This window comes from Stenotrophomonas maltophilia group sp. Smal13, assembly GCF_030236855.1.
Lineage (GTDB): Bacteria > Pseudomonadota > Gammaproteobacteria > Xanthomonadales > Xanthomonadaceae > Stenotrophomonas > Stenotrophomonas maltophilia_A.
The window spans coordinates 55,058-96,767 of sequence record NZ_JASJSQ010000007.1; the positions used below are offsets into that span (position 1 = coordinate 55,058).

Consider the following 41,710-nt stretch of genomic DNA (forward strand, 5'->3'; position numbering starts at 1 on the left):
GCCAGCACGAAGAAGCACAGGACCACCACCAGCCAGGCCAGGAACATCACCGTGATGGCGTCAAGGTTCACGAACACCTCGGGGAAACCAGCCATCTCGCCGACCTGCTCCAGGATCGGCGTGCCTGCGTCGATGCCGGTCTTCGCCAGCCGGCCCGGTTGCAGGAAGTTCTCCATGCTCAAGGTCGAGCCGGTGGCCGTCAGGCCCAGGCCGGCGAAGGACCGGAAGACGATGCCTGCCAGCCAGTTGAAGTTGCCGATGATGTAGGCGAAGGCACCGACGTAGAGCACCTTGCGCAGCAGCTTGGCGATCACGTCCTCGCCTTGGCCGGTGGCGTGGCTCATGGCCCAGTAGAGGCCGGCGATGGTCATGTCGATGACGATCAGCGTGGCCGTCAGGAACGCCACCTCGCCCTGCAACAGCCCGAACCCGGAGTCGATGTAGCGCGAGAACGTATCCAGAAAGCGGTCGATGATCGTCACGTCGTTCATGGCGTTTCATCTCCAATCGGCTCATCGAAGGTTGGGGGAATGGGCGGCAGCTCCTCCAGCGTTCGGTACTCGTCCGGCCCGGTTTGGCCGGCGAAGAAGCGCCGGCGGAAGGCTTCTGCGGCGGCCAGGCAAGCGTCCTCGCCGATGGCCTGCCGGTCGGCCGCGCATTGCGCGCGCAGTGCCTTGAGCCGCACGGGATCGGCGGCCAGGGCATCGGCGCGGTTGTCGGCCGAGTGCTGGCCGCAGGCTGTCAGCAGCACGGCCAGCAGGAGGCAAGCGCATCGCATGGCCGTCTCCCGTCAGTTGCGGTAGAAATCCACGCGCTGCGGCGTGTACGGCGTGCCGGTGCCGAGGAAGCGCCGGCGCACTTCGCGGGCGCGCTCGGTGGCCGCCGCCTGCCGCGCCAGTTCGAGCGAGGTCGCGCGGTCCTGGGTGATCTGGAGCTGTTGCGCCTGGATCGACTGCTTGGCCTGCAAGGCCAGGAGCTGATTGGTCGCCTGCGCGGCCTGCAAGGCGCCGGTGGCGGACTGGCTCTGGCTCACGAGGTCGGCCAGCGTGGATTCGTCCTCGCGCAGGTTCTGCGATACCTGCGCCTGCATGCGCATCGCAGTATGCAGACCGTCGAGCGTGTGCTTCCAACGCTCCTGCGCATCCCGATACATCTGGTCGCCGCTGACGGTGGCGGCGTATTGCTCCGGGTACAGACGTGCGAACTCGCGGTCGAGGTTCTGCACGTCGTAGGCCAGTCCCTGCGCCTCGGCGATCAGCCGCTCGGTCGTCGCCAGCGTCGAGCGCAGCCGGTTGACGATGTTGAAGTCCAGGCTCGCCAGGTTGCGTGCCTGGTTGATGAGCATCTGTGCTTCGTTCTGGAGCTGCTGGACCTGGTTGTTGATCTGCTCCAGCGTGCGGATCGCGGTCAGCGTGTTCTGCACCAAGTTCGTGGGATCAACCACGACCCATTGCGCCTGCGCGGTGGACACGGTGCAAAGCATGGCCGCGATGGCGGTGGCGATAAGACGCTTCTTCATGGCAGGTTCTCCTGTGGTGGTGAGGAAAGGACGGAAGGGGCCAATGGCGCGGCGCCGGGGAACTCGGCCAGCAGGTCGGCGGCCCAATCGAGGCCGCGATGGCGCAGCCACGCGCCGGCAAAACCGGGCACGCCGGCTTGCGCCAGCACGCGGTCGATGTCGCGCTGGTCCTGCGGGGTCGAAGCGCCCGCGAACGCGAGCGCGGCCGGCCCCAGGTCGAGGTCGAACAGGCGATTGCCCAGGCGCGACTGGTAGTAGTAGTCGCGCTTGGGCTCGGCGGTGGCAACGATCTCGATCTGCCGGCTGTTGAGGCCAAAGCCCTCGTAGATCGTCCGTATCTGCGGCTCGGTGGCCTGCGGGTTCGGCAGGAAGATTCGGCTGGCGCAGCTTTCGATGATCGCCGGCGCGATAGTCGAGTCCTTGATGTCGGCCAGCGACTGGGTGGCGAAGATGACGCTGACGTTCTTCTTGCGCAGCGTCTTGAGCCACTGGCGGATGCGCGCCGCGAAGGCCGGTTCATCGAGGAACAGCCAGGCTTCATCGAGGATCAGCAGCGTGGGTGCGCCGTCGAACCGTTCATCGAAGCGGGCGAACAGATAGCGCAGCACCGCTTGCACGGCGGCCGGGCTGTGCATCAGCTCCTCCATCTCGAAGCCCTGCACGTCGGCGCTGCCCAGCCGGTCGAGGTCGGCGTCCAGCAGCTTGCCGTGGGCGCCGCCGAGCACGTAGGGCGAGAGTGCCTGACGCAGCGCGTTGGATTGCAGCAGCACGGAGAGCCCCGTCATCGTGCGCTGCTCCGGCGGCGCACCGGCGAGGCTCCCCAGCGCCGACCAGATGGCGGCCTTCTCGTCCGGGCCGACGGTGACGCCTTCGTGCAGCAGGCGGCCTTCCACCCACTCGGCCGCCCAGGTGCGATAGCCCTCGCTGTCGATACGGGCCAAGGGCTGGAACGCGATGCCGCCATCGGCACCGAGGTCGTAGTGCTCGCCGCCCAGGCCCAACACCGTCGCCCGCATGGACCGCCCCATGTCGAAGGCAAAGATGCGCGAGCTGAAGTAGCGCCGGAACTGCATCGCCAGGACGGCAAGCAGGACCGACTTGCCCATGCCGGTCGGGCCAGCGACCAGCGTATGCCCCACGTCGCCGATGTGCGTCACCAGCCGGAACGGCGTCGCGCCATCGGTGCGCGTCACGATCAGCGGCGGGCCGTCGAGATGGTCGTTCTTCTCCGGCCCGGCCCATACCGCCGACAGCGGCATCATGTGTGCAAGATTCAGCGTCGAGACGATGGGCTGGCGCACGTTGGCGTAGGCGTGGCCGGGGATGGACGACAGCCAGGCGTCCACGGCATTGAGGGTTTCGGGGATGGTGACGAAGCCTCGGCCCTGGATGGCGCGCTCCACCATCCGCTGCTTCTCGTCGGCCACGGCCGGATCGGCGTCGAGCACCGTCACCGTGGCGGTGAGATAGCCGAAGGCGACCTGATCGCTGCCCAGTTCCTGCAAGGCGGCATCGGCATCGGCCGCCTTGTTGCTGGCGTCGGTATCCACCAGCGGCGATTCCTGCTGGAAGATGGTTTCGCGCAGCAGCGCGATGACGTTCTTGCGCTTGGCGAACCACTGGCGGCGCAGCCGGCCGAGTTCCTTTTCCGCTTCGGCCTTGTCCATGCACAGGAAGCGCGTGCTCCAGCGGTAGGCGAACCCCAGGTGATTGAGGTCGTCCAGCAGTCCCGGCCAGGTCGAGGTCGGAAAGCCCCGCACCGTCACCACGCGCAGGTGCTGGTCGCCCAGCGTGGGCGCCAGGCCGCCGGCCAGCATGGAGTCGGCCAGCAGCGCGTCGAGATAGAACGGCACCTCGGGCACCGCGACCCGATAGCGCCGGGTGGATACCGTGCCATGCAGGTAGGTCAGCGTCTGACTGTCATCGAGCCAGGCGACTTCCGGCATCACGCCATCGAGCAGATCGAACACGCGATCGGTTTCCGCTACGAAGGCGTCGAGCCGGCCGCGCCAGTCCACGCCATCGCCGGGCGTGTTCTCATAGAGCAGCCTGGCGGCACGGGCGCGCGATTCCTCCGGTGGCAGGAACGCGAGCGTCAGGTGATAGGCGCTCTCGAAATGGTGGGTCGATTCCTCGAACGCCGCGCGGCGTTCCTCATCGACCAGCCAGGACAGCGGCTCGGGAAAGTCGGAGTGCGGGTAATCCGCCGCCGGCTGGCGCTCGGCCTCGATGAACAAGGCCCAGCCCGAACCCAGCCGGCGCAGCGCGTTGTTCAGCCGCGCCGACGTGGCGATCAGCTCGCCTTGCGTGGCGCTGTCCAGGTCCGGTCCACGAAAGCGCGCCGTGCGCTGGAACGAGCCATCTTTGTTCAAGACGACGCCAGGCGCGACCAGCCCAGCCCACGGAAGCCAGTCGGCCAGCAGCGCGGGGCGCTGGCGGTATTCGGCAAGGTTCAGCATGGCGGCGTCCCCTCACACGTCCAGCAGCGGGCGGTGCTTGATGTGCCGGGCGAAGACCTGCATGAACTGCGGATCGACGCGCGCGCCCCACACGGCCAGCGAGTGGCCGACGATCCAGAGCACGACGCCGGGAATCCACAGTTGCAGGCCCAGCCCGACGGCAGCGGCCAGCGTGCCGTTGGCGATCGCCACGGTGCGCGGTGCGCCGCCCAGCAGGATCGGCTCGGTCAGCGAGCGATGCAGCGGCACCTCGAAGCCGAGCGCGAAGCCCGGCGTGCCTTCATCGGCGGCACTCATACGACGGCCCCGCCGGAGAACGAAAAGAAGGACAGGAAGAACGAGGATGCGGCGAACGCGATGGACAGGCCGAACACGATCTGGATCAGCTTGCGGAAGCCGCCCGACGTGTCGCCGAAGGCCAGCGCGAGGCCGGTCGCGATGATGATGATGACGGCCACGATGCGCGCGACCGGCCCCTGGATCGACTCCAGGATGGATTGCAGCGGCCCTTCCCAGGGCATCGAGGAACCGGCAGCCTGCGCGGTGCCGGCCGTCATCAGCATGATGGCGGCCAGCAGCAGGCCGCGATGGGCCGGCCGGGCCAGGCGCCGGAGGCGTGCAAGGATGGGAACCGGATTTACGGAAAGGCGGAAAGCAGGAACGTGCATCTGCGTCATGGCAGTTCTCCAAGTGGGTCGAGGGACGGGGAAGGCGCAGCGGCGGCGGCTGCGAGGGAAACCGGCGGCAGCTCGGGAAACGGCGTTTCCAGCGCGTCCGCCAGTTGGTAGCCGGCGGCGTCGAAGCCGACGACGCAGGCGATGCTTTCGACGTGGCGCTTGCGGCCACGCCCGGCGATGTGGATCACGACGTTGACCGCCTCGGCGATCAACGCACGCGGCGGGTTCACCGCCACTTCGAGAATCAGTTGTTCCAGGCGCAGCAGCGCGCCCAGCGCGGAACCGGCGTGGATGGTGGCGATACCACCGGGGTGGCCGGTGCCCCACACCTTCACCAAGTCCAGGGCTTCGCCGCCGCGCACCTCGCCGACGATTACGCGGTCGGGGCGCAGGCGCATCGTGGCGCGCACCAATTCCTGCATCGACACGACGCCGGCGCGGGTGCGCAGCGGCACGTGGTCGCGGGCCGCGCATTGCAGTTCGATGGTGTCTTCGAGCACCAGCACGCGGTCGCCGGTGGCGGCGATCTCGGCCAACAAGGCATTGGCGAGCGTGGTCTTGCCCGTACTGGTGCCGCCCGCGATCAGCACGTTCTGCCGTTCGCGTACCGCCCGCCGTAGGAATTCGGCCTGTGGCGCGGACAGAATGCCGTCGACCACGTAGCGATCCAGGCCGATGATGCTCACGGCCCGCTTGCGCAGCGCGAAGGCCGGGCCGGGCGCGGCCGGCGGCAGAATGCCCTCGAAGCGTTCGCCGGTTTCCGGCAACTCGGCGGTCAGCAGCGGCTGGCCGCGATGCACTTCCGCACCGACATGCGCGGCCACCAGGCGGATGATGCGTTCGCCATCGGCCTCGGACAGTTCGACGCCCAGCGGGGCGCGGCCCGACGACAGCCGATCCACCCATAGGGTGCGGTCGGGGTTGAGCATGATTTCCACCACGTCGGGGTCTTCCAGCGCGGTGGCGATCAGCGGCCCCATTGCCGTGCGCAGCATCTGGATGCGGCGATCCAGAGCAGCGGCGGTGGATGACTTCGGTGCGGCGCTCATGACGCACGCTCCCGCGCCTCGGCCAGCGCCGCCGCATCCTCCATCCGCACCGGGTCAGGGTGCAGTTCTTCCACCACGTCGCGCACCAAGCTGCGGCCGCGCAGCAGGTGGCGGCCAAGCTGTTCCACGAACTGCTCGAAGCGCGCCTTGCCCTGCGCGCGGGCCGCGTCCTGATGGGCTTCGGGAATCGGCGTGCTGACGGTCAGGAAGTAGCGGATGAACAGCGCCAGCGTTTCGATTTCGATGTTCTGGTCGCGCTCCAGGCGTTCGGCCTGGCGCGACAGGCGATCCAGCCGCCTGGCGATGGCCGCCTCGCGCTGGTCGCCGGCATCCGGCGATAGCCAGGACGCCAGGGCGGCGGCAACGATGCTGGATTTCGAGACGCCTTTCTTGGCGGCCAGTTCTTCGAGGCGCTTGGCATGTTCGGGCTGGATGAACAGGTTGAGGCGGTACTGGCTCATAGTTCGATTCCGTCGTTGGGATTCAGCGATGCCAGCCGGGCCGTGCGCTGCATGGCCGGGTCGAGCTGGCCGGGAAGCGGCAGCGGCAGGTCGTCGTCGTCATCGAGCAGCGCCAGGTCGTTGCCTGCGTGCTGCGGCTCGGGGCTGTATTCGGCGACTTCGGATAGCTCGGGCTGGCGACGTGGGCCGCCGTCGTCGGCGGTGCCCAGGCCATCGGCGGATGTCGTTGCAGGGGCGTCGGGCACGGCAGGAATCGCCAGGCCGCTCCAGTCATCCGGCCGCGAGGGCGGCGCATCGGCGTACTGCCCGGCTGCGAGCGCCGGCGGCGGCAGCACGCGCCGCTTGAAATTGGCGTCGGCGTAGTAGCGCAGCTTGTTCGCCTTGATGGGCGCCACGCTGGACACCATCACCACGGCCTCGTCGGGCGGAAGCTGCATCACTTCGCCCGGCGTCAGCAGCGGGCGAGCCGTCTCCTGGCGCGACACCATCAGGTGGCCCAGCCACGGCGCGAGCCGGTGGCCGGCGTAGTTGCGCTGCGCACGCAGTTCGGTGGCGGTGCCCAGCGTCTCGGAGATCCGCTTGGCGGTGCGCTCGTCGTTGGTCGCAAACGTCACGCGCACATGGCAGTTGTCGAGGATGGAATGGTTCTGGCCGTAGGCTTTGTCGATCTGGTTGAGCGACTGCGCGATGAGGAAGCTGCGGATGCCGTAGCCCGCCATGAAGGCCAGCGCCGTCTCGAAGAAATCGAGCCTGCCCAGCGCCGGGAACTCGTCGAGCATCAGCAGCAGCTTGTGGCGGCGCTCGATGCCGTCGCTGCCGTCGAGCGATTCCGTTAGGCGCCGGCCGATCTGGTTGAGGATCAGGCGAATGAGCGGCTTGGTGCGGCTGATGTCCGAAGGCGGCACTACGAGATACAGCGAGACGGGGTGCTCGGATGCGATCAGGTCGGCGATGCGCCAGTCGCAGCGTGACGTGACTTCGGCCACCGTGGGATCGCGGTACAGGCCGAGGAACGACATGGCCGTGGATAGCACGCCCGAGCGTTCGTTGTCCGACTTGTTGAGCACTTCGCGGGCGGCGGACGCGACGACGGGGTGCGGTCCATCGCCGAGGTGCCGCGTGGTCATCATCCGGTGCAGCGTCAGCTCGAACGGGCATGCGGGGTCGGAGAGGAAGTTGGCGACGCCGCGCAGCGTCTTGTCCTCGCCCGCGTACAGCACATGCAGGATGGCGCCAACCAACAGCGCGTGCGAGGTCTTTTCCCAATGGTTGCGCTTCTCCAGCGCGCCTTCGGGGTCGACGAGAATGTCCACAATGTTCTGTACGTCGCGCACTTCATGCGCGCCGCGCCGCACTTCCAGCAGCGGGTTGTACGCAGCCGACTTCGCATCGGTGGGGTTGAACAGCAGGCAGTGCGAAAAGCGCGAGCGCCAGCCCGCGGTGATCTGCCAGTTCTCGCCCTTGATGTCGTGGATGACGGCGGACGCGGGCCAGGACAGCAGCGTCGGCACCACCAGGCCGACGCCTTTGCCCGAACGCGTGGGCGCGAAGGTCAGGACGTGTTCCGGGCCTTCATGTCGCAGATACTCATTGCGATACTTGCCGAGGAAGACGCCGGCCGGCTGCGTCAGCCCAGCTTTGCGAATGTCATCCGCTTCGGCCCAGCGCGCCGAACCATAGGTCGTGACCAGCTTGGCCTGCCGCGAGCGCCACACCGACATGGCGATGGCCACCACCACGGCCAGCAGGCCGCTGCCGCCCGCGATGGCCCCGCCGATGTCGAAGACATGCGGCGCGTAGGCATCGAAGAAGAACCACCACTCGAACAGCCGCCAGGGGTGATAGACCGGCGTGCCGAAGAAATCGAACCAGGGCGAGCCAAGGCGTAGTTGATAGCCCAGGGCGGCGGCTGTCCATTGTGTGGCCCCCCACACACCGGCGATCACGATGCCGAAGACGGCGGCGATCTGCCCGAACAACACGCCCTGACCTTGCATGACTGGCCTCCGATTTCCCCTGCGCTGATTCCTCGTTCAAGCGCGGCACAAGGACGTGCCGCATGAAGTGAGGATCAGTGCCGGGTCGGTGCCGGTCAAAGACCGTTATCGGGAGAAAGATCGAGTAATTGGAAAGAATTGGGGCTGCATCGAACCAAAGAAAAACGCCGCAAGCGAAGGCGCGTTGCGGCGTGTCGAGCGAGAAAACGAAGTTTTCGTGGCGGAGCGCCCACGGTCAGAACTTCGGCGGACTCTCCGGCGGCGTGTAGGGCGTATTGCCGTCGCCATAGAACCGCTTGCGCGTGGCTTCGGCGACTCGATTGCACAGCACGTCGCCCAGCTTGGGGCGATCCGTCTTGCATTGCTGGCGCAGTTCCTTCAGCCGCACGGGATCGGATGCCAGTTCTTCAACGCTGGGCGCGTCCGTCTTCTCTGGCGTGTCAGTGGGGCCGCAGGCCGTCAGCACCGCAGCAGCCAGCAGGAACGGAATGGTCTTCTTCATGGTTCGGATTCCTCCGGGACATCGGGTTCATCGCCTGGCGTCGGCCTGGCGGCCTCGGGCGAGTCGATGGCCTGCACGCGCTCGATGAAGCGAGCCAGCGTCTCCGATGGTTCGGCATCCAGGCGCAGCAGATAGGTGGTGAGCACGGGCGAACATCCCGCCAGCGCCCGTGCGACCACGCCTTGTTCGCGGCTGGCCGTGATGTGCGCTGCGCCCGTCAGCCCTAGGGCGAACCCGGCCGATACCAAGGCCATCATCAGGTCGCAGGACGCCACCCGCTCGGCCACCAGCGGTTCCATGTCCACGCGGCGCAGCAGGCGATCCACTTGTCGCGCGTGGCCTTCGCACGCCACCGGGTCGCAGAGCACCAGTGGGAAGCGCAGCACTTCTTCCAACGGAATCCGCTTGTACCTGAGCAGGTCGTGCCGGGCCGGCACGGCCACCATCAGCGGATCGTTCCAGACAGGCATCGCTACGATGCCGTCACCTGCTTCGTCGGCGCGAGCGAACCCCACGTCGTACAGGTCGTCGTGCAGGCCCTTGATCTGCTGCGACAGCGGCACCTCGGTCAGGCGGATTTCGACTTCGGGTTCTTCCTGCCTGCACAGCGCCAGCAAGGCCGGCAGACGCGACGGCGTAATGCCGTCGGACAGGGCGATGCGCAACTGGCCGTGGAAGCCATTGGCCGCGGCCTTCGCACTGTCGCGCGCCTGCTGCAAAGCAGTGAACACGCGCGGCACGTGATCCAGGAACAGTTTGCCCGCACGGGTCAGTCGCGTGCTGCGCGTGGTGCGGGCGAACAGCGCCACGCCCAGTTCTTCCTCCAGCTCCTTGATGGCGCGTGACAATGGCGACTGCTCGATGTGCAGGCGCTCAGCTGCACGGGCGAAGTGCAATTCTTCGGCGACAGCCAGGAAGCAACGAAGATGGCGAAGCTCCATAACGTTCGCTCATTCCAACCAGGTAATTGGCTGAAAATCCACGGATTCACAGCATGCTCGCACGCGCGCCACTCCATCCAAGAAGTACGGCGTATGCTCGTGTCGGAACAGTGCCTCGGCATCGACCCAACGCTCCAGCAGGAAAAATCGGTTTTCCGATAGGCTTCCTCGGGCAATGCGATAGTCCAGACATCCTGGATCTTGAATGGCGGCCTCGCGTAATGCCTGCAGCACGTCACGCATTTCCTCTATGCGATCACTCGATGCCTTCAATGCGATGATCAATTCAACAACCGGCATGTCATCCTCATTGGAATTCAGCGGCATCGTCTCGTAGGCATACATGCTTGCCACCTTCGACAGTTGATGGAATCAAAGGCCATTTTGATGTCTTGGCGCTTTCCCTTACCGTCTACCACCACCAACCGCGGTAACCCCAGACAGGACCGTAGTAGGGATATGGATAGACCACGCGCGCTTCCTTCGTTTCGGGCCACAGATAAATCACGCTGGCATTGACTCTGGGCAATGTGTAGTCGTACTCGCCGATCTTGGTCGTGGTAGTACCTTCGATCGTGCCCACGACGGTGACCTCGCGTCCCGGGGCGAACACGACTGGATCGTAGAAGTCCGCGTGACAGGCGACGAAGCGTCCGCCTGCCGCATCCGGTGTGCTGCGGTTCGGGCGAGCATGGCTGTCGAGAGGTCGAGAGATCAGTTGCACGCAGGTCGAGTCCGGTCCTGGCTTGGTTTCGACGATGCTGCCACCCCAGCGCACTTGCGCAACGGCCTGCGCGCCGGCCGCCACATCGTGCGGGCTAACTTGGGTGAATGTGCCTTGCAGCGGCTTGGGCGCGGTGGCACAGGCGGTAAGGGCGATGCAGGCAGCAAGGGAAAGCAGGATACGAATTTCCATGAAGCTCTCCGATGGAGCAAAGGACGAGAATTGCAGGGACGGCCGTGATGGGGCCAATAGGACCCGAAACTCGCGCAATTTCTTCCCAAGGGCGGTAAGGTGGGCGCCGCTACGGAGGCGGCCAGAGGGAGGAGAATCCGCCCCGCAGCGGCACCCAGACAAGCATCAGCGGCAGGACACCACCTCACCCGAGGCGTTGGTGCAGCTGCCGGTGTGGGTGAGCGTGCCGTTGCTGACTTCGGTCGAACCGGAGTAGCTGTTGCCATTGCGACCAGTCATCTCAGTGCTGCGGCTGCCGGAATAGCTTCCATCGTCGGTCTTGGCGAAGTTGCTGCTGCGACTAGCACTGCCCCCATTGGCACCTTCGACCGAGGCGTTGTAGTTGTAGCCGGCATTGCCTGCGCCATCCCGGTAACCGTTGGCCGTGCGGCTCGCACGCCCGCCATTCGCCCCTTGGACGGAGGCGGTCGCGCTCCTCCCGGCGCTGCCATCGGCATTGCGATAGGCATTGGCCTGATAATGGGCGCTCCCGCCATAGATGGTGCCGGCGCTGCCGGAGCGACTGGCGCTGCGATTGCCGTTTCCGTCGGCGCTGAAGTTACGGGTACGAGCATAGACGGCCGAGGGGTGTGTTGGCGTCGAGACGATGACCGGCGCGGGTTTCCTCACAACGACGGCTGTGGCGGGCGGTGCTGGCACCGCGACTACGACTGGCGCCGGTTTCCGTACTACGACGGTCGCTGCCGGCGGCGCGGGCGGCGGGACTACGACAACCGCAGCGTGCGCGCTGCTGATGTCCGCGAAGGGGATGGCGACGGCGGCCAGGACGGCCAGTTTCGAAATGATTTTCAGTAAATACATGGTGGGACTCCTGTGCTATGGGATAGGGGAAATGGCGGCGCGGGGACGCCGCGCTTGAAGGTGCCGGCGGTGGGAATCGCACGCTCTGCCAAGGATGCTCACCGACCATGCGTCAACATCCGCATACACTTCCCACGCGCCGGCGTAAGTAGGAGTGGCCGGTCTTGCTCCGATCTACCGTCAGAATCGACGTGCCAGGAATGCAGACATGCTGCGCTGGGTCTCGTCCTCGACCAGCGGACTGGCGCGCGCTTCGGACTGCAGCCTCGCGATCCGCAGGCCCGCGCCGAGGATCCATTTGGGAGATACCGCGTAACTGATCCCCGCCTGCATCGCGATTTCCTGAAGGCCACCGGAAGGCTCGTATTGCGCGAGTTCGGTACTGCCAAGCGGGACACCGAAGTAGGTCCGCATGTTTTCGTCATCTGCCCAGGTCGCCGACGGTCCGAAGGTGATACGCAGCCTGGGATTCAGGGTAATAACGCGCTCCAGACGGAGCGTCGCGATCATTCCTTGTTCGCTGTCGCCCAGCGCCTTGGCTCCGGTCAGCGTGGCCGATACCTGCTCATAGTTCCATTGCGCGAACACCAATGCGGCGCTGCCTCGCTCGATGTCTTCCACACCCGCTTCTCGCTGGCGATTGTCGGCTTCGCGAGGCTCGTTGGCTTGGGTGGAAAATCCTGCGCCGAAACGCCAGCCGCCATCGGTTTTCCATGCTGCGCCGGCTTGAAGTGGCGATCCGCCAAACGGGTTTCCCACGTAGAACGCACTTCCCGAGAAGCGCAGGCTCAGGACAGGAAGAGGAATGGTTCGCTGGTCATCGCTTCCCGGCGCATCCGGGATTGACGCCGCGCCCAGGCCGATCAGACCATGCATCTTGTGATCGTCGTCCGACGACCATGCATCTTGCGCACGCGCGTTGATCGGCTTGGCTGAAAGGAAGAGAGATGCGAGCGCAAGCACCGCACCCGTGAACTGCTTTGGCATCGGGCGATTCCTCGCGAAGGAAGAGAGCCCCGTTCACCGGCCCGGGAGAGACCGGGAGATGGGTGTGCCGGTGAACGGGGAGGAAACTGGCTATGCGAGGCTTAGTTGCCCCTGCCGGCCGCGGCCGCTTGCTGGGCGAATGCGCGGAGCTGATCCAGGGTCACGTAACCGTTTCCGGCGGCGTCGATCTTGGAGAAGTTCTTGGCGATCCGAGGCATGCCCCTCTCGGCCTCGGCTTGGGTCAGCTTGCCGTCCTGATCGGTGTCGGCCTGCTTGAACCGCGCTTCCAGCTGCTCGGCGGCCTTGGCACGATCAGCGCCGCCGAACTGCGGCGCGGCCAGGGCCAATCCAGGCAGCACCAGCAAGGAAGTCAGAATGAGGGATCGCATTTGGCAGTACTCCTATTGGGTTGATGGAATCAGGCGGAGTAGATCCGGCCTGATGAATCCATGCTAGGAAGTGCTGCTGCGAGAGGTGTTGCGCTCGGTAAGGCAGATGTTTCATTTCCTTACAGAGGTTTGGCGCGTACAGATGACCTTCAGTTCGGCGATGCCTGAACGGGCAGCACGATGGTCGCATGCAGGCCGCCTTCAGGCGGACTTTCCAGGCGCAGATCCCCGCCATGAATCCTTGCCAGGCGGTCCACGATCGCCAGACCCAGACCCGTGCCTCCGTTGTTCGAGCGTGCATCGTCGGCACGCGTGAATGGCCGCGTCAGGTACTCCACCTGGTCCGGCGGAATGCCGGGGCCAGCGTCACGAACACGGATGCTCACACATCCATCGCCGACCTGCGTGTCTACGGCCAGCCCTGTCTTGCCGTAGCGCACGGCATTTTCCATCAGGTTGGCGATGGCACGTTGCAATGCCAGCGGCCGCAAGCACATCGTAGGAAGGACAGGGTCCAGATTCAGAGCGAAAGTGTCCCCACGCTCGCCGAATTCCGCGGCAAGCTGCTGTACGAGGATGTTGACGTCGAGTATGGACGGTGCCTCGTCACCCTCGGTTCGGCCGAAGTCCAGGAACTGGCCGAGGATTGCATCGATCTGCTGGATGTAGCCGCTGGCGGTGTGCTCGTCCAGCTGGTCCATGGCCAGCAACAGGCGCAGCTTGGTCAACGGCGTTCGGATGTCGTGCGAGATGCCGGCCAACATCAGCGTACGCATGCCTTCGTTGCGTTCCAGGTTCTCGGCCATGCGATTGAACTGCCTCGTGACCGCTGCCAGTTCGCTGGGTCCGTCTTCGGGCAGTCTACCGGGCGCCCGGCCGCTACCCAGGGCATGGGTTGCGCGTTGCAGCTGCCGTAGCGGGCGATTGATTCTTCGCTGGATGAGCCAGGCAGCCAGCAACATCAGGCCGACGATCAGCCCCGAAGTGGCCACGGCGACGGTCATGGCCCGGTCGCGCAGCTGCACATGAAGCGGTAACGATAGCCAGTAGGCCTGATCACCCACCTGCATCCGTACATGGGCAGCGCCCAGGTGCGTGATCGCCGGCCGGCTGCCTGGCGGCAGTTGTCTCTCCAGGCGCCGGGCAAAATCGGTCAGCCAAATGCCGCCGCTCTCCTCCCCGTGAGAAGCATTCCCCTCAATGGCGGGGCTGATCTTCATGGCGCCTTCGGCGTTGATCCGCCGGATCACATCGTCGCGCTCGCCAGGAGGCAGTGCCGCGAGGATGACGCGTTGGGTGTTGATCTGCGAGGCGACAAGCGTCGCCAGCCCTTCGCTGCGGGGCTTCTGCAGGAGTTGGTAGAAGGTCGCGAACACCGAGAACTCCAGCGCCAGCGCCAGAACCATCAGCAGCAGAAAATTACGCGCCAGTAGCGACCTGGGCCAGGGCAGTTTCATTCGGAGGCCTGGGCAACGAACATGTAGCCTACGCCCCATACCGTGCGGATGTAGCGTGGTGATGACGGGTCGTCCTCGATCTTGCGTCGTAGACGCAGGACCTGCACATCCAGGCTGCGATCGAGCGAGTCGTACTCGCGCCCCTTCAGCTTCTCCAGCAGATGCTCGCGGCTCAAGGGGCGCCCGGCATTGGTCGCCATAATGCGCAAGAGCTGAAATTCCGAACTGGAGAGCGCCAGTACCTCACCATGGCGTGTCACCTCCATCCGAGTCAGATTGAGAATGAAGGGCCCGAAGTGGATGACGTTGCCACCGGCCCAGCGGCCATCGCAGTTCACCATGGACTGCCGGCGCAGGATCGAATGCAGCCGTGCAATCAGCTCGCGCGGGTCGAAAGGTTTCGCCAGATAGTCGTCAGCGCCCATTTCAAGGCCCAGGATCCTGTCCACCGCCGCCCCGCGTGCGGTCAGCATCAGGATGGGAACGGTGCTTCCCTCCGCGCGCAGGCGACGGCAAATCGACAAGCCGTCCTCGCCAGGCATCATCAGGTCCAGGATCAGTACGTCGAAGGGTTCACGCCGTAGTCGTTCGTCGAGTCGGTCGGCGGAAGCCAGAATCTGTACGTCGAAGCGATGCTCGCCCAGATAGCGGCGCAGCATGTCGCGCAATTCCAGGTCATCGTCGACGACCAGTATTCGGTGCGGTGCATCTTCCACGGAGTCTGCCATTCACGAAGGGTTAGACAAATTCTTCGCGCAAGAGGCGTTGCCTTGCAACCGCAACCGCACCGTCAGGGCATGATGAATCTCGGAAATAGCCCTTTTGTTTCAGCCACTTGTCCATGACGGTCGACCAAGGCTGTAACCGAATGTAACAACATGTGCGCAGTTTGAAGCCGATTGGGCAGGCGGCGTTCGTACCATGCCGCCCCGACGAGGAAGGTTCGTAACGGCCCCGCATCGATCCATGCCGATCGGGGCTCGGCCCTTCCTTCTCTCCCTTCCTTGCTTCCGTGTGGCCTATTCCAGTGAAAGTCCGACGTTGGCGCCCTGTGGCGCTGCTTACCCTTTTGCTCGTTGTGATCGTTCTCGTAGCCAGCTTACTAGTTAGACATCGTCAAGCAGGCCAAGGCGACGAGAATGTATCGCGGGTCGTGCGGACCACAGCGATCGCCGTACGCGACGTGCCTGTATTTCTGAACGCGGTCGGTACCGTCACGCCATCGACCACGGTCATCGTGCGTGCCCAAGTACAAGGCACGTTGGCCTCGATCAACTTCAGGGAAGGACAAGTGGTCGCCCGCGGCGATCTGCTGGCTACGATCGATGATCGTGCGTTGCGGGCGCAGTTGCAGACGGCGGAAGGCGCGCTGCTGCGAGATCGCGCACAACTCGCCAACGCGCGCCGCGACCTGGATCGCACGCGGGCGCTGGTCGACATTGGCTCCGCCTCGCGCCAGCAGCTCGACACGCAAGAGACTGCGGTCCAGCAGGCCGAGGGCATAGTCAAGGCGGACTCGGGCTCGGTGGACAACCTGCGCGTACAGCTGAGCTATACCCGGATCACCGCGCCCATCGACGGTGTGGTGGGCCTGCGGGCGGTGGATCTTGGCAATCTTGTGCAATCCGGTGATGCCAACGGCGTTGCCACGCTGACGAGCGTATCGCCGACGACGGTGAAGTTCGCGCTATCGATCGACCAGATGTCCCGTGTACTCAACGCACGGCGACAAGGTCCTGTACGGGTTGATGCGTTGGGCCGGGACGGCGGCGACGTGCTTGCCGAGGGCAGCCTGGAGGCCATCGACAACCGCGTGGACGCCGCAACAGGAACGGTGATGTTGCGCGCCCAGTTCAACGATGCCGCGCACCGATTGTTTCCCAACCAATTCGTCAGCGCGCGGGTCCATCTGCAGACACTGGAAAACGCCATGGTCGTGCCGCTTTCGGCGATCCGGTACGGCAACCAGGGTGCCTATGTCTTCATGATCAAAGACGACAAGGCGCATCTGCAGAACGTAACGATGGGGCCGACCCTGGACAGCCAAAGCGTGGTGGTCGCCGACGCGCTCAAGCCCGGCATGCAGATCGCAGTCGACGGCATCGACGCGCTGGAGGACGGTGTTGCGGTGCGCGTGGTCGCGCCGGCGCAAGCCGGGCGTTGAACCTACGCCATGAATCTCTCCAGCACCTTCATCCGCCGGCCGGTGGCCACCGCACTGCTGATGGTCGGCGTACTGCTTGCCGGTCTTATCGGCTATCGCAGCTTGCCGATCTCGGCACTGCCAGAAGTCGACTATCCCACCCTGCAGGTCTACACCGAGTATCCCGGCGCTGGACCCGACGTAACCGCGAACACCCTTACCGCACCGCTCGAGCGCCAGCTGGGACAGATCGCGGGACTGGAGCGTATGCGGTCGAGCAGTGCCAATGGTGCCTCGGTCATTACGTTGCAATTCGGCCTGTCCACCTCGCTGGAGGAAGTGGAGCAGGAAGTGCAGGCCGCGATCAACGCGGCGCGGGCACGCCTGCCCGACGACCTGCCTTATCCCCCGGTCTACAGCAAGGTCAACCCAGCCGACACGGCGGTGCTGACGCTCGCCATGACGTCCGACGTGCTGCCGCTGACGCAGGTGCAGGCGTTGGCCGAGACGCGCATCTCGCAGAAGATCTCGCAGATGTCCGGTGTCGGGCTGGTAACGGTCAGCGGCGGCCACCGTCCCGCAGTCCGCGTTACGGTCGATACACGCCAGCTCGCCAGCCACGGGCTGACGCTGGCAGACGTCGAGGCGGCCCTGACCGCCGCCAACGTCAACCTTCCCAAGGGCACCATAGACGGTCCGACGGTCGCCTACGCGATCGGCGCCAACGACCAGTTGGTCGGACCGGAAGAATATGCATCGTTGGTGCTGGCCTGGCACGATGGTGCGCCGCTGTATCTGCGCGAAGTGGCGCAGATCGCCACCGGAGCGGAAGACACGCGACAGGCGGCCTACGCGAACGACACGCCGGCGATCCTGATCAGCATCCAGCGCCAACCCGGTGCCAACGTGATCAGGACCGTCGACGGCATTCGCGCCGCGCTGCCGAGCCTGTCGGCCGCCCTGCCCAGCTCGGTCCGTCTGCAGATACTGAGCGACCGAACCGAGACGATCCGCGCATCGGTTCACGACGTGCAGGTCGAACTGCTGATTGCGATCGTGCTGGTGGTAGCGGTGATCTGGGTATTCCTGCGCAACTGGCCAGCGACGATCATCCCGGGCATCACCGTCCCATTGTCCCTGCTTGGCACGGTGGCGATCATCTATGGGCTGGGGTTCAGCCTCAACAATCTGACCCTGATGGCGTTGACCGTGGCCACTGGCTTCCTGGTCGACGATGCCATCGTGATGATCGAAAACATCAGCCGGCACATGGCGATGGGCAAGTCGCGCATGCAGGCCGCTTTGGAAGGTGCCGGACAGGTCGGCTTCACCATCGTATCGCTGTCGGCAGCCTTGATCGCGGTAATGATCCCGCTGTTGTTCATGGGCGACGTGGTTGGCCGCCTGTTCCGCGAGTTTGCAGTGACCCTCTCGGTGGCCATCGTGGTGTCGGCAGGCGTGACCCTGACGCTGGTACCGATGCTGTGCGCGCGCGTGCTCAAGCCGGAGGCCGAGCACGACGAGGCAGGGTTCTTCGTGCGCCTGGAGCGTGGCTATGCACGATTGCTGGATCGCCTGATGCAGCGCCGTGCGGCGGTCATGCTTGCCGTGGCCGGCGCGACGGTGCTGACCCTGGCGCTGTTGTGGGCGCTGCCGAAGGGCCTGTTCCCGGTGCAGGACACCGGCATGCTGCAGGGCGCGCTGCAAGTCGATGCGCACAGTGCGTTCTCGCGCATCCAAGAGCGCGAGCAGGCCGCAGCGCGGCTGGTGGCTGCCGATTCGGCCGTGGAGAACGTCTCCATCAGCGCCGGCGTGAGCCAGACCAACACCGCGCTCGGGACCGTGCCAATGCTCGTGCGCCTGAAGGCGGGAAAGGACACCAGCGCCACAGTCATCAAACGCCTCGCCGACAAGGCGCAGCGCGCCGGTATGGTGCTGCACCTGCGCCCGGTCCAAGACCTGACACTCGATACCCAGTCCTCGTCCATGCCCTATGCGGCAGGCCTAGAGTCCACCGATCGTGGCCTGCTGGCCGAGTGGACGTCGAAGCTGATGGCCGCCATGCGAGCCGATCCAGCGTTCTCTGCGGTGGACAGCCAGGCAGCCCGCCGGGGCCTGCAGGCACGTTTGGACGTGGATCGGGTCGCGGCTTCGCGCCTGGGCGTGAACATGCGCAGTATCGATGACACACTGTACGCAGCGTTTGGTCAGAATCAGGTCTCGACCATCTATACCGACCTGAGCCAGTACCACGTCGTACTGGCCGCCAAGGGCGGCCTGCAGGACATACGGGACGTGCTGCAGCGCATCCACGTACCCGGCACCAATGGCACCCCTGTCTTGCTGGCCGCGCTGGCCACGATCGACGCGGGGGACGCGCCGGTATCATTCGAGCGTCAGGGGCAGTTCCCTTACGCCGATATCGGTTTCGATCTGGCCGATGGCGTCACCCTCGGCGACGCGGTGAAGCGGCTGGACTCCATTGCCAAGGACATCGGCCTGCCGGCTGCGGTCACGCTGCATCTGGAAGGCGCGGCCGGCAGCCTGGGCGGCGCCATGTCCGGCCAAGCCATTCTGATGCTGGCGGCGGTGCTGGTGGTGTATCTGGTGCTGGGCATGCTCTATGAGAGCTTCATCCACCCGTTGACGATCCTGTCCACCTTGCCCTCGGCAGTGTTGGGTGCGCTGGCGGCGCTGATGTTGAGCGGCAGCCAGTTCGACGTGATCGGAACCATCGGCGTGGTGCTGCTGGTCGGCATGGTCATGAAGAACGCGATCATGATGATCGATTTCGCGCTGGAGCTGGAGCGTGACCACAGCCTGGACGGTACCGAGGCGATCAAGCGCGCCTGCGAGCAGCGCTTCCGGCCGATCCTGATGACCACGCTGGCCGCATTGCTGGGCGCCGTTCCGCTGGCGTTCGGCAGCGGCATGGGCGCGGAGCTGCGCCACCCGCTGGGCCTGGCCATCATCGGTGGGCTGATCGTGAGCCAGTTGCTGACACTGTTCTCCACGCCGGTGATCTACCTGTTGCTGCGTCCGGCCGAGCAGGCCCTGGCCAAGCGGATCTAAGCCATGGCGATCGATCTGTCCGGTCCGTTCGTGCGTCGGCCGGTGGCCACCACTCTGATCGCCGTCGGCATCATGCTGCTGGGCCTGCTGGCCTTTCGCATGCTGCCGGTGGCTTCGCTGCCGCAGGTGGAATTCCCCACCATCGCCGTTACCGCCAACCTTCCCGGTGCCGATCCGGATACCGTCGCCAGTTCGTTGGCCACGCCACTGGAGCGCCAGTTCAGCGCCATCGCCGGGATCACCGACATGACGTCGGTCAGCTATAGCGGCTCGGTGCGCATCGTGATCCAGTTCGACCTGGCCCGCGACGTGGACGGCGCCGCACGCGACGTGCAGGCCGCCATCAACGCCGCGATGAGCCGCCTGCCCAGCGACATGGACGGCGTGCCGACCTATCGCAAGGTCAACCCCGCCGAAGCGCCAATCATGGCGCTGGCGCTGACCTCGCAGACCGATGACAGTGCCGCGCTGTACGACGCAGCATCCACGTTGCTGCAGCAGAAGCTGCTTCAGACCGAAGGCGTGGGCGATGTGCAGGTCGGTGGCGGCGCGCTGCCGGCCGTGCGTGTGGAGCTGGACGGGCAGCGGCTGAGCCAGTACGGGATCGGTCTGGACCAGATCCGGCAGTTGCTGAACGGTGCCAATGCGCGTCGCGCCAAGGGATCGGTGCAGGTCGGCGACGCCGAGTACGCGCTGGCCGCCAACGACGATCTGCTGCAGGCGGCCGCCTACCGGGACCTGGTGGTGCGCGACAACGCCGGCGCGGTGGTCCGGCTGTCCGACCTGGGCTCGGTCACCGATTCGACGCAGAACGTCCGCAGCTTCGGCTTGATGAACGGGCGGCCGGGCGTGGCACTGATCATCAGCAAGCGCCCCGGCGCCAACGTGGTCGAGACCGTGGACCGGGTCCGCGCGCAGCTGCCGGAATTGCAGGCCGCCGTGCCCGCCACCATGAAGCTGGACGTGATGCTGGACCGGACCCAGACCATCCGCGCCTCGCTGCACGAGGTGGAGCTGACGCTGGTGGTGTCGATCCTGCTGGTGATCGCGGTGACAGCGGTCTTCTTCCGCGACTGGCGCGCCACCCTGGTGCCGGCGGTCGCGGTGCCGCTGTCGCTGCTGGGTACCTTCGCAGTGATGTGGGCGCTGGGCTACAGCATGAACATCCTCTCGCTGATGGCGCTGATCGTCGCGGCCGGATTCGTTGTGGACGACGCCATCGTGGTGGTGGAGAACATCATGCGCCACCAGCAGATGGGCAAGAGCCGCGTGCAGGCGGCGCTGGACGGCGCGCGCGAGGTTGGTTTCACCGTGTTCTCAATCAGCGTCTCGCTGGTGGCGGTGTTCATTCCGCTGCTGCTGATGTCTGGCCTGGTCGGACGCCTCTTCCGCGAGTTCTCGGTCACGCTTGCGGCCGCGGTGCTGGTATCGATGGTCATCTCGCTCACCGTCACCCCGATGATGAGCCGCATGCTGTTGCGTCCGGCGGACGACGCGCGGCACCCCGATGGGCAGGGCGCTTCCCCCGATGGCTTCTATGGACGCACACTGCGCTGGACGCTGCAGCGCCCGCGGCTGATGGCCTGGGCTACCGCTGCGGTCGTCGGCCTGGGACTGGTCGTGTTCGCGGTCATGCCCAAGGGCTTCTTCCCGCAGCAGGACACGGGCTTGCTGCTGGGCCAGGTCTATGGGCCGCAGAACATCTCCTTCGGGCAGATGCGCGATCGCTTCAGCGAAGTGGTACGCATGTTGCGCGGCAATCCGTCCGTCGACCAGGTGATCGGCGTCCTCGGGGCTACCGGCAGCAGCGCCTCCAACGCCGGCGCGCTCTACGTCACGCTCAAGCCGCTGCACGATCCGCGCCAGGACAGCGCGGATGTGGTCATCGACCAGTTGCGCAAGACCTTCGCCAATGAGGCCGGCGTGCAAGTGACGCTGCAGGCCGTGCAGGACATCGGCGTCGGCGGGCGGCAGTCGGCCGGGCAATATCAGTTCACCTTGTCGGCCGACAACCGCGCGGCCCTGGATGTGGCCGCTGCGCGGGTCGAACAGGCCATGCGCAAGGTTTCGTTAATCACCGACGTCAGCTCCGACCTGATGGACGGCAGCGTCGAGGCGCAGATCGAGATCGACCGGCCCGCTGCCGCGCGGCTCGGCGTATCGGCGCAGGCCATCGATCAGGCGCTCTACGATAGCTTCGGCCAGCGCCTAGTTTCCACGATCTACCGGGAAATGAACCAGTACCACGTGGTCATGGGGCTGGACCCGTCGCAGGCTGGCAACCCCGCGACGCTGGACCAGATCTACGTCACGCCTGGTCACGGCAGCGAGCTGGTGCCACTGTCGGCAATAGCGCGCTGGAGCGTGCAGAAGACCAGCCTGTCACAGTCCCACCAAGGCCAATTCCCCGCCGTCACGCTGTCCTACAACCTCAGTCCCGGCGCTTCGCTGGGACCGGCGCAACGCGCGATACGGCAGGCGGTCGATGCGCTGCACCTGGACCCAGGCATCGCCGCGGCGCCTGCAGGCAATGCCAAGGCCTTCGCCGACACGGTCAAGACGATGCCGTTGCTGATTGTCACCGCGCTGCTGGCCGTATACATCGTGCTGGGCATGCTCTACGAGAGCCTGCGTCATCCGCTGACCATCCTCTCCACCTTGCCCTCTGCCGGCATCGGTGCGCTGATCGCGCTGGCGGCGGGGGGCTTCGAGTTCAGCATCATCGCGCTGATCGGCGTGATCCTGCTGATCGGCATCGTCAAGAAGAACGCGATCTTGATGATCGATTTCGCATTGCAGGTCGAGCGCGCCGAGGGACTGTCTCCGCAGGAGGCGATCCTGCGTGCCAGTCTGGTGCGGCTCCGCCCCATCATGATGACCACGCTTGCGGCAATCCTGGGAGCAGTCCCCCTGGTCATCGGTTCCGGCTACGGCTCCGAGTTCCGGCAACCACTGGGCGTGGCGATCATCGGCGGGCTGATGCTCAGCCAGGTGCTGACGCTCTATTCGACACCGGCGATCTATGTGCTCATGGATCGATTCGGCACCCTCCACCGCAGGACCCCACCATGACACGCATTTCCCGATCTCGCAGGCGCCTGCTCGCCAGCGCGCTACTGCCTCTGGCGCTGGCGGCCTGCACCGTGGGCCACGACTATGTCCGGCCCGACCTGCCCGTCCCCGAACGGTTCGAGGAGGGCGGCATGGTGTGGACGCGTGCCGACCCGGAACCGACTGAATGGTACGGCGAGGCCTGGTGGCAGGCCTGGCACGATCCCGACCTCAATGAGCTGCAAGAGCGCGCGCAACAGGCCAACCTGTCCATTGCGGCAGCGGACGCCGCGTGGCGCCAGGCTCAGGCGGCAATCGGCGAGGTCCGTGCGGCCGGGAGGCCGCAGGTCGGCATGGGCGTTTCGCAAAGCCGCAGCGAGAACACGGCGGCTGCGCAGGGGCTGGGCGAGGGACAGGTGCGCCAGCAAGCTACTGCACAGGGTACCGTGAGCTGGGAGCTGGACCTGTGGGGAGCCGTGCGCAGGCGCGCCGAAGCCCAAAGTGCGCAGGCCGAGGCCTCGGCGCAGGATCTGCATGCGCAACGGCTGAGCATCGCCGCGACCGTGGCCAGCACCTATCTGTCGTTGCGCCAGACCGAAGTGCAGATGGCGCTACTGGAGAATCAGGTCGATGCCAACGGCCGACTGCTGGAGATGACCGAACGGGCGAATGAGCTTGGCACCGCCTCGCCCAACGACGTGGTGGAGACGCGCAACGCACTGGACAGCAGCATCATGGGACTGGAAGCGGCCTCGGCCACGCGCGCCCGGTGCCTGCATGCGCTGGCCGCGCTCACCGGGCAGGCACCGTCATCGTTCGTGCTGGCTCCCAGGCCCGAATACGGGTTCGAGGCACCGGCGCCCCCGGCGGTGATGCCGGCCGAACTGCTGCGGCGCCGCCCCGACGTGATGGCGGCCGAGGCACGGGTCAAGGCTGCCAATGCGCAGGTGGGAGCCGCGCAGGCCGCGTATTTCCCGAGCCTGGGGTTGTCGGCCAACGGTGGCTATGTCGGCGGCAGCGTCGACGATCTGCTCGATGCGCCGCTGCGAACCTGGTCGCTCGGCGCGCAACTGCTGGGCACGGTGTTCGACGGTGGTGCGCGTCGATCGCAAACGGCGCAGGCGCGCGCCGGCTACGAGGCTACCGTTGCCCAGTACCGTCAGAGCGTGCTGGGCGCACTACAGGAAACCGAGGATGCGCTGTCGGACTATGGTTATCAGCAACGCCAGGCCGCATACGCGGCGCGTGCGACCTTCGACCGCCAGGAAGTCTGGCAGCGCAAGCAACGCGAGCAGATGCTGGGCACGGCGAGCGAGCGCGACGTGCTGGTGGAGACGTTGAGCATGCTCGATGCGCAACAGACCGCGCTGAGCGCGCAAGGCGCATTGGCCCAGGATGCGGTGGCGCTTTTCAAGGCGGTTGGTGGCGGCTGGCAGGAGTAGCAAAGTAGTCGAGGGATTTTCCAGCAACGCCCGCCGATCGGCATCTTCGGCGACCTGGACTCGACGGTTCGAGTGCTAAACCAGCAACCCATCCATCGGGCGCACCTTGCCGCTATCCGGGAACACCGCCGTGTCCAGTGTTCTCATGTCCAGCCGCAGGTGCCCGGCAAGCACGCCCTTGAACAAGGCCCTCATGTCCGTCGTCACGCGCACGTCCCGACCTTCGTTGAGATCGCCCGGAGCCAGTCCAGGCCACTGCCCGGCAATATGCCCCCCGCGAACCGCCCCGCCGGCCAGCAAGGCCAGCCCTCCCGTTCCATGGCCGGCACCCCCGCTCCCTTTGACTTCGACGTGCCGGCCATACTAGCTCCCCACGACCGACACCTGACGGCCCCACACCGGCTGCGCGGCCTCGTGGAAGGCCCGCAGTCCCACGTCGAGCTCGGACAGCTTGTTCTTCAGGATCGCGGCTTCGTTGGCGTGGGTGTCCCAGCCGGAATCCTCCACGAACCCGATTCGCGGTCCGTCGGCCTTGGCCATGAAGCGCCCCGCCGCCGTGGTGGCGGCCACCATGCGCGCTGCGCGGCCGCCCACGCCGGCGACTGTTCCCTGGGTGGCCATTGCCCGGGAAAAACTGGCGGATAGCGCCGCGTCATGCGAATAGAGGGGCTCGAGCCGCTGCAACAGGATCGGATTGACGTCCTCCGGCAGGGGCGGCGACCAGGTCGCGGCGTCCCCCGGGCCACGCATGATCAGCGGCATCACGCTGCCGATGGCCAATGCCTCGCCATCGGCCATTGCGCCGGCACAGCGGTTGAGCCAGCCGGTCCCGGCGCCACTGGGGCGACCGGTGCCATTCTCCAGGCAGTTCTGGGCGTCGAAATGCGAACGCTCCTGATACGGAGGGGCCACCGCCACCACCGGCAGCAGCTGCTTGCGCCGATAAAGATCGTGCGCGAAGGACAGCGACGGATGCAGCGCGAAGCTGCCATCCAGCGCCGGTGCATCGTCGGGAACCAGGCTGCCGCGCAGGCTGCGGTATTGGGGATCGTCGCGGGGAATCAGCGTATGCAGTCCATCCAGTCCTCCGCGCAAAAGCACGACCAGCAGCCGGGTATCGCCCGCTGTCCGGGCCTGGCCCTGCCACGGCCACAGGGTCAACGTGGTCACCGCGCCGGCAGCGCCCAGGAACATGCGTCGGGTCAGCGTCATGGTCAGATCCTCCACTGGAAGGCGGGGCTGGCGAACAGGAGGGCGAGGCCGTCACGCGGCGACTCGGCCCGGCGCAGGGCGGACCGCGTTTCTTCGTCCAGCGTGTCGGCGAAGATGGCGCGGGCGGTACCTTCCGGATCGAGCCGATCCTCCGGTACGGCCTCGGCCAGCGCCTGCGCACTCTGGATCCGCTTCCAGAGCGCATCCGGACCGTTCCACTGTGCGGCCTCGTCGGCGAAGCCGGCGGGCGAGCGCGGGGTGAACGGCGGTTGTCCCATCCTGTCCAGCAAGGTGTACAGGGCCTGCGGGCGGGAGCTGTCCAGCACGCCGCCGGCGCGCACAGCCGACAGCAGATAGTCGTCGGGCGTCTTGAACTTGCGTGCCGACTCGCCCCAGGCGGCCGGATGGCGGATCAACGCGGCATATACCTGCGCCAGGTCGCCGCCGGAAGCGAGCCAGGTTCTTGCCATCGCCTCCACCAGCGCCTGCGGCGGCTCGTCGCTGACCAGGTGGCGGGCGATCTTCCACGACACGTGCCGTGCGGTGGCGGGATGGACCGCAAGATCGGCCAGGACGGCCTGGCCCTGCGCCAGTCCGTCCTCGGCGTAGCGCTTGCCCATCACCACGCGCGATCCGCCTTCATGGGCGTTGGCGCGGAACATGAAGGCACGCACCGGCGCGCCGCGCTCGAAGTCCTGCGGCGCCGGCACGCTCCATCCGGTGATGGCCTTGGCCAGCTCGGTCACGTCCGCCTGCGAATACCCGCCTTGCACCCCCAGCGTGTGCAGTTCGAGGATCTCGCGGGCCAGGTTCTCGTTGAGCCCGAGTTCCCGCTCCGGATTCCGCCGATGTGCGCGGACTGCCAGTTTCGAGTCCGCCCCGGCCGATCGCGTGTTGTCCAGGAATCGCAGCATCGCCGGATGGGTTTCCGCCGCCAGCAGCATGTCGGCGAATCGCCCCAGCACGTGCGGGCGGATCGCTTCGCGCTCCATCGGCGCGGCATAGGGCGCCGCCACGCGCTTGTCCACGGACACGGCGAAATGGTTCGACCAGAACCGCACCATGCGCTCCATGAAGCTGGTTGGGCTGGCCACGGCAACCTGGTGGCGCAGCAGCAGTTCGCGCAATTGCGCCTGTCGCTGGCGCCTGGCCAGCGGCATCGCGCTCCCGGCCGTGCCGCGCTGCCTGGATTCGCGCCGGGCTTGCTGCAGGGCGATGTCCTGGCGCAGGTATTCCAGGCTGTCGGGCAATCCGGCCAACGCCGGCTCCGAAGCCGGCATGCGCAACTGCGCCAGGACCCATTCCTGCGGGTCGGTGATCGAATCGATCTCGCCGGGCCGGGCGCCCAGGCCAAAGCGATTGGCCGCGCTGACGGCGTGCTGACGGTTCATGCGTGACGACCTTCAGTGCTCATGTGATGAGACATCGTTCGAGGTGGCGTCCGACAAGCGGGTCCGGGACGCACGTTCAACGGCAACGGTCGAACCGATCCGGCGATGCCCCCGGCCCGCCGCGCCAGCCCGGCGGGTTTTCCCAGTTGGTGCCCCGGCCACCGGCCGGACCTGGCGGGTTGTTGTCGATATCCATCCAGCAGCGGCGGCCCTGGTTCCACAAGCCGTATCGCGGATGCCAATAGCCCCAGCGCGGGCTGTAGTAATAACCGCCGCTGACGAGCTTGAACTCGTAACGCACGCCGTCGCGCCGGTAGAAACGCTGGTTGGGCGAAGCGCCCGGACCGCCACGCCAGCCCGGCGGGTTTTCCCAGTTGGTGCCGGGGCCGCCGGCGGGGCCGGGCGGATTGTTGTCCCAATCCCGGTGCTGGGCGGCAGCACAGCCGGTAACGGCCAGTGTGGAGAGCAGCATCGGGGCGATCCAGCGAATGACAGTGTGCATTGCATGCTCCTTCTTGCTCGATGTGGAAGACACGCCAGGGACAACGCCTTGCTGGATGCCGCGCTGACGTGTCAAGTGATCACATTTGGGTAACAGCCAGCTACGTGATCGCCCCAGTCAGACGACCGGGGCGCCGCGCGTCTGGCTATCAAGGCCGCTTGATGCCATAGCCATGGGCCTGGCCTTTGCCTCGTACGGCGGCCTTGCCCTTGACGGAACCATCTCCGATGGCCACGCCCCGTCCGGCCACCGAACCGGTGCCCGATTTGCGGTGGATCCGGCCATCTTCGCCCCGGTAATACACCGTCCCCGTTCCGCTGGCCTGACCTTTGCCGATGGCCGCCCCTGTTCCCGTGGCCGTGCCGCTTCCGATGGCACCGCTGACAGGGGTGTTCCCATGCGTGGGCCGGACGGCGCCATCCCCTTCGACCCGCCCATGGCCGGCGACCAGTGCCTTTCCGTCCACCTCGCCTGCGCCCACCGCGACGCCACGGCCATCCACGGTTCCGGTACCCGATTTGCGATGGATAAGTCCATCTTCGCCGCGGTAGTAGACCGTGCCGGTCCCGCTGGCCTCCCCTTGGCCGACAGCGAGGCCTTGTCCATTCGCCGAGCCTTGGCCTGCCGCCATCCCGTTGCCGCTGACGCCGGTATCCTGGGCGGCCCACGCCGGTGGAACGGCCAAAACCAGCATCAGGATCACCGTATTCTGCTTCTTCATCGTCGTATCTCCATGACTGTCCCGGATCGGACACCGCCAGTCTCGAGAGCGATATCGGAAGGAATCCGGAAAGCCGGCTGGATGCGCTGCGGCCGGTTGGTTTAGGTTTAGCCGGCACCGCAGAGGCACCCCATGCAGCAGAGCCCCCGCATCCTGGTCGTCGACGACGAACCCAACCTGCGCCGCGCCGTGGAAGTCGCACTGCGCTTGCGCGGGTTCGAGGTCGACACGGCCGCCAACGGTCGGGAGGCGTTGGCGCGCATCGCACAGCGCCGCCCGGACGCCATCGTGCTGGACCTGGCCATGCCCGACATCGATGGCCTGGCGCTTCTCCCGCTCATCCGCAAACGCACACAGGTGCCGGTCCTGATGCTCACGGCAAGCACCGAACTGGGGGACAAGATCGTGGCGCTGGAGGGCGGGGCCGACGATTACCTCACCAAGCCCTTTGCCATGGACGAACTCAAGGCGCGGCTGGTGGCGCACCTTCGGCGCGGAGCGGGATCGAGCGACCTGCTGGCGTATGCGGATCTGCGTGTCGATCCACTCAGGCGCCGCGCATGGAAGTCGGATTCGCCATTGGCCCTGTCCGCGCGTGAGTTCGATCTGCTGGTCGGCCTGATGCGCGAGCAGGGGCGGGTCTTCCGCAAGAGCCAGTTGCTGGAGTCGGTCTGGGGAGTGGACGCCGAAGTCGGTACGGAAACGGTGGATCGATTCGTGTCCTTGCTGCGTGCGAAGCTGGAGGCCGATGGAAGCCCGCGTCTGGTCCAGACCGTGCGCGGCGTGGGCTACACACTGCGCATCGAGGAGAAAATCGGATGAAGCGCTCCACGCGAACGGCTTGGATTTCGGCCGCGGTGTGCTGCGTGCTGGCGTTGGCGATCCTGCTGATGGCCTTGCTGGTCTATCCGCGCGTGGGTCCGGGCGTGCTGAAGCGCTATTGGGCAGTGTCGGCCATCAGCCTGGTGCTGTCGGCGCTGGTCGGATACCTGATCGCGCAACTGGCCCAGGCCACGGTCGCACGCGACGCCCAGGCAAAGGAGTCAAGGTTGCGAAGCCATCTGGCCGAGGCCGGGCACGAGTTGCGAACGCCATTGGCGGTGATGTCCGCCTCGCTCGACAACCTGCGGCACGCCATCCGCCCTGGCGATACCAGCGCCTATACCCAGCTCGATGGCCTGCAGCAGGAGGTCAAAAGGATGAGCGCCCTGGTCGCCGACGTGTTGCTGCTGGCTCGGCTGGATGTCATGCGTCGCCCATCGAACGAATGGATCGCGCTCGTGCCGACGCTGGAAGAACTCGCGGCCGAGGTCAGGCAACTGGAACCGGATCGCGTGATCGCCGTACAGGCGGCTCCCGGACTTCGTGTTTGCATGGACCCGACCATGCTGCGCGAGATCATCCGCAACCTGCTGGACAATGCGCGCAAGTACGCTCCCGGATCGCCCATCGACCTGCGGGCGACCGCAGACAACGGCATGGTCCTGATCCAGGTCGGCGACCACGGCCCCGGCATGGACGAGGAAGACCGCATCCTGGCCTTCGAGCGCCACTACCGCGGCAGTACGTCGGTCGGGAAACCGGGCAGCGGGCTCGGGCTGGCCATCGTCCAGGCGGCGGTGTCGAAGCACGGCGGCTCGGTTGATCTGGACAGCCAGCCGGGCCGAGGCACTTACGTCCGTGTTCGCGTCCCCATGAATCAATGAAATTCATCCTGCAGGCTTGCCCGCCCACCCTTCATAACTCCAATGACAGATTCAACTCGAAAGCCGGGCGCAGCTAGGACGGAAGCGCAATGGTTCAGGGTCACGCCGCGGCACTATTTACGCCAGCCTGTGACCCAATTACCTACCTGATGCGAGTACCGTCGATCGCCAGAAGGTCTGGCAGGGCAAGGAGCGCGGACAGGTATTGGGAATAGTGAGCGAACGAGACCCGCCGATAGAGAAGTCGAGCATACCGCGCTCACAGGTGCATTGGCCGCAGGATGCGGTGGCGCTTTTCAAGGCGGTTGGTGGGGCTTTGCTTATGAGCAACAGTTCTATCCGATGCCAGGCCAGCGCTGAGGCCCAAACTCCCAGGACACCCCGCCACCGCGCACCGTCGCGGCGAGTTGCTGCCCCAGCCGCTGTTCGATCACCGGCCGCCACGGTACCAGGCTGAACCCCATGCCATCATCGAGCATCGCGTAGCGACCGCTGGCGAGCATGACCGAGCGACGGTAGATGCCGGCCACGCGCTGACCGTCGGCGATGGGCCTATGCTCCAGTCCGGTGTCGGCGGCAATGTCTTTCGTGGCTTGCGCCAATTCCCGATTGCGCAGCGTAGCCAACAGATTCCGGGTGAGGATCACGCGCTGGCCGCGCTTCTCGGCCAGCCCCCGTTCGGCCAGGAAGTCGGCACGCTGCTGCATCGCCTGCTTGGCCTCGCCACCAAAGCCCAGGTCGCCCAAGCCTCGGCCGCCGTTAATCAACTGCTGATCCAGCCAAGTGGCGCCGATGACGCGGGCCTGCCGCTCGATGGGTAGGTGCGATTTCAGCTCCACCGCCACACCGCCCAGGCGCTGCGCGTCGTAGCGGCGGCCACGCTCGGCCAGGTCGTCCGGCACCTTCCATAGCCCGTCGGCCACGCGCTCCACGATGCCGGCCCGGCGCAGGGCTTCCAGTCGGCGGACATGGGCCGCAACGACTTCCTGCGGGTCACGACCGGGCTTGGCTCGGCCTTGCTCAATCGCCAGGTGATGATCGGTGCGATACAGCCCATCGCTCGCCAGCGCGGCGATGTTCCTGTCGGCGGCGCGCACGTCGGCCGATCCCTTCACCTCCACCACGGCGCCGGTCGGATAGTTCGCCAGCTCGTCGCGGGCGTTCAGCGCGACGTAGTGGGCCTTGCCGTCCACGCCGTCGATGACCAGATAGCCGCGGTCGTGCAGTTCGTCGGCCAGCCCCTTGGCTGCTACGCGGCCGAAGATGGTGCGGCCGTCATCGCCCGGCTCGAACACCGCCAGCTCGCGCGGCTGTCCGCTCATGGCGCGCTGCATCGTGCGGATGATGTCGCCACGCTCGCCCAGGGCGCGCAAGGTCTTCTCGGCATCGGTATGGATGGCCCAGGAGCCCGGCTGCGCCTCGTCGGCCAAGCCCAGGCGCTGCAAGCGCTGCAGGCGGCCGATCAGCAGCAGGCGCTGGCGCTGCAAGCGGGGTTCGTTGAGCCGTTCGACATGCACCAGGCCATCGTCGCTGGCCTCGCGCTTCAAGGTGCGATCCAGGCTCGTCCACCGCTCCTGTTCCACCTCGCGCCCCAAGGTCTGCTGGATCTCCAGCTCGGTGCGCGGCCCCAGCCATTCGGTCGCCAGCTCGGCGGCGCGGTGGCGGAAGCCATCGGCGATGTAGTCGCCCGCGATGATGAGGTCTTTGCCGGTGTCGTCGCGCCCGCGCACGATCAGGTGGGTGTGCGGGTTGTCGGTGTTCCAGTGATCGACCGCCACCCAATCCAGCCGCGTGCCCAGGTCGGCTTCCATGCGATCCACCAGATGCCGGGTGTAGGTGCGCAGGTCGTCCAGTTCGGCCCCGTCCTCCGGCGAGACGATGAAGCGGAAATGGTGGCGGTCATCGGCGCAGCGTTCCTTGAAGGCATCGAGGTCAGCTTCGTCGGCCTGTGGCCCGTAGGCCCGGCCCGGTTCGCCATCGCGACCCGCGCCGTCGCGCTCGATGTAGCGCAGGTGCTTGGCGAGCGACTGTGGGCTGGCCCGTTGGTGATTGACCAGCAAGGTTTTGATGGTCACGCGCCGCGACATGGGCGTCAGCTTCGCGCCGGCGAAGCGCGCCGCCGTATGGCCGCGCCCCAGGCGTGAGCCGGGACGCTGGCCGGTGGCAGCCGCCCCAGGACGGCGCACCGCCGACTTGCCGCTGCTGGCTTTTCCGGCCTGCTTGAGCACCTTGGAAACGAAGCTCTGCCCCTGGCCCTTACCCCGGTTCTTCGGGGCGCTGGGGCGCACGCGGAAATCGTCGTCGCGGCGGTCGGTCATCGCCGTTCTCCCTGCAAGCTCCGGCGTGTCCGGTCGTGCGAAGCACGCGGACATGCCTGCATTGGCGCGGGCCTCACGCCCCACGCGGCACGGCGGCGAAGCCGCTGCGTGCCGCGCCACCCCCATGTGCAGACAGGCTTTCGACGCGGCCCGGTGCCGCGTCCTTTTGTCTTGCCTTCCGCCTTTGCCCCTCGCTGGCGCTCCGGGCAGCGGCGGCCCGGCGGCGCTGCTGCGTGAGCAGCCAGCGCGCCGGCGAACGCGGCGACGGCCACAGGCCGGGCGCGTTCGAGGCAAGACGCCTGCACATGGGAAGGCAGCGCGAAGTGCAGCGCGGATGCGCTGGCACTGCACGCGCGACAACATGCGGAAAGCCACCGGATCGGCACGCCCGATGGCACGATGAGATGCACGGCAACGTGCAGCGAATCGGCAGCCATCATGGGCGTGCCTCCAGCCAAACCGGATGCGCGACGCCGATCACGGCGGATGCGCTGACCGGCCCGAAATACCGGCTGTCGAACGACGCCGGGTTGGTCACACTGAGCAGGAACAGTTCGCCGGGTTCAAGGCGACGGCACTGCTGCCAGCTTGGCAGCGAGCGGCCCCAGCGATCAGCGGGCAGCACGGCGGCCGAAGGCACGCCGTCTATGCGGACGGTGCGACCAGTGATGCACACCTCTTGCGGCGCGATCGCGCCCACCCGCTTGAGCAACGGCACGCGCGCCGGCAGGTAGCCGCGCTGTGCAGCCAGCGCGGCGGCATCTGGTGGCAGCGTGGTCAGGACGATGCTGTCCACGGACAAAGGACGTGGCAGCGAGCCGGTGCCGTGGCCCAGCGGATCGACGCGATACCAGCCGACCGCCACGCTGTCGGATGGGTTGTAGATCAGGCGCGGCAGCGGATGCACGAAGGACGCCCAGGCCAGCGCAGCGAGGCCGCAGGCGGACAGGCCCGCCAGCACGATGCGAGCGCGTAAACCTGCGCGGGGCGAGCGAGGACGCGGCGCGGCGCCGCCAGTGGAAACTGCGGTCATGGCAGCGCCCTCCCTGTGAGCCAGGCGGCGTGCCGCTCGGCGGTGTATTCGGGCAGTGGCTGACGCGCAGCAATCCGGTTGGCGAGGGTGCGCCAGTACGCGGGCGAGGCACCGACAGGTGCGATGCCCAGCGCCTCGATGGCGTCGATGCGTTCCAGCACGGCGCGCACTGCGTTCTCGCCCTCGGCGTGCAGCAGCAGGCGCGCGCCCGGCTGCACGCCGGGGATGCGCTGCGCCGCATCGAGCGGCGTGCAAGCCTGCATGACCATGAGCTGCCAGCGCACGGTGCCGTAGTCGTTGGCCTGCCAGCGGGTGCGGCAGAACACGGCACCCGGCAGGAACACCGCACAGCGCCGCCAGCGGTCGAGCTGGAGGGTGCGCGCGGGTTCACCGAAGCGCAGGTAGAGCTTGAAACGGGCCTCGATGTAGGCCAGCGCCACGCGCGTCAGCGGTGTGCTGGCAGGCTGGCCTGTAGGCGCTGCGAGCGCAGCCGTGGCCGTGCCAGTGGCCGGCGAAGCAGATGCAGTCATGGCGTGTTCTCCCTGCGGTTCTCTGGAAACTCCCGTTCCAACAGGCCGCGCAGCAGGTCGGCCACGGTCACGCCTTGCGTGAAGGCCGACACCTTGATGCGCGCCCGCATCGCGGGCGTGATGTCGAGGGTCAGGCGGGCGGTGTAAAGGTCGCCCTTGCCCAGCGCATCGGCGTCGCCCTGGCGAATCCACACCTCGGCGTGCGGATTCGCAGGCGGACGCGCGCCGATACCGACGCGCTTTGCGCGTATCGGTGGCTTCGCCGTCATGTCGGCCACCGCAGCAGTTCATCGACCAGCGCGGTGATTTCGCGGGCGGCCGCGCTGTCCGGCGCCGTCTCGCATGCAAGCCGGCCAGCGGCCACGCTGTCGGCGAACACGATGCGCTGATGCACTTCCGCGCGCAGCGCAGGAAGCGGCTGGTCGGCGAGCGCCTGGCGCGCTTCGCGCCCGATCACGGTGGTACTGACGCGCCGATTGATGACGAAGGCCGCGCGCAGTGCAGGCCGGAACACCTGCGCTTCACGGATCAGCGCCACCATCTCGGCGCTGGCCCACACGTCATAGGGGCTGGGCTGCACCGGGATCAGCACACGCTCGGCCGCCAGCAGCGCAGAGCGCGCCAGGGCGGCAATCCGGGGTGGCCCATCAATGACGACGTGATCGGCCCGCCTGGCGAGTTCTGGCGCTTCCTGATGCAGTGTTTCGCGTGCGAGGCCCACGGCGCTGAACAGCCGTGGCAAGCCTTGCTGGCTTCTGCGCTGCGTCCAGTCCAGCGATGAACCCTGCGGGTCGGCGTCCAGCAGGACGACGTGCTGGCCGCGCGTTGCCAGCTCGCCGGCGATGTGCGTGGCGAGCGTGGTCTTGCCCACGCCGCCTTTCTGGTTGAGCAGAGCGACGATCATGGCCTGGCCCTCCATGCTGGAAAGCCGGGCTTTTGCTGCTGCGTTTGTGGCCGCGTGGTGGTTGTCCACCGCAGCGGCGCTTCCCTACTAAAAGTTAGAGAATTTAAGTTAGGGAAGTTAGAGGGCGCGCAAACCCAGCACTGGCGCGGGTTTGCGGCCGATCGGCACGCCTGATAGCACGATAGTCCCACGCCTGATAGCACGATACCCCGCACGCCTGATAGCACGACACCATTCACAGGTTGTCCCGGAGTTATCCCCGTGCCGTTTGCGGCACGGGCCGGAAGGTCAGCAACTCCATGCCGTTGTCCGGCATCCGCTCGATGCCCAGGACGTAGCCGGGCAGCGACTGCCGCGCGACGAGCGCGCGCAAGTCGCAGGCGAAGTCGTAGGGCTTGGCGGTACTGCCCGATTTCTGGTGCAGGTAGCGAAAGTCGAACTGCCAGCCGTGTTCCTGCTTGCCGCCATGCTTGCGCACCAGGCGGTACAACCACCGCTCGATGCCGCCCGTGAGCCGGAAATACGCCGGGTCGATGGTCAGCACCAGGGCGGCGTCGAGCACGCCCGCATAGAACCAGTCGGGCAGGATCAGCTCGATGCCCAGCGGCGTGCCGCTGGCGTCGGCCAGCTCCTTCCATTCGTTGATCCACGAGAAGCGGTGCAGGCGCCGCCCGGTCGTCTCGCGGATGGACGTGGCCACGGTGGTCGATTGCAGGCGATCCAGCGCAGCCTTGAGGCGCTGGTAGTCGCGCAGCGACTTGCCGCGCCCGATGAAGCGCAGGATCTCGTAGGGCGTGGCGCGCATCAGCCGCGACGGCCGCAAGCCCGCGTCCTTCGCTTCCACGATCTGCGAGGCCGCCCATATCAGCACGTCGGCATCCCAAATCGTGGCGATGCCGTGTTCCTGCGTGCCTTCCACGCGGATCGTGACGTTGCCCGCGCGGAAGTCGATGGGCTTGACCCGCTTGGACTTGCCGAGCGAGAAGAACGGATAGGCCATCAGGTCTTGGCTGTCGCGCGGCGCCATGTCGCCGGGCAAGGCGCGGAACAGGTCGAGCTGTTCGCGCTCCTGCAACGGCCGCTGCCGGGACGGCAGCGCGGTGCTGGACATGGCGATGGCCTGCCGCGCGCCGCCGATCAGCGCGCACGGCTGTCGGCCGAGTGGTGCTCGGCGTATTCGGGATCGGAAGTCGTCTCGAAGCTGCGGTCGGCGGCCCAGGCATCGAGGTCGGCCACGGCGTACATGACGCGCCGGCCGAACTTGCGAAAGCGCGGGCCACCGCCAATCACGCGCTGCTTTTCCAGCGTGCGCGGCGATAGGCGTAGGTACTCGGCGGCTTCGTCGTTGGTGAGATAGCGTTGGGGCTGCGCGGCAGCGGCCGAGACAGTGGCGGCAGGCCGCAAAGGAGCGGGACGCATGGTGTGAACCTCCATCGTTTGAAAACGCCCGGCCACACAGCGCGACCGGATGGAGGCAGTCTCAAGAAGCGAGGGGTTTCCGATCAGGGCCGTTTTGCGTCCGCATCAAAACGACCCTTCTCAAGCGGCGGAAGCTGTGCTAACCGGCGATAGCCGCTACGCATCAGCGCATCGCCGCGCCGCACTAGGCGGCGCACCTTGGAGCGCAGGCCGCCGTCGCTGTACCAATCGGCCGCGGCGTCGGCACCGAACAGCCCTTCGCCCACATCGCGCAAGGACGCGCCCGCCAGGGTCGCGTCGAGCGCCTGCAAGGTGTGCAGCTCCAGCAGCGCGGCAGGTGGTGGCCTGGGCTTGGCGTCGGCCAAGGCTGGGCCGGGCGTATGGCGACGCGCATGCGCGGCAGCGCCGCCGCGATGGGCATAAGCCACGGCCATGCCGTCTTCCAGGCCATGCGCGAGCGTGAAGCGCAGGCAATGGCCTGGGCTGCACGCGATCAGCGCCAGCCCTTTGCCGTCATGCAGCAGTTGCTTGTGGCCGGGGATGCTCCAGAACGCGAACGTGGTGGCATCCTGCGGTGGGTCGGCGTCAGGGTGGAGCTGCACCACGGCCGCATGACCAGGCAGCCAAGCCGGATGCGCGTCACGCGCATCCAGGGCTGGGTCTTCCAGCAGGCGCAGGCCCCAGCGATGCGCCGCTCCCTGTGCCGTCTGTGGCCGGCGATGGCGACGCAGCCAGTCGAGCCGGTAGTCGGGGTTCCTGCGCAGGTATTCCCAAGCGAGCGCAAGGTCGTCCAGATGCAGCGCGTACAGGTACGCGGCTGTCGGATACCAAGGCTCGGCGCTGCGATCGACCATGACGCCATCTCCCTGCGAACAGGACTGGCCGCCACGGAAGGACTACGCGCAACATCGTCAGAACATCAGGGATTGCAAGGTGGCTGGTGGGTGTCAAGACCGATTGGCTCCGATGCGTTGCGGTATTCGTCTCAATGCTGCGGCGGCAACGCCCCGAAATGGGGCGCCGTACAGACCAGCTTGCCGCAGCCCGCGTCGGGCATCATGTCTATTTGGATCAGACTGGTGCGGCTGCACCGCAAGAATGCTGATTGAGACCTGCCCGGTATGACATCAGACTGAAAAAGTCACAGTAGGCTGTGCTCAGTCCGGGATAGCCCCATCTTGCTCGGCCAAGCAGGTGTATTCCGACAGTGTGCGTGTGGGCTGGAAATAGAGATCGCGCATCACGGGCTGCTTGCGTGGCCCGACGATGCCGGCCAGCTCGGACAGCTTGACGGTGCCTTGCGCCGGCATCCCGATCCCCAAGTCGATGAGCCCCCAGGCGGTATCGCCATCGGCGGGGTCGAGCGCGGCCAGCAGCCAGGTCACATGCGCGTCCGGCGTGAACAGCCGCACCACGGGCACAGGGTCGATGGCTTGCCCAGCAGCGCGGGCCGCGCCGTTGGCGAGCAGTTGCGCGCGCTCCGGGGCGGTGGTGAGTGACTGGGGCATGGTCGGCAATCCCACAAATCCAATGATGCACGAATGCGGCTTCACGCCGAAGCGCGGAACCGCCAAGCCGGATGTGCGCCTTCGTGCGCAAGCGCGAATGCGGTTTCGTGGCTTTGCTGAAACCCGCTGATGCGAATTTCCGTAAAGGCACAGAGACGTAGAACAACACCAAATGAACACTATAGATTGTAGCCCTATAGGGCGCAATGGGCTGTCATCTTGGTTTTTCGAGGGAAACCATAGGTGGCGGCTGGGAACTCATTGGCGAAGGCGTTGAAGACGGTCAGGAAGGCGCGTGGCTTGAGCCAGGAAGCCTTCTCTGACGTGTCCAGCCGCACCTACATGAGCACCCTCGAACGCGACCTCAAAAGCCCGACTCTGCATAAGCTGGCCGAGCTGTGCGAGGTGATGGAGATCCACCCGCTCACGCTGCTGACGCTGGCCTACGCGGGCGACAGCCCGCGCAAGGCCGACGAGCTGCTGGCGCAGGTGCGTCGGGAGCTGGAGGCGGTGTTGAAGGAACGCGACGCGGCGAAGCCGCGCGCATGATGTGGTGATGTGCTGCGACCAGCAGCACAGCGCCCCGCCGCGATGGGCGGGGCGCTGCGGCGGTCACGCCGCCTGGGGCTTGCTGCGCGACCAGATCAGGTCGTGCGTGCCGTCCTCGCCTTCGATCAGGCGGGCATAGACCGCTGCCGGGAACGAAGGATCGTCGAGGGTCACGGACAGGTACTCGCGGCCGGCCTCGCTGGTCTTCTTCCATGCCGCGCCGATGTCGTGGCCTGCAGCCTGGAGGCGGAAGTCGGGGGCGTTCTCGCTGCTGCCCTTGTCGTTGGGAACCAACTTGACCTTGACGTTGAGCATCAGGGTGCGCAGCGTGCCGGTGAAGCCGTCTTTGTCGGTGGTGAAGGTGCCGATGTTGGCCATGATGTTTCTCCTTTCGGTTGAACAAGGTTCGCGCCCATCGCGTCCTTGTTGTGATCCGGCCGGCGGGGGATGGGCTGGCTACACCGCCTGCGGTCGAAACGCAGTGGAGAACCGGGAGGCGAAAAGAATTTGCTGCGCGAGGAAGCCGCACAGCGGCGGGGAAATTGTTTTCGCTGGACGGTTGCGGCCATGAAGCCCGAGGCGCAGCCGCGCCCCCGCCAGGATTCACAACGAGACAAGGACGCCTTGGGCCGGACCACTCCGAAAGGAGATAGGGCCGGCTCGGCATCCCCGCCCGAAGGCTTCTCCGGCTCGCCCCCCCTGACGCGAGCCAGGTCAACCACCCAACGACAGGCGAGCACGCTCCTGCTACACCTTGCGGCGCAGGTCTTGAGGCGCGGTGTGGAAGCTCCATAGCGATGCCGGGCGGGTTGTCCGTGAACCGTCCTTCGTGACGTGATGGGCAGGAACCGCCAGCGTTGAGGACGGCACGCATCCGCACAACCTGCCGCAGCAAGCGCCAGCGTGTTCGCCAGCGGCCCGTCCATCGCGGCGGGGCGCTGGCCAGGCCGATCCGGCGCAGCCGGTTCGGCGGTGTTTGAGGGGCGCCAAGCTGCGCGCGGCGGGGATAGCCCGCAGGGCGTTCCCCTGGAGGCAAGCGAAGCGCGCAGCGCCGCAGGCGCGAAGGCGTGAGGGATTGAAGCCGAATGGCCGTGACGGCGAAGACGGCACGGGGCGCAGCCCGAAAGCCCGGCGGCGCATCGCGCCGATACGCCCATTTCCGCATTCAAATCTAGTCGTTCGATACTGTTGGTTTCGGAAGCATCGAAGTATGGAGGCGCTACATGCCAGAGAACTACCTCGAACAATCACGCGATATACAAGCCCGAATGTCCAGTATGGGGCTTACGTTAGACCATCTGAAGATGATCGGAGCCTTCATCGTTGCTTATGGTCTGTTTGAAACGACATTGGAGCGAGCGCTGTGGGCGCTTACGGAAACCAACGTAGCAGGCGTTCGACCCTTCACGGAAAAAATGAAGTCAGAAGATCAGTTCAAGGCGTTGGGAAATGGGAACCCGAAACTTAGCGCCAAATGCAATGCCGTGTTGAAGGTTGCGGCAGAAGTGGCCGAAGACTTGAACGAGTATCGCAACAGCCTTGTTCACGGCCATCTAATCTCATTCCCAGGCGGTGGTACACCGTCATTCATGAAGAACCCGGCTTGGCACCAGGAGAAAAGGAACAAAGCCGTTGGCGATGCCTATATTGACGAACCGTTTCAGGATCTTGTCCTCGTCGCGGCTTGGACACTTGCAAGGCTTGCACGACTTGTAGAGAAGTCGTTGGTAGAACCGGAATCTCAACGCGCCATCGAAGCTCTGGAAGGAGACGTTCGCAGGGCACGCAGCTATGCCGGCGAAGCACGGCATCTGCGCGCCCTTATGAATCATGAAAAATACTGAAGGAACCGCGCCGCGTTTCTATGCAACACGGTGTAGCTCTATCAGGGGCTGTTCCGATTCGACTATTGGCCTTGAACAGCGGGCGCGGCCACTGCCGCGCCCGGATTTGCTTTTCGCCGGCGCCCAGGACGACACGGCCTGGGCGCCGGTGTTGATCGCGGTCGGTCCTTCGTCCCGATGAACTACTGTACAAAGCGCAGCGCCCCGGACGAAGCCGGAGCGCTCGCATTCGGTATAGGTCAAGCGGCCAGCGCTTCGGAGGATTCATCCGCCATTGCCCCGGCATCTCCCGGCGCATCCTGTTCCTGCGCTTCCTCCGGTACAGCTTCCGGGCCTTCGGCCTTGAAGATGGCGGGCATCCAGCCCGTGCCATCCGCCAGCCGCTCGGCTTCGCTGGCAATGTCGGCCTTCTTCAACTTCGCCAGCCGGGTGACTTGCTCCGGCGCATACTCGCCCACGGCTTGCAGAATCGCGGCCTTCGCAACGTGCTTGAAGTAGCCTTCTGCGGTCGGTTGCCACCATGCAGCCATGTCGAGGCCCACGGCCTGCGCCAGTTCCTCGCCGCGCTGGTGCGGCGTGGCGCGAGGCGTCACCACGTCCACCGTGGCGGCCACGCATACGGCCAGCAGCCGCACCAGTTCGTCTTGCGGCTTCGCCAGCAGCACGGCGAACAGTTCGGCACTGTCGTCCGGCAAGGCTTCACCGGCCACCTGTTGCAGTTCGCGCAGCGCCACGGCGGCGGACGATTCCGGCCAGTCCGGGGCCATGCCTTCCAGCCGGTCTTGCACGGTGAGGCGCACGCCCAACGGCAGGCCATCGCCGTAGGCGTCGGGCTGCAAGACGGTCTGCACCATGCCATGCACCAGCGCGGCCAGCGCGACTTGCGGATGGCGTGCGACTTCGATTTGCAGCGCCGCCGTGCGGTGGGCGCTCAACCGCTGCGCCAGCCGGTCGGACAGGCTCGCGGCCTTGGGCGCGTCGTCGTCCTCGTGCTCGTCGTTGGCGGCTTCGCCTTCGGTGCTGCCGAAACCGCGCCGCAGCTTGTCGAGCGTACGCAGCGCCTTCGCCTCGGCTTCGCGCAGCAGGCCGCGATGAATGACGGCCTCGCCGTTGCGGTCGATGGTGACGATGGCACCGGCCACGTCGCGCACCTCGGGCGTATAGCCTTGCAAGGCGTCCTCCGCGTCTTGCAGTTCCCCGACCACCTGATCGCGCCGCTGTTCCAGCTTCTCGGCCTTGGCCTCGTCCTCGGCGTCGCAGGCTTCTTCCAGTTCGGCGTCGATCTTTTCGAGGCGGGTTTCCAGCGAGGCGATGCGGCGGGCCTCGCGGGTCGTCGGCTCGCGGCGATGGCGCGGGGCGTTCTGGAACGCCTGCCGTTCCTCGTAGGCCAGATGCGGCACGGCCTCCACCCATGCCCATCCCTCGGCGCGCACGTCCTCGGCCAGCGTTTCCAGCTTGTCGCGCACCAGCGTTTCCAGCACTCCGGTATCGGTGAGGTAGGTTCCGGCATCGCCTTCTGCGAACAGGTCGCGGCGGATGCCGCCGTTCGCTGCCTTGTAGGCGTCCAGCCCGGCGAAGCGCACCAGCGGGTGCGTGGCGTCGATTTCGCGCTCGGTCAGGCGCTCGCGCAGCTTGGACGGGCTGCGCTGCCATTCCGGCGCACCATAGAACGCGGCTTCCTGCGCAGCGTGGTCGTCGGTGATGGTCAAGGCCATCAACTGTTCCAGCGTCACGCCACCGGCGCGATAGTCGGCCATCAGGCGCGGCGAGACGTTCGCCAGCTTCAAGCGGCGCTGCACCACCAGCGGGGACACGCCGAAGTCGGCGGCAATGTCCTCGATGGGCCGGCCTTCCTTGACCAGCGCGGCGAAGGCCGCGAACTGGTCGGCGGGGTGCATGTTCTCGCGCTGCACGTTCTCCGCGAGGCTGACGGTGCGGGCGGACGCATCGGCCACCAGCAGGCACGGCACTTCGTAGTCGGCGGGGATGCGCTTCTTCTTCGCCAGCAGCTTCAAGGCGGTCAGGCGGCGGTCGCCTGCGACGACTTCGTATTGCTCGCCATCGGCGGCGAGGATGACGATCAGGTTTTGCAGCAGGCCGATGCGGGCAATGCTCGCGGCCAGTTCGGGGATGGACTGGCGCGGGGTCGT

41 protein-coding genes and 1 pseudogene (1 of these 42 only partly in view) are annotated in these 41,710 nt (G+C 66.3%); 8 read left to right on the plus strand and 34 right to left on the minus strand.

The window, feature by feature from the left end; translation table 11 throughout:
- The 18 genes from trbL to QRO95_RS04355 form a co-directional block, all read right to left on the minus strand.
- Positions 1 to 491 carry the 5' portion of a P-type conjugative transfer protein TrbL gene (gene trbL, locus QRO95_RS04270; protein ID WP_014646149.1) on the minus strand. It extends 883 nt beyond the left edge of the window, so the window shows 491 of its 1,374 coding nt (coding positions 1–491); its start codon is at positions 489 to 491; its stop codon lies beyond the left edge, outside the window.
- A complete protein-coding gene (locus QRO95_RS04275; RefSeq protein WP_180834222.1) occupies positions 488 to 778 on the minus strand; it encodes a hypothetical protein in 291 nt (96 codons plus the stop codon). Before QRO95_RS04275 ends, trbL begins: the two co-directional genes overlap by 4 nt.
- Before the next feature lie 12 nt (positions 779 to 790).
- Complete coding sequence (gene trbJ / locus QRO95_RS04280; RefSeq protein ID WP_180834221.1) at positions 791 to 1,519, minus strand: P-type conjugative transfer protein TrbJ; 729 nt, start codon at positions 1,517 to 1,519, stop codon at positions 791 to 793.
- Positions 1,516 to 3,978, minus strand: a complete 2,463-nt coding sequence (gene trbE / locus QRO95_RS04285; RefSeq protein WP_285301744.1) for a conjugal transfer protein TrbE — start codon at positions 3,976 to 3,978, stop codon at positions 1,516 to 1,518. Before trbE ends, trbJ begins: the two co-directional genes overlap by 4 nt.
- Positions 3,979 to 3,990: 12 nt before the next feature.
- Positions 3,991 to 4,275 (minus strand): VirB3 family type IV secretion system protein, encoded by a 285-nt coding sequence (locus QRO95_RS04290; RefSeq protein WP_014646145.1) that lies wholly within the window; start codon positions 4,273 to 4,275, stop codon positions 3,991 to 3,993.
- Complete coding sequence (locus QRO95_RS04295) at positions 4,272 to 4,655, minus strand: TrbC/VirB2 family protein (protein WP_014646144.1); 384 nt, start codon at positions 4,653 to 4,655, stop codon at positions 4,272 to 4,274. Before QRO95_RS04295 ends, QRO95_RS04290 begins: the two co-directional genes overlap by 4 nt.
- Positions 4,652 to 5,704 (minus strand): P-type conjugative transfer ATPase TrbB, encoded by a 1,053-nt coding sequence (gene trbB, locus QRO95_RS04300; RefSeq protein WP_180834219.1) that lies wholly within the window; start codon positions 5,702 to 5,704, stop codon positions 4,652 to 4,654. Before trbB ends, QRO95_RS04295 begins: the two co-directional genes overlap by 4 nt.
- Positions 5,701 to 6,165 (minus strand): ribbon-helix-helix protein, CopG family, encoded by a 465-nt coding sequence (locus tag QRO95_RS04305; RefSeq protein ID WP_014646142.1) that lies wholly within the window; start codon positions 6,163 to 6,165, stop codon positions 5,701 to 5,703. The genes trbB and QRO95_RS04305 overlap by 4 nt, the downstream gene beginning before the upstream one ends.
- A complete protein-coding gene (locus tag QRO95_RS04310; RefSeq protein WP_180834218.1) occupies positions 6,162 to 8,162 on the minus strand; it encodes a conjugal transfer protein TraG in 2,001 nt (666 codons plus the stop codon). The genes QRO95_RS04305 and QRO95_RS04310 overlap by 4 nt, the downstream gene beginning before the upstream one ends.
- 235 nt (positions 8,163 to 8,397) lie before the next feature.
- Entirely contained in the window at positions 8,398 to 8,664 is a 267-nt protein-coding gene (locus QRO95_RS04315) for an EexN family lipoprotein (protein ID WP_014646140.1), read from the minus strand.
- Positions 8,661 to 9,605: a LysR family transcriptional regulator gene (locus QRO95_RS04320; protein WP_014646139.1), complete on the minus strand. Its 945-nt coding sequence runs from the start codon at positions 9,603 to 9,605 to the stop codon at positions 8,661 to 8,663. The genes QRO95_RS04315 and QRO95_RS04320 overlap by 4 nt, the downstream gene beginning before the upstream one ends.
- 9 nt (positions 9,606 to 9,614) lie before the next feature.
- Positions 9,615 to 9,950 (minus strand): putative quinol monooxygenase, encoded by a 336-nt coding sequence (locus QRO95_RS04325; protein WP_034010246.1) that lies wholly within the window; start codon positions 9,948 to 9,950, stop codon positions 9,615 to 9,617.
- Positions 9,951 to 10,017: 67 nt separating this feature from the next.
- On the minus strand, positions 10,018 to 10,521 hold the full coding sequence (locus tag QRO95_RS04330; RefSeq protein ID WP_019184026.1) for a Slp family lipoprotein: 504 nt from the start codon (positions 10,519 to 10,521) through the stop codon (positions 10,018 to 10,020).
- A 165-nt stretch (positions 10,522 to 10,686) separates the two neighbouring features.
- Positions 10,687 to 11,382: a hypothetical protein gene (locus tag QRO95_RS04335; RefSeq protein WP_099589019.1), complete on the minus strand. Its 696-nt coding sequence runs from the start codon at positions 11,380 to 11,382 to the stop codon at positions 10,687 to 10,689.
- Positions 11,383 to 11,562: 180 nt separating this feature from the next.
- The gene (locus QRO95_RS04340) at positions 11,563 to 12,369 is read right to left on the minus strand and encodes a MipA/OmpV family protein (protein WP_019184024.1); all 807 of its coding nucleotides are present in this window, start codon (positions 12,367 to 12,369) and stop codon (positions 11,563 to 11,565) included.
- A 101-nt stretch (positions 12,370 to 12,470) separates the two neighbouring features.
- Positions 12,471 to 12,758 carry an EF-hand domain-containing protein gene (locus tag QRO95_RS04345; RefSeq protein ID WP_034010244.1) on the minus strand — a complete coding sequence of 96 codons (288 nt, stop codon included), beginning with the start codon at positions 12,756 to 12,758 and terminating at the stop codon, positions 12,471 to 12,473.
- Positions 12,759 to 12,907: 149 nt separating this feature from the next.
- The gene (locus QRO95_RS04350) at positions 12,908 to 14,215 is read right to left on the minus strand and encodes an ATP-binding protein (RefSeq protein ID WP_071228739.1); all 1,308 of its coding nucleotides are present in this window, start codon (positions 14,213 to 14,215) and stop codon (positions 12,908 to 12,910) included.
- A complete protein-coding gene (locus QRO95_RS04355; RefSeq protein WP_014646135.1) occupies positions 14,212 to 14,931 on the minus strand; it encodes a response regulator in 720 nt (239 codons plus the stop codon). The genes QRO95_RS04350 and QRO95_RS04355 overlap by 4 nt, the downstream gene beginning before the upstream one ends.
- Positions 14,932 to 15,368: 437 nt before the next feature.
- Between QRO95_RS04355 and QRO95_RS04360 the strand changes: the two genes are divergently transcribed.
- The 4 genes from QRO95_RS04360 to QRO95_RS04375 are packed head-to-tail and all read left to right on the plus strand — an operon-like array spanning position 15,369 to position 23,923.
- Complete coding sequence (locus tag QRO95_RS04360; protein ID WP_014646134.1) at positions 15,369 to 16,379, plus strand: efflux RND transporter periplasmic adaptor subunit; 1,011 nt, start codon at positions 15,369 to 15,371, stop codon at positions 16,377 to 16,379.
- 9 nt (positions 16,380 to 16,388) lie between these two features.
- A complete protein-coding gene (locus tag QRO95_RS04365) occupies positions 16,389 to 19,430 on the plus strand; it encodes an efflux RND transporter permease subunit (protein WP_180834216.1) in 3,042 nt (1,013 codons plus the stop codon).
- A 3-nt stretch (positions 19,431 to 19,433) separates the two neighbouring features.
- A complete protein-coding gene (locus QRO95_RS04370) occupies positions 19,434 to 22,502 on the plus strand; it encodes an efflux RND transporter permease subunit (RefSeq protein ID WP_019184021.1) in 3,069 nt (1,022 codons plus the stop codon).
- The gene (locus QRO95_RS04375; RefSeq protein WP_071228744.1) at positions 22,499 to 23,923 is read left to right on the plus strand and encodes an efflux transporter outer membrane subunit; all 1,425 of its coding nucleotides are present in this window, start codon (positions 22,499 to 22,501) and stop codon (positions 23,921 to 23,923) included. The genes QRO95_RS04370 and QRO95_RS04375 overlap by 4 nt, the downstream gene beginning before the upstream one ends.
- Positions 23,924 to 23,998: 75 nt before the next feature.
- Here the strand turns inward: QRO95_RS04375 and QRO95_RS04380 are convergent.
- The 5 genes and pseudogenes from QRO95_RS04380 to QRO95_RS04400 all read right to left on the minus strand — a co-directional run.
- Positions 23,999 to 24,274, minus strand: a pseudogene (locus QRO95_RS04380) (DUF1501 domain-containing protein); the annotation flags it as partial.
- A gap of 12 nt (positions 24,275 to 24,286) precedes the next feature.
- Positions 24,287 to 25,135 carry a DUF1501 domain-containing protein gene (locus tag QRO95_RS04385; protein WP_285301748.1) on the minus strand — a complete coding sequence of 283 codons (849 nt, stop codon included), beginning with the start codon at positions 25,133 to 25,135 and terminating at the stop codon, positions 24,287 to 24,289.
- A gap of 2 nt (positions 25,136 to 25,137) precedes the next feature.
- Entirely contained in the window at positions 25,138 to 26,526 is a 1,389-nt protein-coding gene (locus QRO95_RS04390; protein ID WP_180834214.1) for a DUF1800 family protein, read from the minus strand.
- A gap of 76 nt (positions 26,527 to 26,602) precedes the next feature.
- Entirely contained in the window at positions 26,603 to 27,028 is a 426-nt protein-coding gene (locus QRO95_RS04395) for a hypothetical protein (protein WP_071228745.1), read from the minus strand.
- Between the two features lie 148 nt (positions 27,029 to 27,176).
- Positions 27,177 to 27,749, minus strand: coding sequence for a PE-PGRS family protein (locus QRO95_RS04400; RefSeq protein ID WP_014646127.1), 573 nt, complete (start codon positions 27,747 to 27,749; stop codon positions 27,177 to 27,179).
- A 132-nt stretch (positions 27,750 to 27,881) separates the two neighbouring features.
- Here QRO95_RS04400 and QRO95_RS04405 point away from each other — a divergent pair, with 132 nt between their 5' ends.
- Positions 27,882 to 28,571: a response regulator transcription factor gene (locus QRO95_RS04405; protein ID WP_014646126.1), complete on the plus strand. Its 690-nt coding sequence runs from the start codon at positions 27,882 to 27,884 to the stop codon at positions 28,569 to 28,571.
- The gene (locus tag QRO95_RS04410; protein WP_014646125.1) at positions 28,568 to 29,455 is read left to right on the plus strand and encodes a sensor histidine kinase KdpD; all 888 of its coding nucleotides are present in this window, start codon (positions 28,568 to 28,570) and stop codon (positions 29,453 to 29,455) included. The genes QRO95_RS04405 and QRO95_RS04410 overlap by 4 nt, the downstream gene beginning before the upstream one ends.
- 335 nt (positions 29,456 to 29,790) lie before the next feature.
- Here QRO95_RS04410 and QRO95_RS04415 read toward each other — a convergent pair whose 3' ends face one another.
- From QRO95_RS04415 to QRO95_RS04455, 9 genes are all read right to left on the minus strand, one after another.
- Positions 29,791 to 31,773, minus strand: a complete 1,983-nt coding sequence (locus QRO95_RS04415; RefSeq protein WP_014646124.1) for a relaxase/mobilization nuclease and DUF3363 domain-containing protein — start codon at positions 31,771 to 31,773, stop codon at positions 29,791 to 29,793.
- 436 nt (positions 31,774 to 32,209) lie between these two features.
- Positions 32,210 to 32,806: a S26 family signal peptidase gene (locus QRO95_RS04420; RefSeq protein WP_285301749.1), complete on the minus strand. Its 597-nt coding sequence runs from the start codon at positions 32,804 to 32,806 to the stop codon at positions 32,210 to 32,212.
- Positions 32,803 to 33,336, minus strand: coding sequence for a DUF2840 domain-containing protein (locus QRO95_RS04425; RefSeq protein WP_285301751.1), 534 nt, complete (start codon positions 33,334 to 33,336; stop codon positions 32,803 to 32,805). Before QRO95_RS04425 ends, QRO95_RS04420 begins: the two co-directional genes overlap by 4 nt.
- Positions 33,333 to 33,605 (minus strand): chromosome partitioning protein ParB, encoded by a 273-nt coding sequence (locus QRO95_RS04430; RefSeq protein ID WP_285301760.1) that lies wholly within the window; start codon positions 33,603 to 33,605, stop codon positions 33,333 to 33,335. Before QRO95_RS04430 ends, QRO95_RS04425 begins: the two co-directional genes overlap by 4 nt.
- Positions 33,602 to 34,240 (minus strand): ParA family partition ATPase, encoded by a 639-nt coding sequence (gene parA, locus QRO95_RS04435; RefSeq protein ID WP_285301752.1) that lies wholly within the window; start codon positions 34,238 to 34,240, stop codon positions 33,602 to 33,604. The genes QRO95_RS04430 and parA overlap by 4 nt, the downstream gene beginning before the upstream one ends.
- Before the next feature lie 253 nt (positions 34,241 to 34,493).
- Positions 34,494 to 35,351, minus strand: coding sequence for a replication initiator protein A (locus QRO95_RS04440; RefSeq protein WP_077021925.1), 858 nt, complete (start codon positions 35,349 to 35,351; stop codon positions 34,494 to 34,496).
- 26 nt (positions 35,352 to 35,377) lie between these two features.
- Positions 35,378 to 35,659, minus strand: a complete 282-nt coding sequence (locus tag QRO95_RS04445; RefSeq protein WP_285301753.1) for an AlpA family transcriptional regulator — start codon at positions 35,657 to 35,659, stop codon at positions 35,378 to 35,380.
- Between the two features lie 83 nt (positions 35,660 to 35,742).
- A complete protein-coding gene (locus QRO95_RS04450; protein ID WP_285301754.1) occupies positions 35,743 to 36,513 on the minus strand; it encodes a DUF2285 domain-containing protein in 771 nt (256 codons plus the stop codon).
- 303 nt (positions 36,514 to 36,816) lie between these two features.
- Complete coding sequence (locus QRO95_RS04455) at positions 36,817 to 37,167, minus strand: DUF2958 domain-containing protein (protein WP_285301761.1); 351 nt, start codon at positions 37,165 to 37,167, stop codon at positions 36,817 to 36,819.
- A gap of 243 nt (positions 37,168 to 37,410) precedes the next feature.
- Between QRO95_RS04455 and QRO95_RS04460 the strand changes: the two genes are divergently transcribed.
- Complete coding sequence (locus QRO95_RS04460) at positions 37,411 to 37,716, plus strand: helix-turn-helix domain-containing protein (RefSeq protein ID WP_026088574.1); 306 nt, start codon at positions 37,411 to 37,413, stop codon at positions 37,714 to 37,716.
- 63 nt (positions 37,717 to 37,779) lie between these two features.
- Here QRO95_RS04460 and QRO95_RS04465 read toward each other — a convergent pair whose 3' ends face one another.
- Positions 37,780 to 38,094: a DUF736 domain-containing protein gene (locus QRO95_RS04465; protein ID WP_285301755.1), complete on the minus strand. Its 315-nt coding sequence runs from the start codon at positions 38,092 to 38,094 to the stop codon at positions 37,780 to 37,782.
- A gap of 845 nt (positions 38,095 to 38,939) precedes the next feature.
- On the opposite strand from QRO95_RS04465, the gene QRO95_RS04470 reads away from it, so the two are divergent.
- Positions 38,940 to 39,560 (plus strand): hypothetical protein, encoded by a 621-nt coding sequence (locus QRO95_RS04470; RefSeq protein ID WP_285301756.1) that lies wholly within the window; start codon positions 38,940 to 38,942, stop codon positions 39,558 to 39,560.
- Positions 39,561 to 39,799: 239 nt separating this feature from the next.
- On the opposite strand, the gene QRO95_RS04475 is transcribed toward QRO95_RS04470, so the two are convergent.
- Positions 39,800 to 41,710: ParB N-terminal domain-containing protein (locus QRO95_RS04475; protein WP_285301757.1), on the minus strand; the 1,911-nt coding region annotated here is incomplete at its 5' end.

Coding starts and splice junctions, on each gene's coding strand:
- QRO95_RS04275 (WP_180834222.1), bottom strand. CDS start 778: ATGCGATGCGCTTGCCTCCTGCTGGCCGTGCTGCTGACAGCCTGCGGC.
- QRO95_RS04295 (WP_014646144.1), bottom strand. CDS start 4,655: ATGACGCAGATGCACGTTCCTGCTTTCCGCCTTTCCGTAAATCCGGTT.
- QRO95_RS04370 (WP_019184021.1), top strand. CDS start 19,434: ATGGCGATCGATCTGTCCGGTCCGTTCGTGCGTCGGCCGGTGGCCACC.
- parA (WP_285301752.1), bottom strand. CDS start 34,240: ATGATCGTCGCTCTGCTCAACCAGAAAGGCGGCGTGGGCAAGACCACG.
- QRO95_RS04320 (WP_014646139.1), bottom strand. CDS start 9,605: ATGGAGCTTCGCCATCTTCGTTGCTTCCTGGCTGTCGCCGAAGAATTG.
- QRO95_RS04315 (WP_014646140.1), bottom strand. CDS start 8,664: ATGAAGAAGACCATTCCGTTCCTGCTGGCTGCTGCGGTGCTGACGGCC.
- QRO95_RS04290 (WP_014646145.1), bottom strand. CDS start 4,275: ATGAGTGCCGCCGATGAAGGCACGCCGGGCTTCGCGCTCGGCTTCGAG.
- QRO95_RS04430 (WP_285301760.1), bottom strand. CDS start 33,605: ATGACGGCGAAGCCACCGATACGCGCAAAGCGCGTCGGTATCGGCGCG.
- QRO95_RS04305 (WP_014646142.1), bottom strand. CDS start 6,165: ATGAGCCAGTACCGCCTCAACCTGTTCATCCAGCCCGAACATGCCAAG.
- QRO95_RS04465 (WP_285301755.1), bottom strand. CDS start 38,094: ATGGCCAACATCGGCACCTTCACCACCGACAAAGACGGCTTCACCGGC.
- QRO95_RS04440 (WP_077021925.1), bottom strand. CDS start 35,351: ATGTCCAGCACCGCGCTGCCGTCCCGGCAGCGGCCGTTGCAGGAGCGC.
- QRO95_RS04455 (WP_285301761.1), bottom strand. CDS start 37,167: ATGCCCCAGTCACTCACCACCGCCCCGGAGCGCGCGCAACTGCTCGCC.
- QRO95_RS04450 (WP_285301754.1), bottom strand. CDS start 36,513: ATGGTCGATCGCAGCGCCGAGCCTTGGTATCCGACAGCCGCGTACCTG.
- QRO95_RS04375 (WP_071228744.1), top strand. CDS start 22,499: ATGACACGCATTTCCCGATCTCGCAGGCGCCTGCTCGCCAGCGCGCTA.
- QRO95_RS04470 (WP_285301756.1), top strand. CDS start 38,940: ATGCCAGAGAACTACCTCGAACAATCACGCGATATACAAGCCCGAATG.
- QRO95_RS04310 (WP_180834218.1), bottom strand. CDS start 8,162: ATGCAAGGTCAGGGCGTGTTGTTCGGGCAGATCGCCGCCGTCTTCGGC.
- QRO95_RS04410 (WP_014646125.1), top strand. CDS start 28,568: ATGAAGCGCTCCACGCGAACGGCTTGGATTTCGGCCGCGGTGTGCTGC.
- trbB (WP_180834219.1), bottom strand. CDS start 5,704: ATGAGCGCCGCACCGAAGTCATCCACCGCCGCTGCTCTGGATCGCCGC.
- trbE (WP_285301744.1), bottom strand. CDS start 3,978: ATGCTGAACCTTGCCGAATACCGCCAGCGCCCCGCGCTGCTGGCCGAC.
- QRO95_RS04350 (WP_071228739.1), bottom strand. CDS start 14,215: ATGAAACTGCCCTGGCCCAGGTCGCTACTGGCGCGTAATTTTCTGCTG.
- QRO95_RS04395 (WP_071228745.1), bottom strand. CDS start 27,028: ATGCACACTGTCATTCGCTGGATCGCCCCGATGCTGCTCTCCACACTG.
- QRO95_RS04325 (WP_034010246.1), bottom strand. CDS start 9,950: ATGTATGCCTACGAGACGATGCCGCTGAATTCCAATGAGGATGACATG.
- QRO95_RS04425 (WP_285301751.1), bottom strand. CDS start 33,336: ATGACTGCATCTGCTTCGCCGGCCACTGGCACGGCCACGGCTGCGCTC.
- QRO95_RS04390 (WP_180834214.1), bottom strand. CDS start 26,526: ATGAACCGTCAGCACGCCGTCAGCGCGGCCAATCGCTTTGGCCTGGGC.
- QRO95_RS04335 (WP_099589019.1), bottom strand. CDS start 11,382: ATGTATTTACTGAAAATCATTTCGAAACTGGCCGTCCTGGCCGCCGTC.
- QRO95_RS04420 (WP_285301749.1), bottom strand. CDS start 32,806: ATGACCGCAGTTTCCACTGGCGGCGCCGCGCCGCGTCCTCGCTCGCCC.
- trbJ (WP_180834221.1), bottom strand. CDS start 1,519: ATGAAGAAGCGTCTTATCGCCACCGCCATCGCGGCCATGCTTTGCACC.
- QRO95_RS04400 (WP_014646127.1), bottom strand. CDS start 27,749: ATGAAGAAGCAGAATACGGTGATCCTGATGCTGGTTTTGGCCGTTCCA.
- QRO95_RS04405 (WP_014646126.1), top strand. CDS start 27,882: ATGCAGCAGAGCCCCCGCATCCTGGTCGTCGACGACGAACCCAACCTG.
- QRO95_RS04340 (WP_019184024.1), bottom strand. CDS start 12,369: ATGCCAAAGCAGTTCACGGGTGCGGTGCTTGCGCTCGCATCTCTCTTC.
- QRO95_RS04385 (WP_285301748.1), bottom strand. CDS start 25,135: ATGACGCTGACCCGACGCATGTTCCTGGGCGCTGCCGGCGCGGTGACC.
- QRO95_RS04330 (WP_019184026.1), bottom strand. CDS start 10,521: ATGGAAATTCGTATCCTGCTTTCCCTTGCTGCCTGCATCGCCCTTACC.
- QRO95_RS04445 (WP_285301753.1), bottom strand. CDS start 35,659: ATGCGTCCCGCTCCTTTGCGGCCTGCCGCCACTGTCTCGGCCGCTGCC.
- QRO95_RS04345 (WP_034010244.1), bottom strand. CDS start 12,758: ATGCGATCCCTCATTCTGACTTCCTTGCTGGTGCTGCCTGGATTGGCC.
- QRO95_RS04415 (WP_014646124.1), bottom strand. CDS start 31,773: ATGACCGACCGCCGCGACGACGATTTCCGCGTGCGCCCCAGCGCCCCG.
- QRO95_RS04365 (WP_180834216.1), top strand. CDS start 16,389: ATGAATCTCTCCAGCACCTTCATCCGCCGGCCGGTGGCCACCGCACTG.